This is a genomic window from Waltera acetigignens (genome assembly GCF_025567015.1).
In the GTDB taxonomy this organism is placed as follows: domain Bacteria; phylum Bacillota; class Clostridia; order Lachnospirales; family Lachnospiraceae; genus Acetatifactor; species Acetatifactor acetigignens.
Genome location: NZ_JAOQJO010000004.1, coordinates 1 through 57,671, shown reverse-complemented (window position 1 = coordinate 57,671; position 57,671 = coordinate 1). Strand labels below are relative to the sequence as shown.

Genomic DNA, 57,671 nt, shown 5'->3' with positions numbered 1-57,671 from the left:
TGGTATCGGTGGTCTGTCTGTATCTGGGCCTTGCCCGGGGGAAAAAGGGGTGGCTGTTTGCCGCCGGAGTAGCGCTGGGCTGTAATGTGCTGTCCCGATTCTCCAATCTGCCGGAGGCGGCCATGATCGTGGGCGTGTGGGCTTACGGAATCATCTGCTGGCTGGAAGCGCGCAAAGAGATTGGAAAGAGTCTCGGTCAGGCTGGGGAGACGACAGAAACTGCGGAAAAAATAAAAGCGCGGAAAAAGGCAGCGGGGGTGAAAATCCGTAAGAAATTATTACAGGATACCGGCATGTGTCTGGCAGGGTATCTGACGGCACTGCTGGTATTATTCGGTTATATCCAGATCCGCTACGGCATGGATGAATATGTGAAGGGCATTCTGCGACTGTTTTCCATGACGGAGGTGGCAACGGACTATACGGCTGCATCCATGATCATGGGCATGTTCGACTGGTATTTTCAGAATCTGTACTGGGAGATCCGGATGTGCGTGTTCCTTGTAGTGGGGATTGTCGCTGTGGGAGTATTGGAACTCATCGGCTCCTACGTGAGAAAAGATACAGTAACAAAGGTTCTGCGGATCCTGGAATGGGCGGGAAGTATCGCACTGGCGGCTGTGATGGTGTTCTGGCTGTACCGCCAGGGCTTCTGTGCCAGAGAATATACGAATTACGGTGCCATTATCTGGCCCGGAGTGACGTTTTTGACATTGACTCTGCTGGTGACCCTGTGGCGGATCTTTACGCCCTCCGCGCCGAGGGAAGAAAAGCTGATCAGCGGACTGATCTTCCTGATCGTATGGATCACTTCCCTGGGCAGTAACAACAAGCTATACCCCAGCATGAACAATCTGTTTCTGGCATTGCCCTATATGTACTGGCAGTTCTACAGGTTCTGCAAATATGTTGGCAGCTTTCGGTGGAAGCGGATCACCATATCTGCTATGCCGGTAAAATGTCTCTTGGGCGGTTTCTTTCTGTTGTTCTTTGTCCAGGTAGGACTGTTCGGCAGAAACTTTGCATTTGCCGAAGGTACCGGCATACAGGATATCGATGCGCAGGTGACGAATAATGAGACATTAAAAGGTGTGTGGATGAGCGAGGAACGGGCCGGATGGATGCAGGGGATCTCAGAGTATGTGAATGAACGGGGACTTGCCGGAAGAGATGTACTGATCTACGGACAGATCCCGGCGCTGTCTTATTATTTACAGATGCCTGCAGCGTTCAATCCTTGGCCGGATCTGGATTCCTACCAGAGCGGACAACTGGAACAGGATATGCTTAAGATGCAGGAGCGGATGGATGCGGATGCTTCTTATCGCCCGGTGGTACTGTTGGAGAAGAAATATGCCGTGTATCTGGAAGCCGGAGAGAATGCACTGGAGGCCTTGCAGCCCACGGAAAAAGAGCGCAGCCTGATCGTGGACAATGCCAAGCTTTTGTTGATCGGTGAGTTCATGGATGCATATGGATACGAGAAAACCTTTGAAAATGAGAAATTTGTGATTTTTGAATAAAAACAGAAAACAGATCCCCGGGAGATTTTCATCTTCCGGGGATTTTGAAGTCTGAATGGAAATGTCTTATAACAACTGTAAGCCGTTCTCTTTTGCAGTCTCCATCACTTCATCGGACCACAGGGAACACTGTACTTCGCCGATATGAGCTTTTCTTAAGAAGAACATACAGATACGGGACTGACCGATACCACCGCCGATGGTAAGAGGAAGCTCACCGTTAATGACTGCCTTGTGGTAAGGAAGTTCGGCACGCTCGGGGCAGCCAGCCTTCTGTAGCTGGTCTAACAGAGCCTTCTTGTCTACACGGATACCCATGCTGGACAGCTCCAGAGCAATGTCCAGAACCGGATAATATACCACGATATCGGCATTCAGCGACCAGTCATCGTAGTCCGGTGCACGGCCATCGTGAGGCTTGCCATTCTCTAAGGTCTCACCGATCTGCATGATGCAGACAGCGCCTTTTGCCTTGGCAATGTAGTATTCCCGCTCCTTCGGGGAGTAGTCGGGGAACATCTCTGCCAGCTCACTGGTAGTTACAAAGAAGATGTCATGAGGAAGGATTTCTTCGATGTAGTCGTAATGGATGGACATATACTTCTCGGTCTTGCGAAGAACCTTGTATACGGTGCGGACGGTCTCTTTCAGAGTCTCCAGATTCCGCTCTTCCTTCGTGATGATCTTTTCCCAGTCCCACTGATCCACATAGATGGAATGGATGTTGTCGGTCTCCTCATCCTGACGGATGGCACTCATATCGGTGTAGAGACCTTCGCCGGGCTGAAAACCGTATTTCTGCAAGGCATAACGCTTCCATTTGGCCAGAGACTGTACGATCTCTGCTTCACGGTCTCCCTGTGCTGCAATATGGAAATTCACGGGACGCTCCACACCGTTCAGATTATCGTTCAGTCCGGATGTAGGATCCACAAATAAGGGAGCAGATACACGCAGCAGGTGCAGACGCTCTGCTAACAATCCCTGGAAAAAGTCCTTCACTGTCTTAATGGCAACCTGTGTCTCGTACAGGTTCAGCTGAGACTTATAATTTTTAGGTATGACAATATCTGACATACTGACCTCTCATTCTGCCGCCGGGCGGCTTGTGTTACAAAATACTCCTATATTATTTAACTGCGAAACGCATGATTTTGCAAGCCTTTTTTCGGAAAAAATAACCACTTGCAAAAATCGAACATATGTGCTAACTTGAATATACACAAGAACAAACGTTCTGATTCTGTAAATTTTCGGTAAAAGGCGGTGATAATGTGGAATATCTTATACAAAACGGGGAATTGTCCATCATGCAGAAGCTGGAGATCCTGACCGATGCAGCCAAATATGATGTGGCCTGTACTTCCAGTGGGGTGGAACGTAAGGGCGACGGGAAGCACATGGGGAACTGCACGAAGGCCGGGATCTGTCACAGCTTTTCTTCGGATGGCAGATGCATTTCTTTGTTGAAGATTCTGATGACCAATGAATGTATCTTCGACTGTAAATATTGTCTGAATCGAAAGTCCAATGATGTTCCCAGAGCCACCTTTACCCCTGAGGAGATCTGTACACTGACTATGGAGTTTTACCGGCGTAATTATATCGAGGGACTGTTTTTAAGCTCCGGTATCATACAGGATCCTACTTTTACCATGGAATTGTTGTATCGGACCATATGGCTGCTACGGAATCAATACCATTTTAGCGGCTATGTCCATGTAAAAGCGATTCCGGGAGCGGATCCCGAGCTGGTGGAGCGGATGGGGTATCTGGCAGACCGTATGAGCGTGAACCTGGAGCTGCCCACGGCGGAGGGGCTGCGGACACTGGCACCGAACAAGCACCGGAAAAATATTCTGACGCCCATGCGGCAGATCCAGAACGGAATTCATGCGAATAAGGAGGAACTGATCCTGTACCGCAAGAGCCCTGTTTTCGTGAGTGGCGGGCAGTCTACCCAGATGATCATAGGGGCAACCCCGGAGACGGATTATCAGATTTTAAATGTAGCAGAGAATCTGTATCAGAAGTTTGAGTTAAAGCGTGTGTTCTATTCCGCTTTTGTAAAGGTCAATGAGGACAAGAGCCTGCCGGCGCTTCCCGGGGGGCCGCCGCTTCTGCGGGAGCATCGTCTGTATCAGGCAGACTGGCTGTTGCGGTTTTATGGGTTTAAGGCGGAGGAACTGTTGGACGAGAAAAGACCGTTTTTTAATGTGATGCTGGATCCCAAGGAGGACTGGGCGGTGCGGCATCTGGAATGTTTCCCGGTGGAGATCAACCGGGCACCTTATGCAGATCTGCTTCGGGTGCCGGGGATCGGCGTGAAAAGCGCCAGACGGATCCTTAGTGCCAGGAGGAGCACAAAGCTTACGTTTCAGGATCTGAAGAAGCTGGGCGTGGTGATGAAACGGGCTGTTTATTTTATTACCTGTGGTGGCAGGATGATGTATCCCACGAAGCTGGAGGAGGACTATATCGTGCGGAATCTGACGGATCCGAAGGAACGGATCCGGTTCGGCAGCGATGGCATGAGTTACCGGCAGATGACCTTGTTTGATGATGGGATGTTCCCGAACGGGGTACGGCAGGAGGAAGTGCTGCCTGCAGCAGTGGGAGAACTGTAGCGAACAGCGTACAGGGAAGCATTTCCTGACTGCCTGCATTGGCAGGTAAACGTAAGGTCCTGTACCGGTAGATGACGGCCATTTGCAGAAGCAAGGCAATGCAAAATGATAGGTTGACAGCGGCAGAAGGGGAAGAGAACAGAAACAGCGGGAGGTGAAACTTATTATATGAAAATATATCATTGCGAGGATTCGTTAGAAGGGATATTCACTGCCATTTATAATACTTATGAAGATCATTCTCCCGTTCGGGACACCATGGTCACGACCATCGCGGAGAATCTGTTGTTCTCTGAGTCTGTGGAGGTGGTGCCGGATCCGGAGAAGACGGTGAAGGTGATCCGGACATTGAAACGCAGATTTGGGGAGGAAGATTATGAGAGCCTGTGTCTGGCTCTTTCATCCCCGAAGCCGGAAAAGGCCCAGGCGGTATACCGTACCATTGCAAAGGGGCTTTCCGAGAAGTGTCCGCCGGGACATCTGCTGGATGCCATGGCAGACACGTATGTAAACCAGACCTTCAGCCTGGCCAGAGGCGCCGGAAATGAGTATCACCATCTGAAAGGATTTACGCGGTTTGAAGAATTGGAGAATACAATCCTCTATTCGAAGATCGCGCCGAAGAATAATATTCTGACCTTTCTGATGGTGCATTTTGCAGACCGCTTTCCCATGGAAGACTTTCTGGTGTTCGATGCAGGTCGGTATCTGTTCGGAATACATCCGGCGGGAAAGCCCTGGTATACGCTGCAAGGGAAGGATGCCTGGGAGAAAGTAAGATCTGAGACGGAGAAACTGTCCGCTGCGGAACAGCACTACCGGGAACTTTTCCGTTCCTTCTGTCATACAATAGCCATAAAAGAACGTGAAAACAGGGATCTGCAACGAAATATGCTTCCGCTGAGGTTCCAAGAATATATGGTGGAATTTCGGTAGATTTCGCCAAATTGGGATTTATATTTTACCGCGGTAACGCAACAAATATACAAAACGCCGAAAAGGTTTTCCATACGGCGAACATATATTGTGAAAATGATAACAGAGTGGTAAAAATGCCCAAAATGTGCGTTTTCTGGAAGAAAAAAACCGCTTTACATTTGGGGATGGTTGGCTATAATAGTAATGATTTCAGATGTGAGGGGAAAGTACCCGGTGTATTATTTTATTTACGATCGAACTTACTATTGAAAGGAAGGAACAAGAAATGTTAAAGACGATCCGTTTGACACCTGAAGACGTGAAACATTTTGTTGATGTAGCTTCAAAGTGTGATTTTGATATTGATATATGCTATAACAGATACGTAATCGATGCCAAATCATTCCTTGGAGTGTACGGATTGGATTTCACGAAGCCGTTGACCGTGTCCTATGACGGCTACAATGATAAATTCGAAGAGATGCTGAAGCAGTGTGCGATTGCATGTTAATGCACTGACAGGTCAGTATTTCTCAACAACAGAATGTCATTTGACTACCCAGGTAAGATAGAGTACTATTTACCTGGGTAGTTTTATTATATGATGCCAGGGGACAAAGGTCTAAATCCACTTGAGCTTGCTCATAAGTGGATGAAAGACCTTTAGCCCCACCCCAACGATATGCGAATAGTGGGGAGGCTTGTGAGAGTGCGCAGCACGGAACAAGCCGTAGGCATCTGGGTATCGTAGGGACTTGTTTGAGGGAGGTGAAGTCACATGGCAGGAGAAGTCAGAATATCGGTACGTAATCTTGTAGAGTTCATCCTGCGCAGTGGCGACATCGACGACAGGAGGCAGGGATCCCCGGAGAATGCCATGCAGGAGGGCAGCCGGATCCACCGTATGATCCAGCGCCGTATGGGTGCGGAGTATCAGGCAGAAGTGGCATTAAAATACACCCATCCCACGGAGGACTATGTCATCATCGTGGAAGGGCGGGCCGACGGCATCATCGAGCAGAATGGAGAGACCACCATCGATGAGATCAAGGGAACCTATAGAGATCTGTCGAAGCTGAAGGCACCCTTGCCTTTACATATTGCCCAGGCGAAATGCTACGCCTATATGTACAGCCTGCAAAAGGAGCTGCCCTATATCCGGGTGCGGCTGACCTATTGCAATATAGAGACGGAAGATATCCGCTATTTTTATGAAGATTATGAATTCGTCAGACTGGAAGCCTGGTTCCAGCAGCTGATCAGTGATTACCGCAAATGGGCGGACTATACCTGGCAGTGGAGAGAATTGCGGCAGCAGTCCATTGCTGAGCTGCAGTTTCCCTTCGACTATCGGGATGGACAGAAAGAGCTGGTCAGCTATGTGTACCAGACCATTTATCATAAGAGAAAATTATTTATTGAAGCTCCTACGGGAGTCGGTAAGACCATATCCACGATCTTTCCCACGGTAAAGGCCATGGGAAAGGATATGGGAGACAAGCTGTTCTATCTTACCGCCAAGACCATCACCCGGACGGTGGCGGAGGACACCTTTTCTTTGCTCAGGCAGAAGGGACTGCGCTTTAAGAGCATTATCCTGACAGCCAAGGAGAAGATCTGTTTTCAGGGTCATACGGAGTGCAATCCGGAGCAGTGCCCTTATGCAAAGGGGCATTTTGACCGTGTCAATGAGGCTATCTATGATCTTCTGACCCACGAAGAGAGCTTTACCAGAAGCAAAATAGAAGAATATGCCCTGAAATATCGGGTATGCCCTTTTGAATTCGGACTGGATTTAAGTCTGTTTGCAGATGGAATTATCGGAGATTATAATTACCTCTTTGATCCCCATGTGTATCTGAAGAGATTTTTCGGGGACGGCAGTCAGGGGAATTATGTATTTCTGATCGATGAGGCACATAACCTCTTAGAGCGGGGCCGGGAGATGTACAGTGCACCGCTACGGAAGGAAAATCTGTTGGAACTCAAGCGGGAGATCAAACAGACAATCACGTCGGAAATGGAAGAAGCAGCCCAGAAAAAGCGTGATAAAGACGGGATTTCCGGGCAGATGACATTAGAAATGACAGGCATGTCAAAACAACTGCCACAGGAGATTACCCTGGAGGAAACAGACGGTACCGATTCCCTCTATGTAAGGGGACACAAAGGGAAAAAGTCTGACGGAAAGAGTACCTTTGTGCGGGAAGGCTATGCGGAACGGATCAGCCAGCTGCTGGAGAAGTGTAACGCACAGCTGCTGTCCATGAAGCGGGACTGTGACGGGTACCGGCTGGTGGATGATATTGACATGCTGGTGCAGCCCTTGACCAGACTGCACGCTGTGATCAGTGATTATCTGGAGGAGCAGGAGAAGGTCAGCCTGGAAGTACGGGAGAATCTGCTGGACTTCTATTTCAAGCTCAGTCATTTTCTGGATATTTACGAGAGACAAGATGAAAACTATGTGAAATATACCAGATTGTGTGAGGATGGCAGCTTTGAACTGAAGCTGTTCTGCGTGAATCCCAGAGAAAACCTGAAGGAATGCATGCTCAGAGGACGCAGTACGATCCTTTTTTCCGCTACCTTCCTGCCCATCCAGTATTACAAGAACCTGCTGGGCGGTGAGAAGGAGGATTACGAGGTGTATGCCCACTCGGTGTTTGATCCCGAGAAGCGTACCATACTGATCGCCGGGGATGTGACTAGCAAGTTCAGCAGAAGATCCCAGGAAGAATACTACAATATTGCCCGTTACATTCACGAAGTGGTGAAGAACCGGCACGGCAATTACATGATATTTTTCCCGTCCTATTCCTTTATGAATCATATTTACGAGATCTATGAACAGTATTTTATGACAGAGGAAGAAGAATGTCTCGTCCAACAGGAATCCATGAATGAGGAAGAGCGTGAATACTTCCTGAATCGCTTCCGGGGCAATGAGGAATGTGACCTGCAAAGTCTCATCGGTATGGAGATCGAGGAGGAAGAGGAGCAGACGCTGATCGGCTTCTGCGTGCTAGGGGGAATCTTCGGAGAGGGCATCGATCTGAAGAAGGACAGTCTGATCGGAGTCATTGTAGTAGGAACCGGACTGCCCCAGGTAGGCTGTGAGCGGGAGATCCTCAAGGGCTATTTTGATGAGGACGGAGAGAACGGCTTCGATTATTCCTACCGCTATCCGGGAATGAATAAAGTATTGCAGGCGGCAGGCCGCGTGATCCGGACGGCGGAGGATGTGGGTATCATTGTTCTGCTGGATGATCGGTTTCAGCAGTATTCCTACCGGAGATTATTCCCCAGAGAGTGGGAACAGGTGCAGCCTGTGACCGTGGATACGGTAGCCAAAAAGGTGGAGCGCTTCTGGGATGCCTGGTTGTGGCAAAAGGGATGATTTTCAATGTGATACACGAGTTGATATCCGATATGACAATCCACATAACCACATATGACACATGTGTATATGTGGATAAGTCGGTGGATTTTGTGGATTATTTGTGGTTTTACACAGAAAAAACGACAGACGGTTCAAAAATGGTGTATAATAGCAAAAGAACCGTTGTGGATAAAAAAACAAAACGGTACTGGATCAGTCAATGAAAGGTATGGTGACTAATATGTGGGCGTATGAAAGTGTTTTTTATCAGATCTATCCCATGGGATTCTGCGGAGTTCCTTTTGAAAATGACGGAGTACAGAGACATGAGATCAAACATGTGGAGGACTGGATCCCCCATATGCAGAAGCTGGGAGTGAACGCGGTATATTTCTCCCCGGTATTCGAATCGGATACTCATGGTTACAATACCAGAGATTATCGTAAGATCGATGTGAGACTGGGAACCAACGAAGATTTTAAGGAGGTCTGCGACGCATTGCACAGGGCCGGGATCCGGGTCGTGCTGGACGGTGTGCTCAATCATGTGGGCAGAGGCTTTGCCCAGTTCCAGGATGTGATCCGCAACCGGGAGAATTCACCGTATGTGAACTGGTTCTACCGGATCGACTTCGGTGGCAATTCCAATTACAACGACGGACTCTGGTATGAGGGCTGGGAAGGCTGCTTTGATCTGGTGAAGCTGAACCTGCAGAATCCCGATGTGGTGAACTATCTGCTGGACAGTGTCAAGGGATGGATCGATGAATTCGGTATTGACGGTCTGCGACTGGATGTGGCTTACAGTCTGGATGAAAATTTCGTCAGAAGACTGCGGGAAGTAACCAGCGCTTACAAACAGGATTTCTTCTTATTGGGAGAGATGCTTCACGGAGACTACAACCGTCTGATGAACGATCAGATGCTGCATTCCGCAACGAACTACGAGTGCTACAAGGGACTTTACAGCAGTTTCAACAGTATGAATATGTTCGAGATCGTACATTCCCTGTTACGTCAGTTCGGACCGGAGAACTGGACCCTGTATAAGGGCAAGCATCTGCTGTCCTTTGTGGACAACCACGATGTGACCCGTGTGGCAAGTATTTTGAACAACGAGAATCATCTGCCGCTGATCTATGCCATGGCATTCGGTATGCCGGGCATTCCCTGTGTCTATTACGGAAGTGAATGGGGCTTCAAGGCCCGCAAGGAAGACGGCGATCCCGCTCTGCGTCCCTACTTTGATAAGCCGGAGTGGAATGGTCTGTGTGACTGGATCAGCAAGCTGACAGAGGCAAAGAAGCATTCGGAAGCATTGAATTACGGTGCTTTCCGTTCAGTACTGCTGACCAATAAGCAATGCATTTTCGAAAGAAAGTCGGAGCATGAGAGAGTCATGGTGGCTATCAATGCGGATGGAGCGGATTTCATGGCGCATTTTGATGCCGGCTGCGGCACGGCGGTGGATCTGATCACCGGAGAGAAACATGACTTTGGCGGCGGTAGTCTTCTGCCGGCGTACAGTGCATATTTCTGGCTGATGGAAAACTAACAGAGCATCCCCGGTCATGATGGCAAAGCCATTGTGGAATCTTTGGAAAGTCTTTAGAATTTCTTACGGTTTCTCTATATTGACGCATGATATTATATGCCGTATAGTATAGCCACAGAGCAATACTATACGGCATATAATATTGTAAGGAAAGGCGGATAGCCGCAAATTTCAGAGAGGAGCGATAGGATGCTTTTTAATACAGGAGCAGCTCTGCTGGATGCTATCGTGCTGGCGGTGGTCGCCCGGGAACCGGAAGGAACCTATGGGTACAAGATCACCCAGGAGGTCCGGCAGGTGATCGAATTGTCGGAATCCACCCTGTATCCCGTGCTTCGGCGATTACAGAAGGACGAATGTCTGGAAGTCTATGACCGGGAATGCAGTGGCAGAACGAGGCGTTATTACAAAGTCACCAGCAGAGGCTGGGCGCAGCTTCATTTATATGAAAGTGAGTGGCGCAGCTACAGCGATAAGATCACGGGATTGTTTGAAGGAAAACTAAGTGACAGGTCAGAGGCGTAAACAGGCGCAGATGGGAGAACATAGTAGAATGAATAGAACGGAGTTTATGAGGCAGCTGGAAAGTCTGTTGCAGAATATTTCCGCTACAGAGCGGGAGGAAGCATTACAATACTATAATGAATATTTTAATGATGCGGGTCCGGAAAATGAACAGAACGTTATTGAGGCTTTGGGAAATCCTGCCAAGGTGGCGGAAAACATCAAAAAGGACATTTTCGGGAACGGTTATGGAGAGAATATTTACCAGAAGATCAATGCGGACAACCGTGCGGTGATCACTTATCCGGCGGATTCCGGCGCGGAGAGCGGTGCCGGAGAGGCAGGCTTTGGGCAGGAAAATGAAGCACAGGCAGCTGGAGCAGTGTCCTCTCGGAAAAAAGAAGGAATGTCCACCGGTATGATCGTGCTGATCGTCATTTTGTGTATTTTGGCATCCCCGGTGATCCTGGGAGCAGCTTCCGCCGGTATCGGCGTGGCGGCAGGGCTGATCGCCACATGGTTCGGACTGATCATCGGTTTCGGGGCAACGGCAGCAGCACTGATACTGCTTCTGATCGCACTGGTGGCAGTAGGGATCATCAGTCTGTTTACGCATCCCTTTGTGGGAATGTGCCTGATCGGTGCCGGACTGATCTGCGGAGGTGTCGGACTTCTGTTCCTGATGCTGACCGTGGCCATGGCGGGAATCGCCACACCGGCGATCTGTTGTTGGATCGGAGGATTATTCCAGAAAAGAGGTAAAGCAGAAGCATGAGAAAATTTATGAAGGGCTGTGCCATCACAGCGTTGATATTAATATTATTGGGACTAATCCTGGGAGTGAGCGGAAGCCTGGGGAATGGCTCCACGCATGTTTCGCCGGGGGAGATCCTGTCAGCGGTTACCCTGGGAAGAATCTCCGGAGAAGAGGTGGATGACTGGAGCAACGGTGTGACGGAGCAGATCCGGGAAAATATGGGCGATGTGCACTATGATCTGGAGGACAATGTGGATTATGACTCAGATTATGAAGTTAGGTCGGGAAAGATAGAGCTGTATGTTCTGGGGGATGACAGTCAGGGCATCACGGATCTACAGGTGCAGGCCGGTGGCTGTGTCATGAAGATTCAGGTGTCAGAGGATAACTGCTTCCGGGTAGAAGCCGATGGAATGCGAAAGTTCCAGGGATATGTGGAAGGCGGTACGATGGAGATCCGCGGAACCTCAAAAGTAAGCAGCAACAGTGAAGGTAATCTGGGCGGTTCCATCTGCCTGTATGTGCCTGAGGGATATTATTTTGAAAATACCTCTTTGGATCTGGGCGCCGGAAGCCTCAGTGTAGAGGAATTGCAGACGGGGGCGCTGGAAGCCAATGTGGGTGCCGGCAAGATGACGTTTGAAAAACTGGAGGCTGACCAGGTAGAGTTAGACTGTGGTGCCGGTCAGATGACAGTAGAAGAACTGAGCAGCCGCGTGGCAGAGGTGTCAGTAGGAATGGGATCCGTCCATCTGAACGGAGATGTGACCGAACGATTGGACGGAGAGTGCTCCATGGGAGAACTGAAACTGACACTGGCAGGAACGCAGACAGATTTCAACTACGACTTAAGCTGCGGCATGGGTGAACTGAAAGTCGGTGATGACAGTTACAACGGCCTGGCACAGGAGAAACAGATCAACAACAACGCTTCTAAAAATATGGAGCTGGAATGTGCTATGGGCAGCGTTGTGGTGGAGTTTAAATAAAATATTTCTTGGTATTACCGCCTGAGTGGAGTTGTGATTCCCTCAGGCGGTAATGTTAGAATTCTTTTTCCGGTTTGTGCCATTCATCCAAAACAGCTTCTACCTGTGCGATGAGTTGTTCCTTATTTGGAATATAAGAAACATAACGTGAAGCAAAGATATTGTTGGACAGACCTCCGAGAGCATATTCAGCAGCTACACTGTCTTTGTCTGTACAAAGGATAATACCGATGGGGGGATTATCATGTTCATCATTTACTTCTGCGGCGTAGTAGTTCAGATACATATTAAGTTGCCCGGCGGCTTCCGGTGTGAGCTTGGTTGTCTTTAATTCAATCAGCACATACGCCCGGAGAATTTTATTATAGAAAACCATATCCACATAGTAGTGAGTATTGTTCAACGTAATGCGTTGCTGCGTCCCGACGAACATGAAACCGCGACCTAATTCCAACAGGAATTTTTCAATCTGCGCGACCAGTGCTTTTTCAAGATCACTTTCCAGCAGGGGCTTGTTTTCCGGCACACCCAAAAATTCAAACACATAGGGGTCTTTGATAATGTCGCTTGGCGTAGTCATTTCAATACCTTTTTCCGCGAGGGCAAGTACCGTTTCCTTGTTTGTCTTTCCTTCTGACAGTAATAATCGTTCATAGAGAGAAGTGGAAATCTGCCGCTTTAATTCTCGGATCGACCACCCGGAGTTGATGGTTTCCTTTTCATAAAAACTGCGTTTGTCTGGATCCGAAATCGTCAACAGCTCACAATAATGCGACCACGACAATTTTCCAGACACTGTCTGGAATTTTTGATGGTGCATATAGAACAGGCGCATATTGTATAGATTGGAAACAGAAAATCCCTTTCCAAATTCTTTTGTCAATCCTTTAGAAAGTTCCTTTAAGGTCTGCTTTCCGTAATCTGCCCGATCTTTGCTTTCCTGCTCATACTCAACAATGATCTTTCCTACATTCCAGTAGGTAGACAGCAATTCCGTATTTACCTGTACCGCCACGCGCTGACGTGCATTTAATAACAATTCTCTGATTTCATTCATCATAGAATCAGTATGTGTCAAATTACTCAATTTTAATGCCCCCTTTCCAGATGGAGGATAGCCAGTATAATATAAAAAAAGAATCGCAGCACACCGTTTAAGCATTTGCTATACGGGATCTCATTCTTGAGAACAACCACAATTCCTTTTCTATATAAAATATAAAAGAGATGAAATGAAAAGTCAACTAAATCATTGAGCTTTAATATTCTTACAACAGCGCCGCCAGATACTTCTCAAACACCACGCCCTCCTGCACCGGCGTTCCGGCCTTTTCGCTTCCGGCGATGCACAGTCCTACGAAGTTCGCAGCCTTCTGCACGGAGGTTAGTAGTGTCTCCCCGCGGACGGCATCGGCAGCGAGGATGGAGGCGAAGATGTCTCCGGTGCCGGGGCGGGAGGCTCCGGCGATGGGGGTGGCAACGGTGGTATAGACACCGTCATCCCACAGGAAATTTACCAGAGAATCGCCCTGACGGATCCCGGTGATGACGATGGATGCACCGGCGGAGCCATTGGAGACAGCGCCAACGGACCCCCCGTCAGAACCACTGGCAGTAGTGCCCGTGGAGGCTTCGTCGGATGTAATGGAAGCTGTTTGACAAATGTCAGCCAGCCGTTCACATAATCCGGACAGCTCCTGCAGCGTCCATTCCCCATCCTTCCAGGGAGTCCCGGTCAGCAGGCAGGACTCCGTGATATTCGGCGTGATAATATCCGCCAGAGGCAGCAGCTCCTTCATCTTCTGAACATGGGTCTCTGTAATGGAGGAGTAGGCTCTGCCGTGGTCTCCCATGACCGGATCCAGCAAAAACAGGGGCGGCCGGAACATTTCCACGAATTCCCGTACAATGTCGATCTGCTCTTCATTTCCTAAGAATCCACAGTATAACCCATCGAAGGTAAGTCCCAGTTCGCCCCACACTTTTATATAATCTCGCATATGAGAGGTATAGTCATCAAAATGGCAGAGAGGAAATCCTAAATGGTTCGATAAAACAGAAGTAGGCACAGGGCATACCTGTACCTTCATTACGCTGATCACGGGCAGGGACACGGTGGTGGAGCAGCGTCCGAAACCGGCAATATCGTTGATCATAGCAAGGCGGGGAACGAAATCCCCGCCTTTTTGTGCATTTCTATCAGAAGTATCGAAATTAGATGTCATGGAATAATCCTGCTTTCTTCAGTGCCGGACGAAGTGCCAGATAGAATACGGAAGCACAGATCACAGCAACGATGGCGTTGACACCGGTAGTTACGGTGCTGATCTTGGCAAGAGCCTTGGAAATATCCTGAGGCACACCCAGCAGATACATTTTATAGAAGTAACCAACCAGTGGATCCGCTACCACGTTAAATGCCATACCGCAGGCAGAAGCAAGAATCGTTACGCCGGTCACATATTTTACGGAATGCTCTTTGCTCAGATGGAAGATCTTGTGAGCAACCAGTCCTACGATCAGACCGATGCACAATTTTAATAAGAAGGTCTTGGGGGCACTGGTTACATAAGCGGTGGTCAGATCGGCGATGGTCATGCCGATGGCACCGGCAAGTCCGCCCCAGTAACCGCCCAGCAGCAGAGCTGCCAGTACGCAGAATACATTGCCCAGATGGAATGCGGTCTTCTCGGGACCCACGGGAATGTCGATCTTGAAGAAAGCAAATCCGATATAGCACAGAGCTGCTAACAGACCTGCCTGCGCCAGCTTCTTCACATCCGCCTTCTGTGCGGGAATTACGCCTGCGATGGCATTGTACAATCCCTTGGCAGTTAACAGGATAGCGAAGAATACCAGAACCAGGCTGTAGGAGTAAGGACGCTCTGCGGACAGCTTCTGGTCGGACAGAGTGGACTTCTGAGCGGACAATTCATCCTTCTGCGCATTCAGGGCATCCAGATCACCGTCTGTTGTGCCGCCGGTGACTGCCTCGATGGAAGCTTCTACTTCTTCCAGCTGTGCCTTGACATCGCTTAACTGGCTGCCATAAGCAACGGATTCCTGATAACTGTTATTGTGGGTAATGACTGCCAGGACGATTCCCAGGATCAGGAGAATGGCTCCCGCAATCAATACACCGTATGATTTTTTCTTTTCCATAATGATGATCTCCTCTTTTAATTTCTTTTTCATAATTCCCATTTGTTCGGTGGGATATGTTAGGATTCAGTGTATAGAAAAAGTGGCTTGCTTAAAAGAGCCAGAATGTGTTTTTTTTATCATACCAGTTTTGGACGTTGATAATACGATCTGCAGGAAAACAAGATTTTCTTGACAAAGGATTGCTTCCTGTACTATATTTCTTATTAGTAGTTTTTATGAGATCAAAGGCAATGACGAAGAGGAGTACACATTTCCCCTTACCAGAGAGAGCGGCTGCATGTATGCGCTGGAAGGCTGCTTCAAGACAGGAATGTGGAAGGTAGCTTCCAAGCCGGAGAGCCGAGACCGGATATTCCGGGCGTAAGTTCTCACGAGTTATCCCCGTTACCGGATAGGACTTTGTAAGAAGTCACGAGGCAGCGCAAGCTGTGAACAAAGGTGGTACCGCGTTACTGACGCCCTTTGCTGACGAGAGTCAGCAGAGGGCTTCTTTAGTTTCAGGAGAATTTAAGGAGGAAGCAATGAGCAAAGAATTAGCCAAAACCTATGACCCAAACGGCATAGAAGACAGACTGTATCAGAAGTGGCTTGACAAAAAGTATTTCCATGCGGAGGTAGATCACAGTAAGACTCCCTTCACTATCGTGATCCCGCCCCCAAATATCACAGGACAGCTCCACATGGGACATGCATTGGACAACACCATGCAGGATATCCTGATCCGTTATAAGAGAATGCAGGGCTACAATGCACTGTGGCAGCCCGGCACCGACCATGCAAGTATCGCTACCGAGGTCAAGATCATCCAGAAGCTGAAGGAAGAAGGCATCGACAAGCACAATCTGGGACGTGAAAAGTTCTTAGAGAGAGCCTGGGAGTGGAAGAAGGAATACGGCGGACGTATTATTAGTCAGCTGAAAAAGCTGGGCTCTTCCTGCGACTGGGACAGAGAGCGTTTCACCATGGATGAGGGCTGCAACAAGGCTGTGACCGAAGTGTTCGTGAAGATGCACGAAAAAGGCTACATCTACAAGGGTGCCCGTATCGTTAACTGGTGTCCCGTATGTAATACCTCCATCTCCGATGCAGAGGTAGAATATCAGGAGCAGGCAGGACATTTCTGGCACATCAAGTATCCGCTGATGAACGAGGACGGAACGCCCAGCACCACAGAGTTTCTGACCTTTGCCACTACCCGTCCCGAGACCATGTTAGGTGATACCGCAGTAGCCATTCATCCCGATGATGAGCGTTACACCCATCTGCATGGCAGAAAGGTACTGCTTCCTATCGTAAACCGTGTGATTCCCATCGTTGAGGATGCTTATGTAGACAGAGAGTTCGGTACCGGTGTCGTTAAGATCACCCCCGCTCATGACCCCAATGACTTTGAGGTGGGCAAGCGTCATGATCTGCCTGTGATCAATATCCTGAACGATGATGCCACCATCAATAAAAACGGCGGCAAGTTCGAGGGCATGGACCGCTATGAGGCGAGAAAAGCCATCGTGGAAGAACTGGATCAGATGGGCCTGTTAGTAAAGATCGAAGATCATGTACACAACGTAGGTACCCATGACCGTTGTAAGACCACCATCGAGCCTATGGTAAAAGACCAGTGGTTCGTTAAGATGGATGAATTGATCAAACCTGCAAGAGAAGCAGTGAAAAATGGTGAGATCAAGCTGATCCCCGAGCGTATGGAGAAGAACTATTTCAACTGGACGGATAACATCCGCGACTGGTGTATCAGCCGTCAGCTGTGGTGGGGACACAGGATTCCCGCATATTACTGCGATGACTGCGGTGAAGTAGTCGTAGCCAAGGAGATGCCGAAGGTATGTCCCAAGTGCGGCTGCACCCACTTTACACAGGATCCCGATACGCTGGATACCTGGTTCTCCTCCGCACTGTGGCCTTTTGAGACCCTGGGCTGGCCGGAGCAGACCGAGGATCTGAAGTATTTCTATCCTACCGATGTCCTGGTAACCGGTTATGATATCATCTTCTTCTGGGTGATCCGTATGATCTTCTCCGGATACGAGCAGATGGGAGAGAAGCCTTTCAAGACCGTATTGTTCCACGGACTGGTACGTGACAGTCAGGGACGGAAGATGTCCAAATCTCTGGGCAATGGTATCGATCCCTTGGAGATCATCAGCCAGTACGGTGCCGATGCACTGCGTCTGACTCTGATCACCGGCAACGCACCTGGCAACGATATGCGTTTCTATTATGAGAGAGTAGAGAACAGCCGTAACTTCGCCAACAAGGTATGGAATGCTTCCCGCTTCATTATGATGAACATGGAGCAGGCACTGGAGAAGACCGGAAAAGATATCACCACCCCTGCGGCAGCAGATTTACAGCCCGTAGACAAGTGGATCCTGTCCAAGTTAAACACTCTGGTAAAAGATGTGACCGACAACATGGATCACTTCGAGCTTGGTATTGCCGTACAGAAGGTATATGATTTTATCTGGGATGAATTCTGTGACTGGTACATTGAGATGGTAAAACCCCGTCTGTACAGCACCGACGATGCAGTCAGCCAGAATGCGGCACTGTGGACGCTGAAGACTGTCCTGATCGACGCCCTGAAGCTGTTACATCCTTACATGCCGTTCATCACTGAGGAGATCTTCTGCACCATTCAGAATGAAGAAGAGTCCATCATGATCAGCAAGTGGCCGGAGTACAGCGAGGATCGTGCATTCCCCGCAGAGGAGAAGGCCATCGAAACGATTAAGGAAGCCGTTCGCGGTATCCGCAACATCCGTACTGAGATGAACGTAGCACCCAGCCGTAAGGCAAGTGTGTATGTAGTCAGCGAAAATGACGAGATCCGCAGGATTTTTGAGGAGGGTAAGCTGTTCTTCGCAAGCCTTGCTTATGCGAATGAGATCATGATCCAGGCTGACAAGACCGGAATCGCAGAGGATGCGGTATCCGTAGTGATCCCTGGTGCAACCCTGTACATTCCGTTTGCAGAGCTGGTAGACATCGCACAGGAGATCGAGCGACTGAAGAAGGAGCAGAAGAGACTGGAAGGCGAGCTGTCACGTTCCAGGGGAATGCTGTCCAATGAGAGATTCCTGTCCAAGGCTCCCGAAGCGAAGATCGCAGAGGAGAAGGAAAAGCTGGCAAAATACGAGCAGATGATGGAACAGGTGACAAAGCGCTTAGAACAGCTGGCATGATCTGCAACGAAATGTACAGAATAAAAAGAACGTAAAGCATAAGGAATACGATGAGATTCGGTAATGACATGATAACGTTTGAAGAAGCGGTGGCATATCTGAAGGATATGCCCCGCTTTACTGTTAAAAAAAATCCTGCGGACAGCAGGGACCTTAAATGGTTTTTAAAAAAACTCGGAAATCCGGAGAAGGATCTGCGGATCATTCATGTGGCGGGCACCAATGGAAAAGGCTCCGTCTGTGCCTACATGAGTTCGATCCTGCGGGAAGCAGGCTATCGCACGGCTGTATTCACTTCACCTCATCTGGTGGATATGCGGGAGCGTTTTGCCGTGAACGGTGAAATAATCTCAGAGGAAGCTTTTTTACAGGGGTTTCTTGCGGTATGGGACGCTTTGCAGGAGACCAATTCTGCTAATACTGGGGACGGACAGCGAGGGGAAGAAGCGCCACAGGAATTCGTTCTCAACTTTTATGAATACCTATTCTGCATGGCATTACTCTGTTTTGCAGAAGAAAAGCCGGATTATTGCATCATTGAGACCGGCCTGGGGGGCAGACTGGATGCCACGAATTATGTGGACAATAAGCTCCTGACCGTCATTACGCGGATCAGTCTGGATCATGTACAGTATCTGGGAGACACCACAGCGAAGATCGCTGCGGAAAAGGCAGGGATCCTGCGCCCCGGTGTTCCGGTGGTGTATCTGGACGGGGATGCGGATGCCAGTGCGGTAATTTGCCGCAAAGCGTCAGAACTTGGTGCGATACAGATACCGGTGTCGAAAAAGGACTATACTTTCCTTGGATTTCGGAAGAAATACATTGATTTTTCCTTGCGCTCTGAGTATTATAATTATATTAGTCTTACTTTGCATACCATTGCACGCTACCAGATGGAAAATGCGGCATTGGCAGTGCGGGCCGTGGAAGTGCTGTTTCGCAGTACGGACATGCCTGACGGCAGAATGTGTGCAGCATCCGGGTGTCCCACTGTGGAAGAGATCCGACAGGGAATCCTTGGCTGCTTCTGGCAGGGACGCATGGAAGAAGTACTTCCGGAGGTGTACGTGGATGGTGCGCATAATGATGACGGCATCCGGGCTTTTCTGGATACCGTGGAACAGGACGGCTGCACGGAGGGCAGGAGACTGTTATTTGGTGTGGCGGCGGATAAGGATTGCAGGCATATGATACAGAGGGTGATCACGTCGGGATTATTCGACCGGATCGCTTTTACGCATATGCGGACGGCGAGGTCGCTTTCGCTGGAAGAACTGAAAGGTTTATTGGCAGCTTATCCGGAAGACCGGTTTACTATGTATACGGAAGCGGATACGGCACTGCGGACGGAAGTCTCGGGCAGACAGCCAGGAGAACGGCTCTATATCGCGGGAAGCCTGTATCTTGTCGGGGAAATAAAGGAGTCTTTGGACCATGATCAATTTTGAAGAAGAACTGAAGAAATTTCATCCCAGTCTGGAAGTGGAAGACGCTGAGGAAGCTATCTACAATCAGGATCTGACCGATGCGGCGGATCTGTTGGTGAAAATGATAAAAGAATCCGAAGAAAAAGAAGAGAAATAAGGAGGGAGAGCATGTTTTGTTATAACTGCGGCTGCCATCTGTCAGAGCACGATTTCTGTACGTCCTGCGGAGCAGATGTATCCCTCTACAAGAAGATCATGTGTATGTCCAACCGTTTCTACAATGACGGTCTGGAGAAAGCAGGAGTACGGGATCTCACAGGTGCGATCAACAGCTTACGGCAGAGCCTGAAATTTAATAAGAACAATATCGAAGCCAGAAATCTGCTGGGACTGGTGTATTTTGAGACCGGAGAGGTCGTTGCGGCACTGAGCGAATGGGTCATCAGCAAAAATATGCGGCCTGAGAAAAATATCGCGGACGATTACATCAATATGCTGCAGTCCAATGCGGCCCGCCTGGATGCCATTAACCAGACCATCAAGAAATACAATCAGGCACTGGTCTATTGTAATCAGGACAGCAAGGATCTGGCTATCATCCAGCTGAAAAAGGTACTGTCCCTGAACCCGAAGTTCATCCGGGCACACCAGCTGTTAGCCCTGCTTTATATGGACAGTGAACAGTGGGACAGAGCGGAGAGAGAACTGCGTAAGTGCATGGACATCGACCGCAACAATACGCTGACCCTGCGGTATCTGAAGGAAGTTGAGATGCAGCTGACTCCGGACGAGAATAGCAAGCAGACCGGACGCCGGAAGAAGGATGATGCGGTTCGCTACCAGAGTGACAATGAGATCATCATTCAGCCTTTGAATGTGAAGGAGCAGAAGAGTGCAGGTCTCTCTTCCCTGATCAATATTGCCATCGGTTTGATCATTGGTCTGGCCGTGATGTATTTTCTGGTGGTTCCGGCAGCGGTATCCAATGCCAACAATGAGGCCCAGAAGACCATCACCGACATCGGCAATCAGTTAGACACCAAGACCTCCCGGATCCAGGAACTGGAGACCCAGATGCAGGCACTGCAGACAGAGAATGATACGCTGAATCAGGAACTGCAGGGGTATGTGGGAACCGACGGTACGCTACAGACCATCGACAGCCTGTTAGCGGCAGCCACCACATATCTGGAGACGCAGGATATTACCCAGACGGCGGCTAACCTGGAAAGCATTTCGGCATCTGTGGATGTGGACAGTACTTCCGAAGCATTCCAGAAGCTGTACAAGACGTTGCTTGGCCTGATCGGGCCGCAGCTGTCCGCACAGTATTATGAGACAGGCTACAATGCTTACCGCAGCGAGGATTACGCGACGGCTATCGAGAACCTGTCCAAGGCAGTCATTTACGATGAGACCAACAAGGATGCCTGGCTGAGCCTGGGCAACTCTTACCGTAAGAGTGACGATGCCCAGAATGCCATCACCACCTATGACAAGATCATAGAGCTGTTCCCGGATACGGAAACGGCCAGAAGTGCCCAGAGATATCGTTCCCAGCTGGCAGAGAATACGGCACAGTAGGGAAGAACAACATACCATCAGACAATGACACACAACACACGAAAGAGAACTTGCGTAAAGTAAAGCGCGGGTTCTCTTTTCTTTTGAGTAAAAATGCTGGAAAACAGCGGAATGTGAGGAAATATGGAAGACTTTCAGATCATTGATAACTGCCTGATGGTGCGCATGCCGGAGGAAGTGGACCACCACAGAGCCTCCTATATCTGCGAAGGGGCGGACAGGCTCTTGGTCAGGGAAAACGTGGAAAATGTAGTGTTTGATTTTGAGGATACCCGGTTCATGGATTCTTCCGGGATCGGGATCATCATGGGGCGGTACCGCAAGATTTCCTGCTTCGGCGGACATGTCTATGCGATCCATGCAGACCGGCAGATCCAGCGGATCTTCCGTATGTCCGGGCTTCACAAGATCGTCGAGATCCTGCCGGGTTAAACGGTGGAAGGAAGATTCTGTCGAAAATGAAAGAAATTATTCAAAAAAATATGAAAAACAGTGCAATAATAGGCGCAGAAATGAGGAGAAGATGGTAGCAGAGAGGGAAAACATTCAGGTGACGGAAGAAAAAGAACTTTTGCAGCAGAGAACGCAGGGCAGCCGGAATGAGATGGAGATCGTATTTGACGCGGTCTCCTGTAATGAAAGCTTTGCCAGAGTGGCGGTGGCGGCTTTCATTACCCATCTGAATCCCACACTGGAAGAACTGGCGGATATCAAGACCGCAGTATCGGAGGCAGTAACCAATGCCATTATCCATGGATACGAGAATCTGTCCGGTTATACGAAGCATGGGGAGATGCGCCCGGCGTACAGCATTATCCATCCGGGAAAGGTAAGACTGCACTGCATTCTTGAGAACGATACGCTTTCCATCGAGGTATCGGATCAGGGAAAAGGCATCAAGGATGTGGCCAGAGCCATGGAACCGTTATTTACCACGAAGCCGGAACTGGAACGGTCCGGCATGGGATTTGCCTTTATGGAAGCCTTCATGGATGAGCTGGAAGTGGAGAGCATCCCGGGCAAGGGCACAAGAGTACATATGTGGAAGAAAATGCGCTGCGGAGACTGGATCGGAAAAGAGGACTGAGGCATGGAAGAAGTATCAGTACTCATCGGAAAGTCACAAAGCGGAGATAAAGAAGCGAGAGAAGTACTGATCGAGAAAAATCTGGGACTGGTGCATCACATTGTGAAAAGATTTCTGGGCAGAGGATATGACCCGGAGGATCTGTTCCAGATCGGCGTGATCGGCCTGATGAAAGCCATCGATAAATTTGACCTGAAGCTGGAGGTACGGTTTTCCACCTATGCCGTCCCCATGATCACCGGGGAGATCAAACGGTTTCTGCGGGATGACGGTCTGTTAAAGGTATCCCGTACCATCAAGGAGGATGGGCTGAAGGTCAGACTGGCAAGACAGCGTTTACAGAGCAGACTGCACAGGGAGCCCACCTTACAAGAATTGTCCGCGGAGGCACAGCTGGACAGAGAAGATGTGATTCTGGCCATGGAGGCCGGAGCGGAGGTGGAATCCCTCTATAGCAGCAGCGGGCAGGAGGACGGCAGCGAGCTGTGTCTGGCGGACCGGGTGGTGGCCGCGGCCCACGGCTGTGTGGGAGCCAGCATGGGAAGCAGCGGTGCGGTGGAAAATGATGTGGAGAAGGACAGGCTGCTGGATCAGATGCTGTTGGCACAGCTGCTTGGGGAGCTTCCGGAGAGAGACCGGGAGTTGATCCGTATGCGCTATTTTCAGAATAAGACCCAGACGGAGATCGCCGGGATCCTGGGGATCAGTCAGGTGCAGGTCAGCCGCCTGGAGAAAAAGATATTGCGGGAAATGCGGGAGATGGCCGGATAAGGGCCAATTCATTAATAATTCATAAAACAAATTTTTTCCTCTTCCTTTCCGTCGGAAATTCGATTATATTATATGAAGGAACTATTCAGCCCGCATTCGCAAAACCGCTCTTTCAGAGCTTGCTTTTTGCTTATGTGGTTATTTCGCCGTATAAATTATGTCAAATGTTCTTACGAATGCAAGCATTCGACGTACATATTGCCATAACTTGCACGGCTCTGAATAGTTATATATAATCTTATAGACCGCAATGCTGCATAGTTATAGAGAGACAGCATGAAAAAGGAGAGCAGGGGTACTTATGAAAAAACAAAATGAAAACGGACGGATCCCCGAGGATCGTCTGAGCAGAGCAAATAAGCGTAAGAAAAACAACACCATAGCATCCATTCTGGTCATGACCGGATGCCTGTTGGTGTTAGTACTGGTAACGTATGTTGCGGGAATCCTGTATTCCTGGATCGACAGCAAGTTCCAGAATAATGCCAACGATCTGGCGGCAGCAGCGGAAGCCGGAAGCCAGACGGAAGAGAGCACACAGGAAGTGGTGAAGACCTATACGCAGGAGGAAGTGGATGCCCTGATCGCTGAAGCAAAGCAGCAGGCTGAGGACGAGGAAGAGAACAAGATCCTCTCCGGGATCCGTGATGGTCTGACCTCCGGCACTACCATGGTAGAGACCCTGCGTCCTTACTATCCCAATGAACTGGTCGTTGTGAGCAACGGAACCTTTAATTTCGTACCCATTCGTGATGATTTGCAGAAAAATGATTATGTATTGGAGAACCTGAACATTCTCGAGGACGGAGAAGTGCAGTATATGCAGGACGGTCAGGTAGTATCCCACAAGGGAATCGACGTCTCCAAGCATCAGGGCAATATCGACTGGACCAAGGTAGCCGCAGACGGTGTGGAATTCGCATTCATCCGTGTAGGCCTCAGAGGCTACGGCACTGAGGGTAAGCTGGTGGAGGACGAATACTTTGAGCAGAATGTCAAGGGAGCATTACAGGCAGGAATCAAAGTAGGTGTCTACTTCTACTCTCAGGCCATCACAGACGAGGAACTGTTGGAAGAAGCCAATCTGGTACTGGAAAAGGTAAAACCTTATAACATCGAACTGCCCATCGTCTTCGACGTGGAAAAAGTCAGCGGCGGCAAGGGCCGTGCCAATGAACTGAGCGTGGAAGAGAGAACCCGCCTGACGGCCCTGTTCTGCCAGACCATCCAGGACGCCGGCTACAAGCCCATGATCTATCATAACATGGAGATGGGAACACTGATGCTGGATCTGGGACAGCTGGAACAGTATGATAAGTGGTTCGCTTACTATAATGATGATCTGTATTATCCGTATGCCTATAAGGTTTGGCAGTACAGCGAAAAAGGCGCTGTGGACGGTATTAATGAGGAAGTGGATCTGAATATCTGGTTCGGGGACTTCTAAAGGGTGATTACGATGAAAGAGAAGATCTAGATGAAAGACTGTAGAAGGACATTACTGGACGAATTTGTGAAGCTGTCGAAGGATTGGGACAACAATAATATGTTATATAATTCTCTTATGTTTTCTAAATTATATCCTGGAGATGTTGAAAATAGCGTAGCAGATGCTTCACTGATGCCGAAGCAGAGTGATGAAAAGATGAGAAATGATATCATGACAAGCTGGTGGACTCCGACTAAAATCTTTTTATTGGGAAATAAGAAGGAGTTAATGCAAAAATCAAGGAAAGAATTGGAGGAAGTCTTATTGGAACGGATTCCTATGGGGAAGGATGAAGAGCAACTCCGAGAAAGCTTATCAAAAATTCGGCATGAAAAAACAGGGGAAAAAATAGAAAAAGACGTTATAGATGCATTTATGGGGTTCCTTGGATCAGTTTATGCCGTGGGCAATATGACAAGTGCAGCGGTGACATCCAGGGGTGGTGCCTTGGATAATTGGGATGCAAAACTGAAAAACATACATGAGAAGTATATAAAAGAAGAAAAAGCGTGGGTTGATTATGTAAAGACCAATAAATTTGAGTGTTATTTTGTGGATAAGGATCCGCGTAAGGAAATAATCCCATTTTGGAGTTATCGTCCCAGTAAATTAGCAAACGCAACGGATAAGGATTGGAAGGAATATTTCGAAAACGCAAAAAGAATGATTGAAGAAAGAGACAAATTGAAAGCCTGAATAGATATTCATTCACTTGCGAATATAGCTCCTATAATACAAATAATGATACTTTTTAAAAGTAAGACTTTAAATGAGACGGTTGCGGCCGTCTCGTTTTATGTAGCCAGAAATTTTTTATTGATTTGATAGACGCAAAACCTTTTATAAGTCCTCACAAATGTTTATAAACCAATGTGAAAATGGCTTAAAATCAAGGTTTTCCGCATATCTTCATTTTTCTTGTCATATCTCCGCATAAGGTGTTTTTGTAAGACCGGGCACCATTTTAGCACCACAGAATATAAGGAGGACGACATGAAAAACGAACTTTTGACTAAGGGTATTATACTTCCGTCCGGCGAAATCGGCAAGGATAAGATAAACCTTGTCGCCGGGGCAATCACGCAGCCGTTCGCGGAAATGGTATGGGTAACGACAGGCGGCGACATGGAAACAATCAACCGCCTTACCAACGTACTTGTAACCATGAACAACCCCACCGACCGGGGCAAGCTGTTCAAAATCATCAAACTGCTTTATGGGCTAATGGGCTTGCCTTTTTCAGAGGAAGCCGAGCCTATGGACGCAGACCCCGACGTTTTGGAATACTTCATCTTTTCTTTCATGGCAGACTTTGGAGAAGTCATGCAAGAACTGATAGCAGAAGAAATGAAATAGCGACCCGCACAGCGGCGTTTCTCACTCTCTCACTGGGAGAACAGGAACGCCGCTATTTTTATGCCCTCATGTTACGCAGTAGGGGCAAAAAAAGCCTTGATTTATCGGGCTTACAGAACGCAAAACAGAGGAAGCAAGGAAAAGATACCTTACCCCTCAAAATCCGCGTTCTACTGCGCAACAAATCTAAAGCAAAGGAGTGATGAAGCTATGGCAGTTTTCCGTGTGGAACGCAACACAGGCTACACCGTAATGAGCAACCACCACTTACGCAATAAGGAGCTTTCCTTAAAGGCAAAGGGGCTGTTATCTCAAATGCTGTCCCTGCCGGAGGATTGGGATTATACCCTTTCGGGGCTGTCCTACATCAACCGGGAAAGTATCGACGCTATCCGTACCGCCGTTTGGGAGCTTGAAAAAGCCGGATATATCACAAGGCGGCAGGGACGCGACGAGAAAGGCAAAATGACCGCTATCGAGTACACCATTTACGAACAGCCGCAGCCGCCGGAATTGGATTGCCCGGTATTGGAAAATCCAACAGCGGATAACCCGATATTGGAAAATCCGACAACGGATAATCCGACGTCGGAAAATCCAACGCAATTAAATAAAGATATACAAAGAACTAACTTACCAAAAAAAGAAAAATCAAATACGGATTTATCAAGTACCCATTCCATTCCTATCCATTCCCTAAATCCCTTGCCTTATGGCGAGGACGAAACGGCACAGCCGCCGGAACGGAAAAGAACGGAAAGGAACGACGCTTACAGAGTGTATGAGGAAATTATCAAAGACAATATCGCCTATGACATTCTCTTACAGGACAGAAGCCATGACCGCGACCGTCTGAATGAAATTGTTGACCTCATGCTTGAAACCGTCTGTACGGCAAGAAAGAAAATCCGTATTGCCGGGGACGATTACCCCGCCGAGCTTGTGAAGTCAAAGTTTATGAAGCTGAACAGCGAACATATTCGCTTTGTGCTTGACTGTATGCAGGAGAACACCACGAAAATCCGCAACATCAAGCAGTACCTAAAGGCGGTGCTTTTCAATGCCCCGTCTACCATTGACAGCTACTATACTTCCCTTGTCGCTCACGATATGGCAAGCGGCGCGCTTGCACCGAGAAAGCCAAAGTACGGCGACCTGGACTATTACACCTACAACGAGGGCGAAAGCCTGTAAACGAAAAAAGGAGGATTTACCACATGGCACAGAAAACAGGAGCTTTGATTTTTGATGAAACCGCTGACCGCTACGACATTCGCTTTGACATTGCCGACTATTACGGCGGCTTACACACATCATAGTATGGATAGAAATAGAGCATATCATGTACTTGCTATTATTCGGTTATCCGAGTATAATTATATTGATAATGTTTGAAGAAAGGACGGTTACGATATGGAATATATGTCTTGTCCCGAAGCAGCGGAAAAATGGGGTATTTCTGAACGGCGTGTGCAGATACTTTGTAAAGAAAATCGAATACCTGGTGTTTCAAAAATCGGTTATATGTGGTTGATACCCAAGAGCGCAGTAAAACCATTTGATAAAAGGATAAAAAGGAGTGTAGACAATGAATGAAAAAATTTTAGTTGTAGATGATGAAAAAGAGATAGCAGATTTACTTGAAGTTTATCTTAAAAACGATAATTATATAGTACACAAATATTACAATGGAATTGAAGCATTGGAATGTATTCAGAAAACGGAAATTGATTTGGCGATATTGGACGTTATGCTTCCTGATATAGACGGATTCCGTATTTGCCAAAAAATTAGAGAAAATTATTATTTCCCTGTTATTATGCTTACAGCTAAAATTGATGATGGCGATAAAATAATGGGGCTAACAATAGGTGCCGATGATTATATAACAAAACCTTTTAATCCCCTTGAAGTCATTGCAAGAGTGAAAACACAGTTAAGACGCTATCAGAAGTACAACAATCCAACAAAAAAGCAGTTTTTTCCAAAAAGTGAATATGACATTAGAGGATTGATTATCAATAAGGACACGCATAAATGCTTTTTGTTCGGAAAAGAAATATCTTTAACTCCTATCGAGTTTTCAATCCTTTGGTATTTATGTGAACATCAAGGCAAAGTTGTTTCAACTGAGGAACTATTTGAAAATATCTGGAAAGAAAAATATTTAGATAATAACAACACCGTAATGGCACATATAGGGCGGCTTAGAGAAAAATTAAATGAACCCGCCAAAAATCCAAAATTTATCAAAACAGTTTGGGGGGTAGGTTATGAAATTGAATAAAAATGAACAAAATTATCTGCTTACAATCCTGTTTAAAAGTTATATCTTACAGAGTGTAATTTGTTCGGGAATTATCTTAGTGTGTACGGTTTCGTTAGATATGGGACTTACTTGGGTACTGGATAGATATGTGGAACATTACTACCTGATATATAGGGGACTTTATGTTTATATGGTAGGGCTTATATTATGGGTAGTTTGCATTTTGTATTTGACTTATAAACTTTTGAAAAAGGTTGTTAATTATGTCTACGAGTTACAAGCTGCAACAGGAAAACTATTTGATAAATCAGTAGATTATATTGAACTCTCACCGGAACTAAGCGAAATTGCTATCAACATAAATCGCTTAAAGCAAGAAGCAGAAAACAATGCGCGACTTGCACAGGAAAATGAACAGCGCAAGAATGATTTGATTATGTACCTTGCACATGATTTGAAAACGCCGCTTTCTTCCGTCATTGGCTATCTAACACTACTGCATGATGATGAACAACAAATATCACAGGAGTTAAGAGAAAAGTATCTTTCTATTTCTCTTGATAAAGCAGAACGTCTTGAAGATTTGATAAACGAGTTTTTTGAAATCACACGATTTAACTTATCTAACATAACATTACAATACAGCAACATAAATTTGACCCGTTTATTAGAACAACTTATCTATGAATTTAAGCCCATATTAAAGGAAAAAAATTTGAAATGTACTCTCAATAGTACAAGCGACATTATGCTACATTGCGACGCAAACAAAATACAACGTGTGTTCGATAATCTCTTGCGTAATGCGGTAATTTACAGTTATACAGATACAGAAGTTGCAATAACCACAGAACTTCAAGAGAACACTATTGTAATTACTTTTGAAAATTTTGGGAATCCTATCGCAGAAGAAAAACTAAAACTAATATTTGAGCAGTTTTACCGAGTTGACACATCAAGAAATACTACAAGTGGTGGTGCCGGATTGGGACTTGCGATTGCGAAACATATTGTAGAACTACATAAGGGGACTATTGTTGCTCATAGTAAAGACGAGTGTATAAAATTTATAGTTACACTTCCACTTTCGTAGGAAAATCGTAAGAAATTCCGTAGCAAAAAAGAGGATTTTCTTGCGAACAATCATCAAAATTAAGGCTTTTATTTTGATATAATTATTGTATCAAGGTGAAAGCCTTTTATCTTTAAACGAAATATAATATACAATAACAAGGAGGTATGTTGGTGAAATACCAAAATCGAATTATGGCGTTACCTATGCTATGTATGATAATAATTGTGTTATCTGCCTGTTGTTTTGACGAGCAGAAAAATGAAACCAGTAACGTAAATCCAAAAGTACAATCCGTTGAAACGGTATCCGTTACTCGCGGTAATCTTACTCCAACGGTATCTGCTCACACAACTATTATTCCGGCTTTGGATTTTGTTTTATGTTCTTCTGTTGAGGGTACTTTTGAAGCCTGTTCCTCAGCCGGCAACAAAATTACTGAGGGTGGTGTGATTGGGAAAGTATCTGAAGAAGAAATAAAATCCCCAGTTGACGCAACGATTCTTTCTATTATCTCATCTAATGAGAGTGTTCCCAAAAATTATCCCTTAGCAACAGCTAAGTACACAGGTTTTGCTCTCAATATTGAAGCTGAAAATTTTTTGAAAATATTGCCGGAAAATGCAGCATTAAAAGCAAAGTTTCAAGTAGTTGATGGTGTGGGACCTACGGAAGCGATTGCAGTTGTAGTACCAGTATCAGAAAATGCAGAAAGCACATTGCAATGTTTAATTGGAAAAGATATTGATGTAAAACCCGGACAAAGTGCTACCGTTGTCATAACAGCCGAAACTAGAAAAGATGTGCTTTTGTTACCACTTTCAGTCATTGCGGGCAGACAAGGTAAGGGAATGGTAACCGTAATAAATGACGGAAAACAAATTCAAACAGAAGTTATGCTGGGTGCAACTGATGGTGCATATATAGAAATATTGTCGGGTGTAAATGAGGGCGATACAATTTCTTCTATTCCCCCAAACCTTGACCCAAGGAGTAAGGAGTAATTTGTAACATGGAAAAAACGAATGGAGGAAATTTAATTCAAATAAAAAACTTGGTAGCGACTGTTAATTTGAATAATGGTGATACCTTAGTAACTGTAAACAAAGCAAATATGGAACTAAAGCGAGGAAACAGCTATGCTATTGTAGGCAAATCGGGTTCAGGAAAAACAAGCCTTATATCAATTATAGGTTTACTCAACCACTCATATCAAGGCGAATTTCTTTATAATGGTATGTCTGTTTCCACTTTAACAGATAGCCAGCTATCTATGCTTCGAGCAAGTAATATCGGTTTTGTTTTTCAAAACTATTCTTTAATTAAACATTTAAGAGTTTGGGAAAATATTGAGCTTCCTTTACTTTATTCCAAAAAGAAAATGAATACAAGACAGCGGAAAGAAGCAATACGAAATCTTTTGCAAAGTGTTGGATTAGAAGGAAAAGAAAATGATTATCCATCTAATTTATCAGGAGGCGAACAACAAAGAGTGGCGATTGCCCGCGCACTTGCAGTATCGCCGGAAGCCATTTTATGTGATGAACCTACTGGTGCTTTAGATAAAAAAACCGGAAAACAAATTATGGACCTTTTACATCAAGTTGTGCTTAAAAATGGCATTATGCTTTTAATAGTAACTCATGACCTCGATATTGCAAAGACTTGTAATACAATTTTTGAAATGGACGGAGGGAGGCTTCAATGTGTTAAATATGATTCTTAAAGACCTTCGTATTTCTCCTCTAAGAAATATCTTAACAGGTATATCGATGTTTGTAGGAATTATTGCAATGATTAGTTCTGTCTTGGTGGGAACGCTTGGTAAAGAATATTTGATTTCTGTCAATGCACAGATGTATGGATGGAGTCCTACATATTCTTTTTCAATTACAGGATCAGATTTTCAAGATACCATTAAAATGGAGAATTTTTTTCGAGAAATTTACAATACTGATCATTTTGTGGCTGTTACCTTTTCCATGCTGGAAGAGATAACAGTTGCTCCAGTAGCGTCTGTCTCTTCTCTACAAGACATAAGTGACACTGTTTACAAAAAGACTGTACCCGTAGATGTTGTTTTTACTACAAGCACATATAACAAAATCTATAATTTGCCTATGTCATCAGGGGATTGGTTTGATTCTTCGGAAATAAATAAAACGCTGTGCATGGTAGTAAATAAAGCAGCACAGAATTATTTTGATACTTCATATGCTGTTGGAAATGTAGAAAGTAGTCTTTCATTAACACCATTTAATGTGGTAGGTACTGTGAATGACGGGACAGATATACCAACTGTATATCTTGACGCCCATTCAATAGAACTACTTGTTCCGAATATGTGGAAAGTAAAAAATGCAACTGTTCATTGGCATTCAGAAGCGGGAATTACCATGAGACAGATGTATTCGTCATTACATGACATTTTAGAAGATACAATAGGAGGAAATTTGGATATCATAGGGAAAAGTGATATTGGAGATACTTATAATTCCGTACTTTCTGTACTTCAATTAGGACTTTTGGTAACATCATTTTTATTGTTATTTGTTTCTGTATTAGGACAAATTAACATAGGGTTATCATCCTTGGAACAACGTACTCACGAATTACTAATTAGACGGGCGATTGGCGCTTCTCGTGCGAATATTGTTACTTTAGTGTTAGGCGCACAATTAACTATATCAGTGTTTGTTTGTATTGTTTCAATCCTGATATCCTTTTTCTTGGTTCAAGGCATGGGGTTATTTCTGCCTGTGGATTCTCCCGTAGCGGCACTGGAATATCCTATTCTTTCGGCAGTGGTAGCTGTTATAACATCCGTTGTTGTAGCGTTGCTTGGAGGACTATTGCCAGCGTTAAAAGCTGCAAAGCTTGAACCTGCATTGGCGCTTAGATAAAATAAATTTTATAAAATTGGAGGAAAAACATGAAAATATTATCTATGAAAACAACGATTTTTTTAGGAGCAATGCTTTCTTTATTGGTATGTCTGATGTTTACAGGTTGTTCAAATTCTGAAACAAATTCTACTTCAAGAGGACTCACGGATTTTGCACACATTGAAGAAGAATATCTTGCAACCATTGACAGTTTGAATTGGCCTGATGGCATTGCACTTCCTGATAAACTGGAAGATGAAGATACAGGAGCTTCCTTTCAGGTTGGTTATGGAGAAACGAGAGCTTCTTATTTGTGGGAATATTCATGGATGAAAGAATGGCTTGATACTTATAATACAGATCCAGAGCGAGCCGAAAAAGCATTAGAAGAATTGGAAAAAGCCTTCGACATGCCATATATGGGAATAGACCGGTGTGATGACGCAACTCGTAATTATTTGCGCGAAAATATAGATAAAGCAAAATTAGGTGACCCCTCTGGATTTACAGAAAGTATAAGAGCAAATTATGCCAATTAGATTTACCTATTAAATCTGACTGATTACTGTCGGAGGTGCAATTTATGAAAAGAAAATACAAGAGAAGGACGTCTCGTTTCGGAATATTTTTTGTTTTCCTTACTGCTGTAACGATAGCAGGTGTATTTTTCATACCGTGGGCAATGAAACCTGACAATTTTCGCAATGAGAAGAATAAAATCAACTCTTGGCTGAATGGAATTTTCTTTCAAGATTTTTATAATGCAAAATCCCTCATATTAGTTGACCTTTCTAATGACAATATATTTATTTCAAAGCGAGAAAACGAGCAACAGCTTCCTGCCAGCTTAGCCAAATTATTTGTCATTGAATACGCAGCAACACTTGCGGATTTAGATAGTATTGTTCCTGCAAATTATGAAGCAATCCAATTAACTAAACCTGGTTCATCTGTTGCGAATATAGACGCGAAAAAATATTTTCTCCACAATTTGTTTGCTGCCATGTTGGTTCCATCTGGAAATGACGCTGCTTATGTAGTCGCGGATTATTGTGGTTCTATTCTTTCACCACAAGCTAAGAATAGTCAAGAACGTATTAATGTTTTTATGGAACATCTAAATAATTACTTACAAAATCAAGGGTATGAAAACACAATTTTATATGACCCAAGCGGATATGATGTCAATGCTCTCACTACCGTTTCAGACCTAAAATCAGTATCTACTCACCTTTTAGAGAAGCAATGGTTTAGAGATATTGTTTCAAAGAGTAATTATACAGCTACTTTACCTGACGGAAGTACGCAGACATGGAGGAATACTAATACTTTTCTTGACCAAACATCAGAATATTACAATGAAAATGTTAAAGGTATCAAGACAGGTTCCTTATCTAATGACTATAATTTAGTTGTTCTTTATCAACAACATGGAAAGGAATTTTTAATATGTAGTTTAGGCTCTCAATCGGATTCTTCAAGATATGATGATGTGAATTATATTCTTAAAACAATAGATGAATCTGACTATTTAACTAAATGATTTCATCTGCCGGACGACGGCAAAAGAAAAAAAGCCGTCGCAGAGCAGACACATTTTCACGCGCCTACTCTATTTCGGCGGCTTTGATTATCAGAGCCGCCGTTTCTTTTTATCCATCTAAATTCCAACGACGACCCTCTACCATGTAAAGGCATGGCGGCTTTAGGAGGTAGCCGCCATGCACTTATCAACTTATCGACACAAATCGACATTCCCCCAATTATCAAAAAAAGTCTATCCCCTGCAACGGGGTATTTCGGGCATAAAGATGAACAATCACATCATCTAAATACTTTTTATGTTTCCTTTGCGTCTGTCTGCGCCTTGCAGATGGGCGCATTTTGCATTTTACAGAACTTTTTTCAAAGAAATTTTTGCTTTCGTCCGGCGTTTGAAAAAGTCGTCTGTATTATCACGCGAAAAGGGGAGGTACTACCACCTTTCGACAGAAAGGAGGTGAGAACATGGAACCTAATCGCAGAGAATTTCAAAAGCAATGTGCCTTTCAAAGTTTCTGTAAACGGGTGCTGCACAACGAAGCGTGCAACGCCCACGACGAAATCCGGCGACGCAGGAAACGGGAAGTATCGTTTTGCGACCTTGCCTTGCATGAGGAACGGCAGCTTTACACCGTTGACAAGTATTTTCAAGACGAAGAAGCTGAACCGCGTTATCAAATGGCAGGAAAAGAGATAACCCCGAAACTGCTGCTTGAAGCAATCCGCACTTTGCCGGAGGAAAAAAGGACTGCTATCCTGCTGTACTATTTCGAGGGCATGACCGACGTGGAAATCGGAAAGATGTTCAATACGTCGCGCAGCACGATACAGTACAGACGGACAAGCTCTTTTGAACTGTTAAAGAAATATTTGGAGGGACACGCTGATGAATGGGAAGAATGGTAAACAATCCGACTACCCGGAAATCGCCCTTGTTCCCTATCCCGTCATTGTGGCGGCGAGCAAAGGCGACCCGGACGCTATGAAAATAGTCTTGCAGCATTTCAGCGGCTACATAGCGAGCCTGTCCATGCGGAAGCTCTACGACGAGCGCGGCAATGTCTACTATGGCGTTGACGAGGACATACGGGAACGGCTGCAAGCAAGACTGATGAGGGCTATCCTCACATTTCGGGCTGATGAATAGTTGAGCATGACCGTAAAACGTCTTGTAACCCCTTTTCCGTTTTACGGCAAGCAGAACAGCCATCTTGTTCTTTGAAAAAGAAAGCGGCGCAAGAGAACGGCGACGCAGTATAGGGCAAATCGGATACGTTCCTTTTGTGCCGAGCCATACGGCGGGTGCGCCATGACTTCCCTTTCGGGAACGAGCGAACAACACTACACCGCAAAGCAAGTCAGCAGCTTGCGGGCGACGACACACAAGAGGGATAATGATACTCCCTTACAGCCACAGTCCGAGCGTTAGAAGCGTCGCAGGCAATGGGTAGGGCTGCGTGAGAACCACGCAGGAGTGAAATTCTCGTGGAGCTATGCTAATAGCCGTTCGATTAAAGCCCCTTTTATTCAAAAACATACCTTTGAGCCATTTTGAAAGGGGGTATTCCTATGGCTAAAAAGGAAACTACAAACCATGCCGCCCCTGTTTTGCCTATGCTGAAAACAGTAGAGCAAATGAGCAAGGTTAGCGGTATTGGAGAAAATAAATTACGCGAGCTTATGGATAACGGCGAACTGGAATACGTTCAAAACGGAAACCGCCGCTTGATTGCCGATACCGCTATATGGGATTGGTACGAGCGAGCGAAAACCGCCGTAAAGCCCCCGGCAGAGCAAGGGGGTTAAGTTATGGCAATCTCAACAAGACAGGTAAAAAACAAACGCGACAGCAACGGCGTACTGACCGGACGACCCGGCACAGTCTACGACGTAAACATAAAGTACACCGCCCCGGACGGAAAAAAGAAGTCGTATGCAAAAAAGGGCTTTGCCACCAAAAAGGAAGCAGCACAGCATGAAGCGGAAATGAAAACGAAGCTCCAAAATCCGGGGCAAGTTGCTTCTATTACTTCACAGAGGAAACAGACTGTCGCTGCCTATCTCAATGACTGGGTGGAAAGCTATGCAAGAGTGAACTTGCGCCCCTCTACTTATGACGGGTATAAAAAGACGATTGCAAACTATATCAATCCGTATATCGGCGGCGTTACCCTCAATCAGCTTACCCCTGCTATGGTAGACAAGATGTTTCAGCAGATTATAGACAAAGGCTTGAAGCCGTCCACCGCAGCCGGGGCAAAACGTGTTTTGAGTGTGGCGTTGAGCCATGCCCGCAAATACCGCTATATCGAAACCAACGCGGCAAAAGATACCCTTACGAAGTTTGGGAAAGGCGACAAGACCCCTGACCCTTACACGCCGGAACAGGTGAAAGCCTTAATGCAGCGCGTCGAGGGTACTGTTTGGGAAATGCCTGTTATCTTGGGCGGGCTTTACGGTATGCGCCGTTCTGAAATCTTAGGCTTGCGTTGGCGCAATGTGGATTTGGAGAACAACACCTTTGATGTTACCGAGCAGCTACCTTTCAAGGTACCGCCAAAAACAAAAGTCATTGAAGAAATGGCACCGCCGAAATCCAACGGCAGAAAGCTACCCATTACGGAGCTTGCCCGCCCGTTCTTCCTCAAACAGCTTGCCATGCAGGAAGTACAGAAAGAACAGGCAGCAAAAGACGGAAAGCCTTACTATGACAATGACCTTGTTGTAGCAAAGCCGGACGGCGCACCTATCGCCGCGTCGTGGGTGTCCTCTCAATTTGGAAAGCTGCTTGAAGATTTGGATATGCCGCACATTCGTTTTCACGATTTACGACATACGGCAGCGACCAATATGCACCAACTGACAGGCGACTTCTATACGGTTGGCGAAGTCTTGGGGCATACGCTTGCGGGTATCGGCGCGTCGCTTGGGCTTTCCATGAACTTTGAAGCTGTTACCGCCCGTTATGTGGACGTGCGGCTTGAACGAAAAAAAGAAGTTTTGGACGCTTACCATAGCGCGGTGGAAAAAGCAGCCCCGGAGAAACCAAAGGAAGCCGAGCCGAAAAAAGGAAAACGGGCAGCAAAGAAAAAACACAGCGAAATAGACCTTTAACCGCTGTATCTCTTTACTGCTCTTTACAACCTTTTATATGCCCGCGTGGAATTTGGGCACCATTTGGGCACCATTTACGGAAAAAGCACCATGAAAACAGAGGGTAAAAGAAACGCCGACAACTCACAAAAACGTAGTGTTCATGCGGGTTTTCGGCGTTTTCCTATCCCTTAACGGGCTTCTATTCATCTTGTGCGAGAGAGAAAAATTCTACTATTTTTTATAACCTTATCCATATCCCCATATCCAAAAATCATTTTATTTTCTATATATACTACCACTTATTTACAAAAATATTGCCATAGATGTTGTGGAGAAAGAGAGGAAGAGACGGGGAGGAAAGCATTATCAGGCATCTATGATGCATATGATATTCGGAGGAAATCCGGGAAGTAGCAAAAGGAGGCGTATTATTCATTGATGAAGCATATTCTCTGCAAGGCGAGATCGCTATTACGACATTGCTTCGGGAAATGGAAAACCACAGAGAGGATGTCATTGTGATATTTGCCGGGTACCCGGAACCTATGCAGGGGTTCCTTGACAGAAATCTCGGTATGCGGTCCAGAATTGCATTTCAGGTGAAATTTGAGGACTATTACAGCCAGAACTTCCCGGCAGGGAGAAATGCATAGGAATAAGCAGCGGGAACAGCATGCATAAAGCCGGTGGAGAATGTCTGACATGGGATTCTTGCGAGATTCCTGCGGAGGAAGAGGAGCGGGTGGATCCCAGAGAAAGGACCGCTTTGAATATCAGTTTTTCCGAATCCCCTGTATCTGGAGGCAGATTTTCCGGAGATGGAAGAGGTGCAGGATGAGAAGCAGAGAGCACACCGGGTTCGCGGGTGAGGCAGAAACTATATGGGACAAAGTATATTAAGGAGTCTGAATGAGTAGAAGCTATAAGCATACGCCGGTATATGAGGCGAAGGGGAACAGAAGCAAGGAGCGATCCCGCTTCCAGAAAGCTCGACAGATATCAGAAGTGCTACCGAAGGAAATGAGAAAAGGAGGAAGGATATGCATTATGTTATCGGCGACATACATAACGACCTGAAGAAACTGAAACAGATCCTAAAGCAGATCAATATCACAAGGGATGATGAACTGATCGTCCTTGGTGATGTGTTTGACCGGGGTGGAGAAACTGCGGACCCCTTCGGAGTATATTGTGCCCTTGCCGGCTTGCAGGGAAAGTGCTCCTGGATACGAGGCAACCACGATGACTGGCTGGCAAATTATACTTATGAGTACTTTAATACTCCGGAGAAAAAACGGCACAAATTAGCTCCCTATGGTTACAACAGTTTTGAACTGCTGCGACAGCGTATTACCGAAGTAGACATGCGGAACATTGCTGATCTGATCAAGGGACTGCCGCTACAGAAGGAACTGGAGCTGGAGGGAAAGAAATATCTGTTTGCCCATGCCATGACTTCCCATCCGGATGTCCGGGAAGAGGACCGATATTACATGCGGGGGACGATGGATATTGACTGCTTTTTCTTTGAAGGTATCGATGGATATATCTCCATGTGCGGTCATACGCCCACGGACAGCATTGTGTGGAAGAAGGACAGAAGATATCTGGACGAGCCGGGCAATTCCATCTGGTGCAACGACAGACATAACGTATATCTCTTAGATTGCGGATGTGGCTTTGCCGGTGGAAGACTTGCCTGTCTCTGTCTGGAGACAAAAGAGCGATTTTACGCCTGAAAACGGGACGAGGATATTTATGTACAGGAATTATTTCTACAGGGAGGATCTTAAGGTAGAACTGACACAGTTGGAAGAAGAGGATGAAAAAGAGCGGTTCCTTGAGGGAAGTAAACATAAGAGGCTGATTCCCGGTTATGTTGCGTTGGAAGTCAAAGAAAATACCTGTAAGATATCTCCGGTGCTGTATCCGGAGTTTCGTGGGAAGGGATACTGGATAGATGCAGAGAACTTTTGCTGGAAAGAATCTTTAAAGAAAGATTTTTCACAGAAGAAAACGGAAGACGTGTTCCTTACCGGATCGACCGGGTGGAGATCGTATTGTATCAGAAACCCCGAGATATTGCCCGGAGTACGGAAGGAAAGCTTTTGTTTCGGGATTTGAAACCTTATTTACAGATATTCGGATATTTTTCTGTAGTGGACAGAGACAACTGGTCCGGTGAAATGTATAAGTACAGAGATGACATACCGGAGAAATACGATGACAGGCCCGTATATGGAATCGGTATGGAGGATAATCCCGATGCGGATACATTGCCGCCAAAGCGGTTGGTGATCGTGCTTTCAGAGAATGAAAAGGAAGAATCATGAAAAAGTTTATCTCTTTTCAGATACACGAGGATTACGGAAAAATCTTCTGGATCAGAGATGACCTGTATCGGGAAAATTACCATAATGTGATCGAACCGCTGATCCATTATCCGGGAGATCGAAGATTTCTGAGTTCTCCGATCTGCGGATGCGACGAGAATCGGATTTAGAATCCTTCCTTCTTACGAACTAATCGTAACTCTCTTCTCTTAATGGCATTATCCCACTCCATGCGTTCCCCGTCGTTCTCTAAGATAAGGCCGGGAACCGGGGTGGGTTTTCCATTGTCTCCCATAGCTACCATGACAAAATAAGCCCGGTTGATAGGGTGTCTGGTACCATCCTGTTCTTCGCGGTAGGTGTCCACGCGGACTTCCATGGAAGTGTGTCCCACATGGGTGACCTTGCCGATCAGCACAATAATATCATTCAGATAAGCGCCGGATTTAAAATACAGGTTATCGATGGCTACGGTGGTGGCGTCTCTGCCGCAGTGACGTCTGGCGGTGGCACCGGCTACTTCGTCGATCCACTCTAATAGTCTTCCGCCGAACAGGCGCCCGAAACCGTTGATATCCGGATGAATGACCACATGCAGCTGATGTGTCTCGGAATCGGAGACTTTTTTCGCGGGAAGTGCACTCGTCTTTTTTTCTGTATTTTCAGTCGTATCTGCTGTATTCATAGTTGTAAAACCTCACATATATTTTGAAATCTAAAATTCTTCACTCAAAACGGCGCAAACAGTAAGTGGGGCAGCGTCTGCACATACATAAAGATAGTATAGCACATTTTGGAAAAAAGTGCCATCCGTATATGATTTTCGGTTTTGGGATATTCTATTGTGTGCAGAAAAAGATCATTTGCAGATCCTTTGATAACTGCCGGGAGCAGAACTTTGCGAAAGGGGAACGGAGATGCTGATCAGACAATTATTGCTCATAGTAACCGGGGCCAGTTACGGCCTGCTGTCGGCAGCCGGAGTGTTTACAGTGCTGGTGGCGGTGGGGCTGATCCCCCGGTTCGCAGGCAAGACCCATACCGCACGTTATGTACTTCTCTATGAGGAAATGGTCATTTTCGGGACGCTGGCGGGATGTTTTGTTACGATTTTCCCAGAGTACAGTCAGTGGGGAAATTATCTGCGGGAACACTTCCCGGAACAGATGAGGCTGTGGACGGCAGCGGGCATTGGAGCACAGGCGGTTTTCGGGCTGTTTGCCGGAATGTTCATCGGCTGTCTGGCGCTGGCCATTGCTGAGATGCTGGACAGTATTCCTATTTTTGCCAGAAGAATCTCTTTCCGCCACGGGCTGGGCGGGGCCATTCTGGGGATGGCAGCGGGAAAGATCTGCGGGTCACTGTTTTATTTTGCCACAGAACTGCATCGGACCGTGCAATAAGCAAGGAAATTCTTCCGGGGGAGCAAGCACACAAATGATATGGACAATCTGGGAAAATATGTCTATGCAGAGCAGAAACGGCAGGAAGGGACAGGGTATATGAAGCAGCAGACGGTTTATCTGAAATGTGACAGAAGTGCGGAGGTGCAGGCACAGGATGTTTTCCTGAAAGATGTGGCAGAGATTCGCTGTCAGGATCCGGTATTGCAGGCAAAACTAAAAGCCATCAAAATTTATCATTTTCCCAAGGACGGCGAAAAACGATGTGTGATCAGTTGTCTGAAACTGGTAAGTCTTATGGAAGAAATCTGTCCGGAGATCGATGTGCAGGTGGTTGGAGAGACAGATGTGCTGGTGGAATGGATCTGTGTGAACAGACACAAAGGCTGGCAGCAGTGGATCAAGGCTGCTTTTGTGTGCCTGATCAGCTTTTTCGGTACAGCCTATACGATTATGGCTTACCATAATGATGTGGGAATCAATGAGGTTTTCACGGAAGTGTACCGGATGGCCATGGGTGCTGAACCCGGAGGCTTGAATACGTTGGAAGTATTCTATTCTCTTGGGCTGGCAGCTGGCATTATCGTTTTCTTCAATCATGTCGGTGGCAGGCGCCTGACCAAGGATCCTACCCCCGTCGAAGTCTCCATCAAAAACTACGAGACCGACGTGGATAAGACCCTGATCGAACAAGCAGGAAGAGAAGGAAAAGAGCTGGAAAGCTGACCTTCCCTTATTTTAGTGGAATCATTTCGGAATAAGAGGTATTCCCCTGGGAATCCTTCATGAAGAAGATGCATACGTAATTTTCCGGGTGATCCAGCGGCTGTACCACGGTATGATAATCGCCGGTCAGATCCACATCGAAGCCCATCATCCAGCCGGATTTTTCCCAGTCGAAGAAGTTCAACAGATTACCGTTATCATCCCGGGTCACGTAGCTGCATCTTGCCACTAAGGACATAGTCTCATAGTCATCCAGATGGATCAACTGCTTGCTGGCACTCTGCAATTCCGCATCGTCATGATCCAGAGGAATCGCACTACGGATGATACCATCGGGATATTCGTCGCTGACGACGATCTGTACTTTCGCCGTCTGGGATTCCCAGTTGTCAGTATAATTCATCAGCACCGCATGTGCCAGATAACGATTCTCTGTGTCGCTGATATCGGTCTCTGTCAGGATCATGGGAATATCGGAGAGACCGTCCTGATCCTGCATGTAGACAGCGTTATTTTTGTAAGCAGCATGTAAGAAACCATTTTCATCCAGAGTCACACGGGTACTTCCCTGAATGAAGAGATACATATCATCGGCACGTTCGTCTTCCTCCGCGGTAATATAGCCTTCGTCCCTGGCTTTGCAGAGGATGTAGTAGCCGCCGGAGGCAAAGTTCGCCTGCTGTTCGGGGGTCAGCTGCACGGTAATGTCGGATTCATCGTAAGCACCGTCGTTCTGGGTGGTGACGGAAGTCTCCGCATTGGAGATCTCTCGATCTGCCAGCAGGGTGTCACCGTTTTCAATGGCGTAAAAGTCTTCCAGAAAACGGGTGTAATTGGGAGCAAAGTCCAGATAATATAACATTTCAATGCAGGCATCCCGGTAATCCGTATCCGTCTGGTAAGGATAGCAGATAGAGATTCCTCCGGCATTGTCCATGTTGGTGTCGGAATAGACGATACAGTTTTCTACGGCCTCTGTGGCAGCCTGTGCGGCTTCAGAATCATTCCCCACCAGTTCTAACAGATGCAGGACATCCACCATGCCGTAATTCATATCGGAGGAGTAAGTACCGAAGTCTCTCACCCGTGCACGGTTACGCACCAGTCTGGGGTAATTCTGCACATCCAGAGAAGTGTCCAGTTCCGCAAAATAATCGTTCAGAGCTTCTTCGGCTTCAGCATAGGCGCTCAGATCGACGCAGGAGAGCGTCAGGTCGGAATACAGATTCGGATAGATGTTGAAGACGTATTCCCCGTAATCCATGTAGGAATCCACGATATATTCCCCCATGACATCGCCCGGGATCACCTCATCGGACAGCTCTGACAGGAAATCGTAATTCCAGCCCCAACCGGGTTCGGTCTCCTGGGAGGCAATCATATAGTTGGCGTAGGGAGCCAGCACGGAAGCCACTTCCAGGGAACTCATCAGGCAGGCATCAAAGCCGATCCATTCCAGTTTTGTCATGTGTGCACCCACGGAATCTTCCAGCGCCTCGGACAGTTCATCCAGCGTCAGAAGGTCACGGAAATTCTCATCTACACCGTAGCCCAGCACTGGTCCGCCGCCGTGATCCCAGAGGATCAGGCTGTAGGAATCTGCCGGGAAGAAATCAAAACCGTAATTTAAAAAGCTGCTCAAAGTCAGGGGATCCCCCATGTTTTCCGCCGGATAGGTATCCACGGGGACGAAACCGGTGTCGGTCAACAGCAGGACGGTGCATTCGTCACTGGACAGGCCGCGGTCCTGCCATTCGGATGCACCACCGGCATAGACCAGAATATTATTGTGCGCTGTGTCCACTCCGGCCGTTTCCATCTCGTCCAGATCCAGACTGGCATTACCGTAATCGGATTCCAGATCTGAGCCTACCAGATAGACCATGATGGTCTGGACCTCACCGATAGCATCCAGCGAGTCGTAATCCATCTGGGGAATAGGGGTGGAAGACGGCTGTGATTCGGTATGGTAAGTACCATGACCGTGAGACGAGGATGCCTGCGAATTGTTTTGTCCGGCATACTCCAGGATCTGTGCAAATACGCCCATAGGCGTGGTACGGATGCGGCACCCGGTCAGAACCACGGGGACCAGCAGCAGACCCCAAAGGGCCCGTAACTTTTTCCTTGTTCTTTTTTTCATAATAATCTCCCTCATGAAATAAAATTTATACTCATCGCCCATTATCGCATGAAAAAAAGAGAGCGTCAAACAGTGTAATTGCTTACAATCTGAAAAAATACCAAAGAAAAAACAAAATTCTGGTTCTTTTTTTTCGGAAAAAGATGGGGAGCCGGAATCCGGTGGACAGTCAGAACCACAGGAAAGAAGAAAAGACTTTTTTACAGGAAAACGGTGTGAACCTCATGATCCGGGTACATGACACCGGAATCGGTATGGCCATCACGGATCAGCTGGTACAGCTCATGGGCGGAGAAACCGTCGTAGAGAGTCTGAAAGATAAGGGCTCGGATTTCACCGTGTTTTTGCAGCTGCCTCTGGCAGAGGAAGGCAGTATCGAAGAGAAAACGACAACAGAGAATCGGGAACAGAATGCGGATAACGCGTTCCGCGGCCGCAGGATCCTGCTGGGCGGAGGTCTATTTCGACGGTATTGGATGGCTTCCGGTGGATGTGACACCGGGGTATTATTATGACGCGGTGAAATTGCAGCAGATGGTGGCGACACCGGATATGGTGCACAAGACATTGGCAGAAGATCATAATCTTATGGATGCGGAACAGATCACGGATACCGGAAATGATATGGATACCGCCGTGGCAGAGATCGCGGAGCTGCTGAGAAGTCTGTTTTTATGGAAGAAAACTGTGTTAAAAGAAAATTTGTAAATAGAAGCATACATAAAAAGAGTGAAAAAGGACATTCTGTTATCAGAGAGAGCAGTCACAGAGTCTGCCTGCCGTGCAAGCGGCCGGGCGGCGGAAAGGCATGGTACATCTATGAAACAGGAAGAAACAAAACAGGGCAATCAGCAGAAGCAGGAATACGAACAGTATGTCAAATCGGTGACCCCCACCCACAATCTGTGGGCACAGATGGGAAAAGCGTTTCTGACCGGTGGGATCATCTGCTGTATTGGGCAGGGAATCCTGAACTATACCGGCAATGTGCTGGGAATGGATCCCCAGACGGCAGGCAGCTGGTGTTCCCTGATCCTGGTGTTTGCATCGGTGGTACTCACGGCACTGCATATTTATCCCAAGATCGTCAAATGGGGAGGTGCAGGAGCCTTAGTACCCATCACCGGCTTTGCCAATTCCGTGACAGCCCCGGCGGTGGAATACCAGAAAGAAGGACAGGTATTCGGTATCGGCTGCAAGATATTCACCATTGCAGGACCTGTGATCCTGTACGGAATTTTCGCCAGCTGGGCATTGGGACTGATCTGCTGGGTGCTGCAGATGTTCGGGATCCAATTGTAAGTTGAACTGAAATAGAAAACAGTGTAAAATGACTTTGTCCGGACGCGGTTTCGGGCAAAGTTTTTTTATGAAATGTTAAAGGAGAGATTACCATGCAGATAGGAAAAGAGATGGCGATCCCGTCCATCCTGAAGATCGGAAACGGGGCATTAGGTAAGATCGGTAGTTATTTAAAAACGGAAGGTCTGGATCAGGTAGTGTTATTTTTCGGTAACGGACTGATCGATATGTTCGGAGAGCTGGTCATGAATTCACTGAAGGAAGCGGACGTGAATGTTCTGGAATACAATGAATTGGATACGGTGGATATTGACGATATCATTACGCTGGCTTTCGCTATTCCCAACAAGGCAAAGGCGGTGATCTCTATCGGTGGAGGCAAGGTCATCGATGCCGGAAAATATGCGGCATTTCTGCGGAACCTTCCTTTTATCAGTGTGCCGACTTCCAGTTCAAGCGACGGCTTTTCCAGTGCCAGCGCATCCCTTCTGGTGCAGGGAAAGCGAACTTCTGTCCCTGCCAGACTGGCTTATGGCATTATCGTGGATACCCAGGTGATCCGTACCGCTCCGGAGAAGTTCATTTACTCCGGCATCGGAGATATGATTTCCAAGATCACGGCACTCTATGACTGGATTTTCGAAGAAAAGGCCGGCTGCGGTGAGGTGAATGATTTTGCAGTGATGATCGCAAAGAAAGCGGTGAACAGCTTCGTTCGTACCCCTTATGAGAGCATCAAGGACGAGCTGTTCCTAAAAGAACTGCTGGATTCTTTGGCCATGAGCGGTATTGCCAACGAGATTGCCGGCAGCAGTGCCCCTACCAGCGGAAGTGAGCACCTGATTTCCCATGCATTGGATAAGATCCTGGAAGTGCCGCAGCTTCATGGCATCCAGGTAGGTATTGCCACCTATATCATGGCAAAGGTACAGGATCACCGTTACATCCGTGTCAGCACGGTACTTAAAGATACCGGATTCTGGGATTACGTGGCAACCTTACATATGAAGAAGGCCGATTTCCTCAAAGCCATCGACATGGCTCCCACCATCAAACCCCACCGCCATACCTATCTCCACGAGGAAAAATACCGCGAAGCAGCAAAGAAACTGGTGCTGGAAGATGAAGTCCTGAACCGGGTACTGGAGGATTAAGTGAAAATTCCGGGTAGACAGGTTACGCTGCTAAGCTGACTGTCAATGACGGGCAACTATCAGGAACGAAGTGGCATGTAAATCGGGCAGAAAAGGCGATTGTGGGTCTATACAGAAAAACGTAGCCCTGAGATACTCAAGAGGGCAAATAAATTTTATAATTTGAAGCATATGGGTCTATACAGAAAAATTGCTGTCAGGGATACTTGATTTTGTAAAAATGAGTATCTGGAGGAATATTTTTTCTGTATAGACCCATTTAACAAAATAAGACAATTAAAAAGCGAAAAAAATGGAACTCAAAAGAGAAAAATTCTGTATAGACCCACGAAAATGGAAACATTGACATTTGAACAAAACAGGTAAGGAAGTCAGCGCAGGAAATAGTAATAGATCATTTTTTCCACAAGCTCCGTATTCAACGGATATGCCTGATTTTCATAGGTTGTAAGCAAGTGAACGGAAGGAAGAATGCCATGCGCAGCATAAAGCTGTTGCTTGGAAAAGGCATTTTGACGATATCCGGGAGAATCCATCAGACCAAAGTGTTCCCAATAATACAATTGTTCTGTTTTAGGATGAAGAATTGTGAAATCAGGATAAAATTTAATATCGCCGAGGTTAAGGGCACATTCGTAACGAAATGGAATTTTGTTTGTATAAAGAAGCATGGCAATGATAGCTTCTGATTTTGAACGTACGCTGATGCCGTTGACAGCTTTATAGATGAGGTTTTCCGGATTTTTGGAATTGCGGTCGTAAGTCTCCTGCATCCAGGCTGTGTGTGAGGGAGATAATTGAAAATAGGAAGCTAACAATTCGCTATATCCGAGAGAAGCATCCTGTAATAATAGGGAACTTTTTATTGCCTTTGGACGATGTCTGTCATAAAAGCTGATAGCCTTTTTCTCCTGAAGTAATTCGTCCAGCAGGGAGGTGAGATATTTGCGCAGCGCTAATTGCTCAGCAAGTGCACGATCAGATTTAGGAATATATTTTTTAGAATGACCATCACTGGAATACCATTTGATATTTTCTCCATTATGTGAAATGATCAGTTTCCCCTGAGGTAATCGCTTCAATTGCTGTTGAATATCAGAGATTTTCTGTGTAAGATCAGTTCCGGTATGAATAAAATCAGAAAAAAATAAAGACATAAGAAACTCCTCCTTTGAGAAAATATAGAAAATAAAAGAAATAGTTATAGAAGACAGATACATAATCAGATTAAAACAGATAAAGCGAGAATTGTAAAGGACTAACAGCAATTTATATAAAGTTTATACTTTTTTTCTTGCAAAGAGAAAAGATTGCGTTATAATGTTAGATGGCTAACAAAAAAAGTTAGTTATCTAACATTTTTAACGAAATAACATTGAGTGTACGTCTTTTCATGCTATGCTAAAATGCAGAAGCTGATTTCAGCAGTTTATGGGTTGAAGTGTATAGTGTATAGAAATAAAGGAGACAGAATGAACGAGAAAGATGTACTGGCGAACCGCCAGCTTGGATTTGAGCTCAAGGCCGCCAACAACATGATCCGCCGGAAGATGGAAGTGATCTTCGCCCAGCAGGATGGTTATGAACTTAACGGAATGCAGGGACCGCTTCTGGGATATCTGTATCATAAGAGCAGACAGGGAGATGTCTATCAAAAGGATGTGGAGAAGGAATTCAGAATCCGCAGATCTACGGCGACGGTAATGCTGCAGAGCCTGGAACAGAAGGGATATCTCGTCCGGGTGGCTTCGACGGAGGATGCGAGATTGAAACGAATTCTTTTAACAGAGAAAGCAATCCGGCATCATGATCTGATCGAAGAGCAGATCCGGATTTTTAACCGGGAGCTGGAGGATGGTATTACCGAAGAAGAGAAACGGGCATTCTTAACTATTTTAGATAAGATGATGCAGAATCTGGGAATGGACGGTGAGCGCGTGGAAAGTTCCAACGGACCATGCCGAAATGAGTGATGTCAGCAGTCATTCCTGACAGGCAGATCACCGAGTATTTATCAGAGCAGAAAAAGCAGAAACAGCAAAGAAGCAGCCAAGAAATAAAAAAGAAGCAGTAAAGAAATAACAAGGAAATTATATAGAACTAACAAGAAGAAAAGCAGAAAGGAAATCAGCTATGATTAAAACATTAGCCAGACAGATCAAGGAATATAAGCGTGCATCCCTTGTCACACCCATATTCATGATCCTGGAAGTAGCCATGGAAATGGTGATTCCGCTCCTGATGGCATCCATCATTGATGACGGTGTGCAGGCGGGAGATATGAAACATATTTTTGCCATCGGTTGTTACATGATCCTGGCAGCTATTGTCGGATTGTTCGCCGGTGTCATGGGTGGTAAATACGGTGCGAAAGCATCCACCGGTTTTGCCAGAAATTTAAGAGAGGCCATGTATGAGAACATTCAGACCTTCTCTTTCTCCAACATTGATAAGTTCTCCACGGCAGGACTGGTCACCCGTATGACCACGGATGTTACCAATATCCAGAACGCTTACCAGATGCTCTTACGTATGTGCTTCCGCGCACCGGTCAGCCTGATCTGTGCTATGCTGATGGCGTTCCTGATTAATGCAAGAGTGGCAAGTATTTATCTGGTGGCGGTAGTGTTCCTTGGAATCGTTATCATTTTTATTATGAGAGCAGTGTCCAAGTATTTCAGTGAAGTATTCAAGAAATACGATGATTTAAATGCCAGCGTACAGGAGAACGTAGCCGCACAGCGTGTGGTAAAGGCTTATGTGCGTGAGGACTATGAGATCGACAAGTTCCATAAGGCCAGCTACAACATCTACAAGATGTTCAAAAAAGCAGAATGTACCATGACTTATGTATGGCCGGTAATGCAGTTTACCGTATACGGCTGTATCCTTGGAATCAGCTGGCTTGGCGCTCACATGATCGTTGCCAGCCAGTTGACTACCGGTGAACTGATGAGCCTGCTGACCTATTGTATGACGATTCTGATGAACCTGATGATGTTAGCCATGATCTTCGTTATGATGACCATGAGCGCTGCCAGCGGAAAGCGTATCGCGGAAGTATTAAATGAAAAGGCGGACATCACCAACCCCGAACAACCTGACTACGATGTGACAGACGGTAGTATCCGTTTTGATCATGTGACCTTCCGCTATAACAAACAGAGTGAGAAGCCGGTACTGGATGATTTGAACTTTGAGATCAAAGCCGGAGAGACCATCGGTATTCTGGGTGGTACCGGTAGTTCCAAGACCAGTCTGGTGAACCTCATCAGCCGTCTGTATGATGTAAATGAGGGTACGGTCTATGTCGGCGGTAAGGATGTCAGAAGCTATGATCTGGAGACTCTGCGTAACGAAGTATCCGTAGTATTACAGAAGAACGTGCTGTTCTCCGGTACCATCTTAGAGAATCTCCGTTGGGGCGACGAGAATGCTACTGAAGAGGAATGCATCCGTGCCTGTCGTCTGGCCTGCGCCGATGAATTCATTGAGAAGATGCCAGAGAAATACAATACCTATATTGAACAGGGCGGAAGTAACGTATCCGGCGGACAGAAGCAGAGACTGTGTATTGCCAGAGCACTGCTGAAAAAGCCGAAGGTACTGATTCTGGATGACTCTACCAGTGCCGTGGATACCGCTACCGATGCGAAGATCCGTAAGGCATTTGCTACGGAGATCCCCGGTACGACGAAAATCATCATTGCACAGCGTATCTCCAGTATTCAGGATGCAGATCGTATCATCGTTATGGATAACGGTAAGATCGATGCATTTGCACCTCACGAAGAATTGCTTCGTACTAATGAGATCTATAAGGAAGTATATGAAGCCCAGACCCAGACGGGTGGCGGCGACTTTGATGAGAATGGAGGTGAGTCATAATGCCAGGACCTATGGGCGGCGGAATGCGTGGACCCGGCAGAAGAATGCAGGGCGGTACACGTATTGAGAATCCGGGAAAAGTATTTAAACGACTGATGGCGTATATCTTTAAAAATTACGGCATTCACTTTATCTTTGTGTTGGTCTGTATTGTACTGAGCGTTGTGGCAAGCATTCAGGGTACTCTGTTCATGCAGAGACTGATCGACGACTATATCATGCCCATGATCGGACAGGAGACTCCGGACTTTGGCAATCTGTTCCGGGAAATTGTCCGTGTGGCTGGTTTTTATCTGGTCGGTGTGGCGGCCACTTATGCTTACAACCGTATCATGGTAACCATAACTCAGGGAACACTGAAGAATCTCCGTGATGATCTGTTCGAACACATGGAAAAGCTGCCGATCAAGTATTTTGATACCCATTCCCACGGCGATATCATGTCCATTTACACCAATGATATTGATACTTTACGTCAGATGATCAGCCAGAGTATCCCGCAGGTATTTTCCAGCTTCATCACCGTAGTCGGTACCCTGGGAAGTATGCTGGTATTAAGTGTGCCTCTGACAGCAGTCAGTCTGATCATGGTGGCACTGATGATGTTCGTCACTGGTAAGGTAGCGGGCTTAAGCGGAAAATATTTCGTAAAGCAGCAGAAGAATATCGGTAAAGTCAACGGTTACATTGAGGAAATGGTGGAAGGCCAGAAGGTAGTCAAGGTATTCTGCCATGAAGATAAGAGTCTGGAGGAGTTCAAGGCTCTGAATGATGAACTGTGCGACAGCGCATACAATGCGAATAAGTTCGCAAACCTGATGGGACCCATCAATGCCCAGCTGGGTAACTTAAGCTATGTGGTATGTGCCATCGTCGGTGGTGCCATGGCGCTGGGTGGTTTCGCAGGACTGACGCTGGGTAAGCTTGCCAGCTTCTTAACTTTTAACAAGAGCTTCAACATGCCTATCAGCCAGGTCAGCCAGCAGCTGAACAGTATCGTTATGGCACAGGCTGGTGCCAAGAGAGTCTTCGATCTGCTGGATGAGCCGGTAGAGACCGACGAGGGATATGTGACCATCGTCCGTGCCAAGAAGGTAAACGGCAAGATCGTGGAGTGTACCGAGAGAACCGGTATGTGGGCATGGAAGCATGTACATCAGGCGGATGGATCTGTAGATTATATTGAATTACAGGGTGAAGTGGTATTCGACGATGTGGACTTCGGTTACAATGATGACAAGATCGTGCTGCATAACATCGAGATGTATGCAAAGCCCGGTCAGAAGATCGCATTCGTAGGCTCCACCGGTGCCGGCAAGACCACGATCACGAACCTGATCAACCGTTTCTATGATATTCAGGATGGTAAGATACGTTATGACGGCATCAATATCAACAAGATCAAAAAAGCGGATCTGCGGAAGTCTCTGGGTATCGTATTGCAGGATACCCATTTGTTCACCGCTACCGTTATGGACAATATTCGTTTCGGTAAGCTGGATGCTACAGACGAGGAAGTCATTGCCGCAGCAAAACTGGCTAACGCGGATACCTTTATCCGTCAGCTTCCGGATGGTTACAACACAGTCCTCACCGGTGACGGTGCGAACTTAAGCCAGGGTCAGAGACAGCTGCTTTCTATTGCCAGAGCAGCCGTAGCGGATCCTCCGGTACTGATCCTGGATGAGGCTACCAGCTCTATCGATACCCGTACCGAGAAAATTGTACAGGACGGCATGGATAAGTTGATGAAAGGAAGAACCACTTTCGTCATCGCCCACAGACTTTCTACTGTCAAGAACAGTGACTGCATCATGGTTCTGGAACAGGGCCGCATCATCGAGCGCGGCAACCACGATGAACTCATCGCCCAGAAGGGCAGATATTATCAGTTGTATACCGGTAATGCGATCGCTGAGGGGTAAGTGAATAGATATGCTATACCAAAAAACAGTGCCTGGATTGGCACTGTTTTTTATATGAAGTATTTTATAAAGAGGACTTAACCTGAGATCAATACCCAGGTATCCCGCCAACGCAAGTATTTTATTACAAAATCCACATCCACCGGCTGCCCGGACAATACCGGATAGAACAGCAGGAACAGGGCAAACGCCACCGCAGCATAAGCGCAGCAGACGATGATGAAGGTGCGGTCAGACATATGCTTCTTCCACTGCATCAGGCTGTACACGATCATCAGCACTACAAAAGGAACACTGGGGAAATAGTGGTAGATGAAGGTAATTCTGGTGACGAAGAACCAGGGCAGGTACTGCGCCAGGTAGCCGACTGCGAGGAAAGCAGCTGCTGCATATTCTCTGTGGGACAGGGTGGTCGCAGTATCTGTGGAGCACTCTGTTTGTGTGTGTCCTGTCAGAGAACAGAGAAACGCATTGTTGCGAATTAACAGGTACAGGATGTAAATAAATGCCAGAATACCGATCCACCATACAACAGGATTGCCGAAAGCACTGATTCCCTCTTTGACTGCATCGGTCAGATATCCGGAATAGTACCAGATCGGGCGGACCATAGTGGGCCACTGATACCAGGAAGAGGAATAAGGATGCGTTGCCTCTAGGCCGCTGTGATAGTTGAACATGGAAGTCTGGTTGGTCAGCATACGGTCAAAAAGTCCCGGATGGGAATTGTCTACAAATGGCAGGTAGGACAACAGATAGATCACTGCCGGAACCAGCACGAAAAAGGTCAGGCAGAAGTCGATCGTCTTTACCGTATAATCCGGGAATTTCTTTACAATCTGCTGATGCTCCATGCCGTTGGTGCTTTTTCCGGGATGGGCTTTGGCATAGAGGTATTCCCGGTAGCGTCGCAGCAGATGCGCAAAAAACAGCAATGCCAGTCCACAGCCCGCATAGATACCGGTCCATTTGCTGGCAATTCCCAGTCCCATGCAGATGCCGCATAAGCCCAGAGGCACAAAGGTCTTATACAACGGTGTATCGTAAAAACTCATAGAACAATAGTAGTACATAAAATAGTACATTGCAATCACAAAGAATGTGATATAAACATCGATGGTGGCAATCCTTGTCTGCGTAAAATGCATAAAATCAAAGGCAAACAGGAAGCAGGCCAGAGCTGCCGCAGGAGTATTCCTTGTCATTTTTTTCCCCAGCAGGTAGATAAACGGCAGCATGGCAATGCCGAACAGAGTACCCATGATACGCCAGCCGAAAGGATTCATTCCAAAGATGGCAACACCCAGGGCGATGAAGATCTTGCCCAGAGGCGGGTGGGTATTTTCGTAGGTCGGCAGGCCGTGAAGGAACTCGTAAGCCGTGCGTGCGTGATAGATTTCATCGAAATACATGCTGTTGCGGAAGGAATAGCGTTCCGGGTACAGATCGCTTTCGTCAAACAGTGTAGGGTAGGCATCTGCGTTCAACGGGCGTGTGATGTTGCCATTCGCGTCCAGGAAGACCAGTTCAATCAGAGAGGCATCATTATCCGTCAATGACAGACGCAGATATCTGGTTGTGGCAGACATATCAGAAGTACTGTTTTCTGTGGCCTGTGTCAGCAGATCCTGCAGGGAGACATCCTGCCAGGTGAAGACATTGTTTAAAATGATCTCACCGAGATAAGTCCAAGAGTCTTCGGCATTACTTTTGACATCCATCCCAAAATGTCGCTGGTGCCAGGGAGCCAGATAACTGGCCATAGTCACAGGCAGCGCATCTTCGGGGAATTCCAGCTCGATGGCCTGTAATTCTCCCGACATATCGTAAGTTGTTGTCGGAGCTTTGCGGTCTCCCAGATCATAGAGGGCAAAGCAACTGTACAGAATACCGATTGCCAGCAACAGGCACAGATCCGGTTTCGTGAAATGGATTCTCTCTTCGGAAGGAATGGGCTCCAGGGGAGAGAGAAAATATTCTCGAAGTCTTTGTCCGAGTCCTGCGGCAGATCTTGTGGAAGCAGTATGCCCGGAAGCTCTACGGCCTATCGTGGGCTGCGGCTTTGCATCGGTGGCAGCTCCTGCTTCACCGTGAACATAATATTTCCAGATGATCTTATAGAAATAATACAGGCAGCACAACATTCCGGCAGATACCAGCAGAATGATGGGAGCCTTGCGGTCATAATTCTGCGGATCGTAATGGTACAGCACATTGGCGGTGTTGTAAAAATGCAGCACTGCAAATCCACTGAAGCATTTCCAGAGAGGTGTAGAGGGCCGGTACAGGCAGCAGAAAAGCAACAGTGCCAGACCGGGATACATATAACGCTCATGCATACGGACGGAGAACAGGAACATCGTCAGGATGATAAAGGCACCGAGACAGAAATATCTTGAAGGCTCTTTCCGGCAGCGGGCTGCAATAAGGAAGGTAAAGAGTACGATCAGCAGGATCACGATAGTGCCCCAGGTCTTACAGGGCAGGAAGAGGAAAATCGTGTTCTGGTCGACCCAGTTCATTCCTAATAGTCCCCAGAAATTGTAGGCATTGATGGCTGCATATTCATAGGATCCCAACGTTGAAGTATATTGTGAGATTGCAGCGGTTAATCCGAAAGGAGCGCACAGAAGGAGCATCCCGCAGATGACAACCAGACCACCGCACAAATTATAGAAGAATTTCCGCCAGGAAAAATCCTGTAAGAACACATGGTCCCAGATCCCTGCCAGCAGTACCGGCGTGAAGATCAGCATCTGTGGCTTTAACAGGACACCCAGTCCGTAGACAGCATAGGCAGGAAGCAGGTTTCCCTTCATGAGGAACAGGCACATAAGGATGATCATCAGCGTGTATACGGAATCCACCTGTCCCCAGCAGGAAGAATTCAGAATGACCGCCGGCTGGAACAGATACGCAGAGGCAGCAAAGATTCCCTGCAGATCGGAAAAATGCAGTCGCTTTACCGCCTCTCTGTAGAGTAGAAACCCACAGGCAATATCACAGAGAATTGCGGGTAATTTTAACAGTAAAATATGCAGATCGGAATAATAAGGAATCTGCAGCAGAGATCGTAACGCTCCGATCAGATACAATACATACATGAAACCGGGCGGATAGTCCGTAAACATATCGGCAGAATAGAACTGCCCTGGCCCTAAAGTGAAAATCCGGTCAGCCCAGGCTGCAAAACAGGCGATATCATTACTGAAGCCGTGGGTGGTGTATGCAAGGAGCAGGCGCAGAAGCAGGGCACCTCCAAATACAAGCAACAGAAGAGAACGCCGGTTGCCTGTATTGTGGAAATGAGAACTGTTCTGAAAGCCTGTATAGCAGACACCGCACAAAAGCAGTGAAAGCAGTGCAAAAAGATGTATCATAAGATTTTATTCCCCTAATAGTTTCTTATTTAAAGTCATACCTTAAAAATATCAAAAAATAACTCTTTCGTAAAGACGAATGCGGAAAAATAAGGTATAATCATTAACAAATTATAACGATTCTTGCAGGAAGGGGAAACTGGCATGAAAAATAAAAAAGCGGAAAATGCGATCACAGCAGTGCTGGCGGCAGCGGTACTGCTGACCGGAGGAATGAGTCTGCATTCTTATCTGTCAGAGCAGAGAGCAAAAAATGAATACGATGCCATCCGCCAGGAGGTGGTGGCAGAGCCTGCGGCGGGGGAAACACAGGAAGAGATTGCGGAGAAAAATTATCCGGAGCTGCAGATCGACTTTGCCGAACTTATCAGGACCAACCAGGATTTTCGTGGATGGCTCTATTTCCCGGCATTGGACATCAGTTATCCGGTGGTACAGGGGGAGGACAATGACTATTATCTGAAGCATTCCTTCGAGGGGGAGAGTGTGAATGCTGGATGCATTTTCATGGACTGTGGGGCTTCAGCAGACTGGTCAGACAGGAATACCTTTGTATTCGGACATAATATGCGGGATGAGAGCATGTTTGGGGCTTTTAAAAATTTGCTGAAGGGGACGGCAAGCTGCGAGGAGAATCCTTACTTCTATATATACACGGAAGATAAAGTCTACATTTATGAGATTTTTTCCTATTATGAAACAAAGAGTACCAGTGACCGTTTTGCCACGTTTACCTCAGATGCCTCCTATGATGATTATGTGCAGTGGGCCACGGAACATTCCCTGTATGCTTCAGATGCAGACTTAAGTGACAGGGGAAATATCGTATCCCTATCTACCTGCTACGGCTCATCCGGTACAAAAAGGCGGGCTCTGATCCATGGAGTCCTGACAGAAACGGCTGTATACTAAGGCTTATGTTACAAAAATAGCAAATGATACTGAAAAGATCAAAAATATAATAAAAATCTGAACCTTTTTTGAAATGGCGCCAGTCTTAATGATTGTAAAGAGGAACGAAAACGTTTAAAGACGTTGAAACACGCAGTTTCATTGAGGGAGAAATCAGATGAGCAGATTTAGCAAGTATGTAAGGGAAAAAGTGGTAAAGGTTCTGGTGACAGCACTGGTTGTAGGTTCTGTTGCAGGGAACGAAGGGATTGCTGTGCAGGCAGCAGGTACGGATTTAAATGATCCATTTTCATTTGTATTATATACAAATGAATTTGTATCCTCAAATCTGGACCATATTGAGGGAAATGCCGCAATTAAAGAATTAAAGGTTTCCATGGTAAGCTATGGGGGAAAATCTTATCTGGGAGATCTTTCTGCTCCGAATCAGATTCTTAAATATACAGCGTCAGGCAGAACAGACGAAAAGGAACTGATAATTCCCCTTACTAATTCTGACGGAACCCAGAACTCTGTTGAGCGGGAAGTGACTGGACAGGGTTATAATATTATAGCTGGTGAAAATAAATTATATACTGGAAATCTTCTGAAGAACTGTGAGGTATGGGATACAGATATTGCATCTGAGATCAGCAATGTCCTGGCAGGTAATATGGTACAGAAAAGCAAAGATTTATATGCTATGGCGAATGAAGACAGCGATACACAACTGGTATTGAATGTAACAAGTGCTGAGTTAAATACCAGGATGGAAGACTATGACAAAGAGATCACCGGCGCAGCTTTTTATGGAAAAACAGTTGTGGTAAATGTAAGTGATTCCGGTACAGTGAATATTACCGGCTGGATGAATGCGCATGGTGCAAAAAAGCAAGCATTGGAACATCAGCTGTGGGCAGACAGAATTATTTGGAACTTTGGCAATGCAACAGAAGTTAATGTAAATTCTATTTTCGGATATATTCTGGCTCCGAATGCAACTGTCTATAATGGTGGAACTGTTGTCGGAGGCATCATAGCGGATAAGTATAAGCAGGGTGGAGAGATTCACTGTCCGTGCGAACCGGATGAGCCGGAACCTACGCCGACACCGACGGTACCGGTGGTAACCGAAGAGCCTACGCCGACACCGGTAGTAACCGAGGAGCCTACGCCGACACCGACGGTACCGGTGGTAACCGAGGAGCCTACGCCGACACCGACGGTACCGGTGGCAACCGAAGAACCTACGCCTACGCCGACACCGACGGTACCGGTGGCAACCGAAGAACCTACGCCTACGCCGACACCGACGGTACCGGTGG

The 57,671-nt window shown here is 46.6% G+C and carries 55 protein-coding genes (1 of these 55 running past the window's edge); 47 read left to right on the top strand and 8 right to left on the bottom strand.

Features of this window, described 5'->3' with window-relative positions; all coding sequences use genetic code 11:
- On the top strand, positions 1-1,523 hold the 3' portion of the coding sequence (locus OCV96_RS05880; protein ID WP_262593790.1) for a hypothetical protein. It extends 439 nt beyond the left edge of the window; only the last 1,523 of its 1,962 coding nucleotides appear in the window; its start codon lies beyond the left edge, outside the window; it ends in the stop codon at positions 1,521-1,523.
- Positions 1,524-1,589: 66 nt separating this feature from the next.
- Here OCV96_RS05880 and asnA read toward each other — a convergent pair whose 3' ends face one another.
- Positions 1,590-2,600 (bottom strand): aspartate--ammonia ligase, encoded by a 1,011-nt coding sequence (asnA, locus tag OCV96_RS05875; RefSeq protein ID WP_117464834.1) that lies wholly within the window; start codon positions 2,598-2,600, stop codon positions 1,590-1,592.
- A gap of 233 nt (positions 2,601-2,833) precedes the next feature.
- On the opposite strand from asnA, the gene OCV96_RS05870 reads away from it, so the two are divergent.
- The 8 genes from OCV96_RS05870 to OCV96_RS05835 all read left to right on the top strand — a co-directional run bounded on the left by OCV96_RS05870 (position 2,834) and on the right by OCV96_RS05835 (position 12,255).
- The gene (locus tag OCV96_RS05870) at positions 2,834-4,150 is read left to right on the top strand and encodes a putative DNA modification/repair radical SAM protein (protein WP_118504379.1); all 1,317 of its coding nucleotides are present in this window, start codon (positions 2,834-2,836) and stop codon (positions 4,148-4,150) included.
- Between the two features lie 168 nt (positions 4,151-4,318).
- Positions 4,319-5,086 (top strand): TIGR03915 family putative DNA repair protein, encoded by a 768-nt coding sequence (locus OCV96_RS05865; protein WP_262593789.1) that lies wholly within the window; start codon positions 4,319-4,321, stop codon positions 5,084-5,086.
- A gap of 268 nt (positions 5,087-5,354) precedes the next feature.
- Complete coding sequence (locus tag OCV96_RS05860) at positions 5,355-5,579, top strand: HPr family phosphocarrier protein (RefSeq protein WP_022312539.1); 225 nt, start codon at positions 5,355-5,357, stop codon at positions 5,577-5,579.
- Between the two features lie 267 nt (positions 5,580-5,846).
- Positions 5,847-8,468, top strand: coding sequence for an ATP-dependent DNA helicase (locus OCV96_RS05855; RefSeq protein WP_242993322.1), 2,622 nt, complete (start codon positions 5,847-5,849; stop codon positions 8,466-8,468).
- A 223-nt stretch (positions 8,469-8,691) separates the two neighbouring features.
- The gene (locus OCV96_RS05850; protein ID WP_262593888.1) at positions 8,692-10,005 is read left to right on the top strand and encodes an alpha-amylase family glycosyl hydrolase; all 1,314 of its coding nucleotides are present in this window, start codon (positions 8,692-8,694) and stop codon (positions 10,003-10,005) included.
- Positions 10,006-10,194: 189 nt separating this feature from the next.
- Positions 10,195-10,530, top strand: coding sequence for a PadR family transcriptional regulator (locus tag OCV96_RS05845; RefSeq protein ID WP_117464831.1), 336 nt, complete (start codon positions 10,195-10,197; stop codon positions 10,528-10,530).
- A 28-nt stretch (positions 10,531-10,558) separates the two neighbouring features.
- On the top strand, positions 10,559-11,284 hold the full coding sequence (locus OCV96_RS05840; protein WP_262593786.1) for a DUF1700 domain-containing protein: 726 nt from the start codon (positions 10,559-10,561) through the stop codon (positions 11,282-11,284).
- Positions 11,281-12,255, top strand: coding sequence for a DUF4097 family beta strand repeat-containing protein (locus tag OCV96_RS05835; protein WP_262593783.1), 975 nt, complete (start codon positions 11,281-11,283; stop codon positions 12,253-12,255). The genes OCV96_RS05840 and OCV96_RS05835 overlap by 4 nt, the downstream gene beginning before the upstream one ends.
- A gap of 55 nt (positions 12,256-12,310) precedes the next feature.
- Here the strand turns inward: OCV96_RS05835 and OCV96_RS05830 are convergent, their stop codons facing one another.
- From OCV96_RS05830 to OCV96_RS19600, 3 genes are all read right to left on the bottom strand, one after another.
- On the bottom strand, positions 12,311-13,315 hold the full coding sequence (locus OCV96_RS05830) for a PDDEXK nuclease domain-containing protein (RefSeq protein ID WP_262593887.1): 1,005 nt from the start codon (positions 13,313-13,315) through the stop codon (positions 12,311-12,313).
- 208 nt (positions 13,316-13,523) lie between these two features.
- On the bottom strand, positions 13,524-14,480 hold the full coding sequence (locus tag OCV96_RS05825; protein ID WP_118730589.1) for a bifunctional hydroxymethylpyrimidine kinase/phosphomethylpyrimidine kinase: 957 nt from the start codon (positions 14,478-14,480) through the stop codon (positions 13,524-13,526).
- A complete protein-coding gene (locus tag OCV96_RS19600) occupies positions 14,470-15,054 on the bottom strand; it encodes an ECF transporter S component (RefSeq protein WP_227064249.1) in 585 nt (194 codons plus the stop codon). Before OCV96_RS19600 ends, OCV96_RS05825 begins: the two co-directional genes overlap by 11 nt.
- A gap of 887 nt (positions 15,055-15,941) precedes the next feature.
- Here OCV96_RS19600 and OCV96_RS05815 point away from each other — a divergent pair.
- The 27 genes from OCV96_RS05815 to OCV96_RS05685 all read left to right on the top strand — a co-directional run bounded on the left by OCV96_RS05815 (position 15,942) and on the right by OCV96_RS05685 (position 39,704).
- Positions 15,942-18,620, top strand: a complete 2,679-nt coding sequence (locus OCV96_RS05815; protein ID WP_262593782.1) for a valine--tRNA ligase — start codon at positions 15,942-15,944, stop codon at positions 18,618-18,620.
- Positions 18,621-18,670: 50 nt separating this feature from the next.
- Positions 18,671-20,071 carry a bifunctional folylpolyglutamate synthase/dihydrofolate synthase gene (locus tag OCV96_RS05810; RefSeq protein WP_262593781.1) on the top strand — a complete coding sequence of 467 codons (1,401 nt, stop codon included), beginning with the start codon at positions 18,671-18,673 and terminating at the stop codon, positions 20,069-20,071.
- Positions 20,058-20,207, top strand: a complete 150-nt coding sequence (locus tag OCV96_RS05805) for a hypothetical protein (protein ID WP_022313050.1) — start codon at positions 20,058-20,060, stop codon at positions 20,205-20,207. The genes OCV96_RS05810 and OCV96_RS05805 overlap by 14 nt, the downstream gene beginning before the upstream one ends.
- A gap of 11 nt (positions 20,208-20,218) precedes the next feature.
- The gene (locus OCV96_RS05800; protein ID WP_022313049.1) at positions 20,219-21,634 is read left to right on the top strand and encodes a tetratricopeptide repeat protein; all 1,416 of its coding nucleotides are present in this window, start codon (positions 20,219-20,221) and stop codon (positions 21,632-21,634) included.
- 123 nt (positions 21,635-21,757) lie between these two features.
- Positions 21,758-22,066, top strand: a complete 309-nt coding sequence (locus tag OCV96_RS05795; protein ID WP_022313048.1) for an STAS domain-containing protein — start codon at positions 21,758-21,760, stop codon at positions 22,064-22,066.
- A gap of 172 nt (positions 22,067-22,238) precedes the next feature.
- Positions 22,239-22,721: an ATP-binding protein gene (locus OCV96_RS05790; RefSeq protein ID WP_262593884.1), complete on the top strand. Its 483-nt coding sequence runs from the start codon at positions 22,239-22,241 to the stop codon at positions 22,719-22,721.
- 3 nt (positions 22,722-22,724) lie between these two features.
- Positions 22,725-23,492 carry a SigB/SigF/SigG family RNA polymerase sigma factor gene (locus tag OCV96_RS05785; RefSeq protein WP_227064233.1) on the top strand — a complete coding sequence of 256 codons (768 nt, stop codon included), beginning with the start codon at positions 22,725-22,727 and terminating at the stop codon, positions 23,490-23,492.
- Positions 23,493-23,793: 301 nt separating this feature from the next.
- The gene (locus OCV96_RS05780) at positions 23,794-24,939 is read left to right on the top strand and encodes a glycoside hydrolase family 25 protein (RefSeq protein ID WP_022313045.1); all 1,146 of its coding nucleotides are present in this window, start codon (positions 23,794-23,796) and stop codon (positions 24,937-24,939) included.
- Between the two features lie 30 nt (positions 24,940-24,969).
- Positions 24,970-25,677: a hypothetical protein gene (locus OCV96_RS05775; protein WP_262593778.1), complete on the top strand. Its 708-nt coding sequence runs from the start codon at positions 24,970-24,972 to the stop codon at positions 25,675-25,677.
- A 297-nt stretch (positions 25,678-25,974) separates the two neighbouring features.
- A complete protein-coding gene (locus tag OCV96_RS05770; protein ID WP_005422970.1) occupies positions 25,975-26,337 on the top strand; it encodes a hypothetical protein in 363 nt (120 codons plus the stop codon).
- 210 nt (positions 26,338-26,547) lie between these two features.
- Positions 26,548-27,531 carry a DUF6017 domain-containing protein gene (locus OCV96_RS05765; RefSeq protein ID WP_262593776.1) on the top strand — a complete coding sequence of 328 codons (984 nt, stop codon included), beginning with the start codon at positions 26,548-26,550 and terminating at the stop codon, positions 27,529-27,531.
- A 219-nt stretch (positions 27,532-27,750) separates the two neighbouring features.
- Positions 27,751-27,933: a helix-turn-helix domain-containing protein gene (locus OCV96_RS05760; protein WP_005422953.1), complete on the top strand. Its 183-nt coding sequence runs from the start codon at positions 27,751-27,753 to the stop codon at positions 27,931-27,933.
- Positions 27,926-28,624, top strand: coding sequence for a VanR-ABDEGLN family response regulator transcription factor (gene vanR / locus OCV96_RS05755; protein ID WP_005422951.1), 699 nt, complete (start codon positions 27,926-27,928; stop codon positions 28,622-28,624). The genes OCV96_RS05760 and vanR overlap by 8 nt, the downstream gene beginning before the upstream one ends.
- On the top strand, positions 28,611-29,699 hold the full coding sequence (locus OCV96_RS05750; protein ID WP_005422949.1) for a sensor histidine kinase: 1,089 nt from the start codon (positions 28,611-28,613) through the stop codon (positions 29,697-29,699). Before vanR ends, OCV96_RS05750 begins: the two co-directional genes overlap by 14 nt.
- A 146-nt stretch (positions 29,700-29,845) precedes the next feature.
- Entirely contained in the window at positions 29,846-30,682 is an 837-nt protein-coding gene (locus OCV96_RS05745; RefSeq protein WP_005422947.1) for an efflux RND transporter periplasmic adaptor subunit, read from the top strand.
- Positions 30,683-30,690: 8 nt separating this feature from the next.
- Entirely contained in the window at positions 30,691-31,404 is a 714-nt protein-coding gene (locus tag OCV96_RS05740) for an ABC transporter ATP-binding protein (RefSeq protein ID WP_005422944.1), read from the top strand.
- Positions 31,394-32,581 (top strand): ABC transporter permease, encoded by a 1,188-nt coding sequence (locus OCV96_RS05735; protein WP_005422943.1) that lies wholly within the window; start codon positions 31,394-31,396, stop codon positions 32,579-32,581. Before OCV96_RS05740 ends, OCV96_RS05735 begins: the two co-directional genes overlap by 11 nt.
- A 29-nt stretch (positions 32,582-32,610) precedes the next feature.
- Positions 32,611-33,102 carry a hypothetical protein gene (locus OCV96_RS05730; RefSeq protein WP_227235243.1) on the top strand — a complete coding sequence of 164 codons (492 nt, stop codon included), beginning with the start codon at positions 32,611-32,613 and terminating at the stop codon, positions 33,100-33,102.
- Between the two features lie 44 nt (positions 33,103-33,146).
- On the top strand, positions 33,147-34,106 hold the full coding sequence (locus OCV96_RS05725; protein WP_005422939.1) for a D-alanyl-D-alanine carboxypeptidase family protein: 960 nt from the start codon (positions 33,147-33,149) through the stop codon (positions 34,104-34,106).
- A gap of 464 nt (positions 34,107-34,570) precedes the next feature.
- Positions 34,571-35,011 (top strand): RNA polymerase sigma factor, encoded by a 441-nt coding sequence (locus OCV96_RS05720; RefSeq protein ID WP_065532039.1) that lies wholly within the window; start codon positions 34,571-34,573, stop codon positions 35,009-35,011.
- A complete protein-coding gene (locus OCV96_RS05715) occupies positions 34,992-35,252 on the top strand; it encodes a helix-turn-helix domain-containing protein (protein ID WP_022263773.1) in 261 nt (86 codons plus the stop codon). Before OCV96_RS05720 ends, OCV96_RS05715 begins: the two co-directional genes overlap by 20 nt.
- A 422-nt stretch (positions 35,253-35,674) precedes the next feature.
- Positions 35,675-35,911, top strand: a complete 237-nt coding sequence (locus OCV96_RS05710; RefSeq protein WP_065532041.1) for a MerR family transcriptional regulator — start codon at positions 35,675-35,677, stop codon at positions 35,909-35,911.
- Between the two features lie 3 nt (positions 35,912-35,914).
- Positions 35,915-37,219 (top strand): tyrosine-type recombinase/integrase, encoded by a 1,305-nt coding sequence (locus OCV96_RS05705; RefSeq protein ID WP_117613365.1) that lies wholly within the window; start codon positions 35,915-35,917, stop codon positions 37,217-37,219.
- 383 nt (positions 37,220-37,602) lie between these two features.
- Positions 37,603-37,854 (top strand): P-loop NTPase family protein, encoded by a 252-nt coding sequence (locus OCV96_RS19595; RefSeq protein ID WP_262593882.1) that lies wholly within the window; start codon positions 37,603-37,605, stop codon positions 37,852-37,854.
- A gap of 387 nt (positions 37,855-38,241) precedes the next feature.
- Positions 38,242-38,940 (top strand): metallophosphoesterase, encoded by a 699-nt coding sequence (locus OCV96_RS05695; protein ID WP_022313042.1) that lies wholly within the window; start codon positions 38,242-38,244, stop codon positions 38,938-38,940.
- A gap of 234 nt (positions 38,941-39,174) precedes the next feature.
- On the top strand, positions 39,175-39,534 hold the full coding sequence (locus tag OCV96_RS05690) for a hypothetical protein (RefSeq protein WP_262593772.1): 360 nt from the start codon (positions 39,175-39,177) through the stop codon (positions 39,532-39,534).
- Positions 39,531-39,704, top strand: a complete 174-nt coding sequence (locus OCV96_RS05685) for a hypothetical protein (RefSeq protein ID WP_182427106.1) — start codon at positions 39,531-39,533, stop codon at positions 39,702-39,704. Before OCV96_RS05690 ends, OCV96_RS05685 begins: the two co-directional genes overlap by 4 nt.
- Here OCV96_RS05685 and OCV96_RS05680 read toward each other — a convergent pair.
- The gene (locus OCV96_RS05680; protein ID WP_022313041.1) at positions 39,701-40,219 is read right to left on the bottom strand and encodes an acyl-CoA thioesterase; all 519 of its coding nucleotides are present in this window, start codon (positions 40,217-40,219) and stop codon (positions 39,701-39,703) included. The two genes, OCV96_RS05685 and OCV96_RS05680, sit on opposite strands and share 4 nt — an antisense overlap.
- Positions 40,220-40,451: 232 nt before the next feature.
- Between OCV96_RS05680 and OCV96_RS05675 the strand changes: the two genes are divergently transcribed.
- Together OCV96_RS05675 and OCV96_RS05670 are read left to right on the top strand one after the other, a co-directional pair.
- The gene (locus tag OCV96_RS05675) at positions 40,452-40,937 is read left to right on the top strand and encodes a stage V sporulation protein AB (protein WP_022313040.1); all 486 of its coding nucleotides are present in this window, start codon (positions 40,452-40,454) and stop codon (positions 40,935-40,937) included.
- A gap of 39 nt (positions 40,938-40,976) precedes the next feature.
- Entirely contained in the window at positions 40,977-41,663 is a 687-nt protein-coding gene (locus OCV96_RS05670) for a stage V sporulation protein AA (protein WP_022313039.1), read from the top strand.
- Between the two features lie 7 nt (positions 41,664-41,670).
- Here the strand turns inward: OCV96_RS05670 and OCV96_RS05665 are convergent, their stop codons facing one another.
- Positions 41,671-43,806, bottom strand: a complete 2,136-nt coding sequence (locus OCV96_RS05665; RefSeq protein ID WP_191835470.1) for a clostripain-related cysteine peptidase — start codon at positions 43,804-43,806, stop codon at positions 41,671-41,673.
- Positions 43,807-43,967: 161 nt separating this feature from the next.
- Here OCV96_RS05665 and OCV96_RS05660 point away from each other — a divergent pair, with 161 nt between their 5' ends.
- The 4 genes from OCV96_RS05660 (at position 43,968) to OCV96_RS05645 (ending at position 46,262) form a co-directional block, all read left to right on the top strand.
- Positions 43,968-44,321: a hypothetical protein gene (locus OCV96_RS05660; RefSeq protein WP_262593771.1), complete on the top strand. Its 354-nt coding sequence runs from the start codon at positions 43,968-43,970 to the stop codon at positions 44,319-44,321.
- Positions 44,293-44,514: a hypothetical protein gene (locus OCV96_RS05655; RefSeq protein WP_262593770.1), complete on the top strand. Its 222-nt coding sequence runs from the start codon at positions 44,293-44,295 to the stop codon at positions 44,512-44,514. Before OCV96_RS05660 ends, OCV96_RS05655 begins: the two co-directional genes overlap by 29 nt.
- 111 nt (positions 44,515-44,625) lie before the next feature.
- On the top strand, positions 44,626-45,108 hold the full coding sequence (locus OCV96_RS05650; protein WP_262593768.1) for a SpoVA/SpoVAEb family sporulation membrane protein: 483 nt from the start codon (positions 44,626-44,628) through the stop codon (positions 45,106-45,108).
- Between the two features lie 92 nt (positions 45,109-45,200).
- On the top strand, positions 45,201-46,262 hold the full coding sequence (locus OCV96_RS05645) for an iron-containing alcohol dehydrogenase family protein (protein WP_262593767.1): 1,062 nt from the start codon (positions 45,201-45,203) through the stop codon (positions 46,260-46,262).
- Between the two features lie 371 nt (positions 46,263-46,633).
- Here the strand turns inward: OCV96_RS05645 and OCV96_RS05640 are convergent, their stop codons facing one another.
- A complete protein-coding gene (locus OCV96_RS05640) occupies positions 46,634-47,419 on the bottom strand; it encodes an ATPase (protein WP_262593766.1) in 786 nt (261 codons plus the stop codon).
- A 315-nt stretch (positions 47,420-47,734) separates the two neighbouring features.
- Here OCV96_RS05640 and OCV96_RS05635 point away from each other — a divergent pair, with 315 nt between their 5' ends.
- From OCV96_RS05635 to OCV96_RS05625, 3 genes are all read left to right on the top strand, one after another.
- Complete coding sequence (locus OCV96_RS05635; protein ID WP_262593765.1) at positions 47,735-48,235, top strand: MarR family winged helix-turn-helix transcriptional regulator; 501 nt, start codon at positions 47,735-47,737, stop codon at positions 48,233-48,235.
- A 160-nt stretch (positions 48,236-48,395) separates the two neighbouring features.
- Positions 48,396-50,150 carry an ABC transporter ATP-binding protein gene (locus tag OCV96_RS05630; protein ID WP_262593764.1) on the top strand — a complete coding sequence of 585 codons (1,755 nt, stop codon included), beginning with the start codon at positions 48,396-48,398 and terminating at the stop codon, positions 50,148-50,150.
- A complete protein-coding gene (locus OCV96_RS05625) occupies positions 50,150-52,075 on the top strand; it encodes an ABC transporter ATP-binding protein (protein ID WP_118539351.1) in 1,926 nt (641 codons plus the stop codon). The genes OCV96_RS05630 and OCV96_RS05625 overlap by 1 nt, the downstream gene beginning before the upstream one ends.
- A gap of 77 nt (positions 52,076-52,152) precedes the next feature.
- Here the strand turns inward: OCV96_RS05625 and OCV96_RS05620 are convergent, their stop codons facing one another.
- Positions 52,153-55,455 (bottom strand): phospholipid carrier-dependent glycosyltransferase, encoded by a 3,303-nt coding sequence (locus OCV96_RS05620; RefSeq protein WP_262593763.1) that lies wholly within the window; start codon positions 55,453-55,455, stop codon positions 52,153-52,155.
- Between the two features lie 144 nt (positions 55,456-55,599).
- Between OCV96_RS05620 and srtB the strand changes: the two genes are divergently transcribed.
- The gene (gene srtB, locus OCV96_RS05615) at positions 55,600-56,367 is read left to right on the top strand and encodes a class B sortase (RefSeq protein ID WP_118539355.1); all 768 of its coding nucleotides are present in this window, start codon (positions 55,600-55,602) and stop codon (positions 56,365-56,367) included.
- A 157-nt stretch (positions 56,368-56,524) separates the two neighbouring features.
- On the top strand, positions 56,525-57,671 hold a 1,147-nt coding region (locus OCV96_RS05610), incomplete at its 3' end, for a collagen-binding domain-containing protein (protein WP_262593762.1).

Bases quoted from the DNA above. Each gene is read 5' to 3' on its own strand.
- OCV96_RS05670 (WP_022313039.1), top strand. From the start codon at position 40,977: ATGGACAATCTGGGAAAATATGTCTATGCAGAGCAGAAACGGCAGGAA.
- OCV96_RS05855 (WP_242993322.1), top strand. From the start codon at position 5,847: ATGGCAGGAGAAGTCAGAATATCGGTACGTAATCTTGTAGAGTTCATC.
- OCV96_RS05760 (WP_005422953.1), top strand. From the start codon at position 27,751: ATGGAATATATGTCTTGTCCCGAAGCAGCGGAAAAATGGGGTATTTCT.
- OCV96_RS05630 (WP_262593764.1), top strand. From the start codon at position 48,396: ATGATTAAAACATTAGCCAGACAGATCAAGGAATATAAGCGTGCATCC.
- OCV96_RS05740 (WP_005422944.1), top strand. From the start codon at position 30,691: ATGGAAAAAACGAATGGAGGAAATTTAATTCAAATAAAAAACTTGGTA.
- OCV96_RS05645 (WP_262593767.1), top strand. From the start codon at position 45,201: ATGCAGATAGGAAAAGAGATGGCGATCCCGTCCATCCTGAAGATCGGA.
- vanR (WP_005422951.1), top strand. From the start codon at position 27,926: ATGAATGAAAAAATTTTAGTTGTAGATGATGAAAAAGAGATAGCAGAT.
- OCV96_RS05680 (WP_022313041.1), bottom strand. From the start codon at position 40,219: ATGAATACAGCAGATACGACTGAAAATACAGAAAAAAAGACGAGTGCA.
- OCV96_RS05785 (WP_227064233.1), top strand. From the start codon at position 22,725: ATGGAAGAAGTATCAGTACTCATCGGAAAGTCACAAAGCGGAGATAAA.
- OCV96_RS05620 (WP_262593763.1), bottom strand. From the start codon at position 55,455: ATGATACATCTTTTTGCACTGCTTTCACTGCTTTTGTGCGGTGTCTGC.
- OCV96_RS05715 (WP_022263773.1), top strand. From the start codon at position 34,992: ATGAATGGGAAGAATGGTAAACAATCCGACTACCCGGAAATCGCCCTT.
- OCV96_RS05845 (WP_117464831.1), top strand. From the start codon at position 10,195: ATGCTTTTTAATACAGGAGCAGCTCTGCTGGATGCTATCGTGCTGGCG.
- OCV96_RS05735 (WP_005422943.1), top strand. From the start codon at position 31,394: ATGATTCTTAAAGACCTTCGTATTTCTCCTCTAAGAAATATCTTAACA.
- OCV96_RS05805 (WP_022313050.1), top strand. From the start codon at position 20,058: ATGATCAATTTTGAAGAAGAACTGAAGAAATTTCATCCCAGTCTGGAA.
- OCV96_RS05705 (WP_117613365.1), top strand. From the start codon at position 35,915: ATGGCAATCTCAACAAGACAGGTAAAAAACAAACGCGACAGCAACGGC.
- OCV96_RS05765 (WP_262593776.1), top strand. From the start codon at position 26,548: ATGGCAGTTTTCCGTGTGGAACGCAACACAGGCTACACCGTAATGAGC.
- OCV96_RS05675 (WP_022313040.1), top strand. From the start codon at position 40,452: ATGCTGATCAGACAATTATTGCTCATAGTAACCGGGGCCAGTTACGGC.
- OCV96_RS05840 (WP_262593786.1), top strand. From the start codon at position 10,559: ATGAATAGAACGGAGTTTATGAGGCAGCTGGAAAGTCTGTTGCAGAAT.
- OCV96_RS05830 (WP_262593887.1), bottom strand. From the start codon at position 13,315: ATGATGAATGAAATCAGAGAATTGTTATTAAATGCACGTCAGCGCGTG.
- OCV96_RS05625 (WP_118539351.1), top strand. From the start codon at position 50,150: ATGCCAGGACCTATGGGCGGCGGAATGCGTGGACCCGGCAGAAGAATG.
- OCV96_RS05870 (WP_118504379.1), top strand. From the start codon at position 2,834: ATGCAGAAGCTGGAGATCCTGACCGATGCAGCCAAATATGATGTGGCC.
- OCV96_RS05850 (WP_262593888.1), top strand. From the start codon at position 8,692: ATGTGGGCGTATGAAAGTGTTTTTTATCAGATCTATCCCATGGGATTC.
- OCV96_RS05780 (WP_022313045.1), top strand. From the start codon at position 23,794: ATGAAAAAACAAAATGAAAACGGACGGATCCCCGAGGATCGTCTGAGC.
- OCV96_RS05770 (WP_005422970.1), top strand. From the start codon at position 25,975: ATGAAAAACGAACTTTTGACTAAGGGTATTATACTTCCGTCCGGCGAA.
- OCV96_RS05635 (WP_262593765.1), top strand. From the start codon at position 47,735: ATGAACGAGAAAGATGTACTGGCGAACCGCCAGCTTGGATTTGAGCTC.
- srtB (WP_118539355.1), top strand. From the start codon at position 55,600: ATGAAAAATAAAAAAGCGGAAAATGCGATCACAGCAGTGCTGGCGGCA.
- OCV96_RS05685 (WP_182427106.1), top strand. From the start codon at position 39,531: ATGAAAAAGTTTATCTCTTTTCAGATACACGAGGATTACGGAAAAATC.
- OCV96_RS05710 (WP_065532041.1), top strand. From the start codon at position 35,675: ATGGCTAAAAAGGAAACTACAAACCATGCCGCCCCTGTTTTGCCTATG.
- OCV96_RS05665 (WP_191835470.1), bottom strand. From the start codon at position 43,806: ATGAAAAAAAGAACAAGGAAAAAGTTACGGGCCCTTTGGGGTCTGCTG.
- OCV96_RS05825 (WP_118730589.1), bottom strand. From the start codon at position 14,480: ATGACATCTAATTTCGATACTTCTGATAGAAATGCACAAAAAGGCGGG.
- asnA (WP_117464834.1), bottom strand. From the start codon at position 2,600: ATGTCAGATATTGTCATACCTAAAAATTATAAGTCTCAGCTGAACCTG.
- OCV96_RS05800 (WP_022313049.1), top strand. From the start codon at position 20,219: ATGTTTTGTTATAACTGCGGCTGCCATCTGTCAGAGCACGATTTCTGT.
- OCV96_RS05775 (WP_262593778.1), top strand. From the start codon at position 24,970: ATGAAAGACTGTAGAAGGACATTACTGGACGAATTTGTGAAGCTGTCG.
- OCV96_RS05860 (WP_022312539.1), top strand. From the start codon at position 5,355: ATGTTAAAGACGATCCGTTTGACACCTGAAGACGTGAAACATTTTGTT.
- OCV96_RS05790 (WP_262593884.1), top strand. From the start codon at position 22,239: ATGGAGATCGTATTTGACGCGGTCTCCTGTAATGAAAGCTTTGCCAGA.
- OCV96_RS05730 (WP_227235243.1), top strand. From the start codon at position 32,611: ATGAAAATATTATCTATGAAAACAACGATTTTTTTAGGAGCAATGCTT.
- OCV96_RS05750 (WP_005422949.1), top strand. From the start codon at position 28,611: ATGAAATTGAATAAAAATGAACAAAATTATCTGCTTACAATCCTGTTT.
- OCV96_RS05810 (WP_262593781.1), top strand. From the start codon at position 18,671: ATGAGATTCGGTAATGACATGATAACGTTTGAAGAAGCGGTGGCATAT.
- OCV96_RS05640 (WP_262593766.1), bottom strand. From the start codon at position 47,419: ATGTCTTTATTTTTTTCTGATTTTATTCATACCGGAACTGATCTTACA.
- OCV96_RS05745 (WP_005422947.1), top strand. From the start codon at position 29,846: ATGTTGGTGAAATACCAAAATCGAATTATGGCGTTACCTATGCTATGT.
- OCV96_RS05865 (WP_262593789.1), top strand. From the start codon at position 4,319: ATGAAAATATATCATTGCGAGGATTCGTTAGAAGGGATATTCACTGCC.
- OCV96_RS05815 (WP_262593782.1), top strand. From the start codon at position 15,942: ATGAGCAAAGAATTAGCCAAAACCTATGACCCAAACGGCATAGAAGAC.
- OCV96_RS05695 (WP_022313042.1), top strand. From the start codon at position 38,242: ATGCATTATGTTATCGGCGACATACATAACGACCTGAAGAAACTGAAA.
- OCV96_RS05650 (WP_262593768.1), top strand. From the start codon at position 44,626: ATGAAACAGGAAGAAACAAAACAGGGCAATCAGCAGAAGCAGGAATAC.
- OCV96_RS05720 (WP_065532039.1), top strand. From the start codon at position 34,571: ATGGAACCTAATCGCAGAGAATTTCAAAAGCAATGTGCCTTTCAAAGT.
- OCV96_RS05725 (WP_005422939.1), top strand. From the start codon at position 33,147: ATGAAAAGAAAATACAAGAGAAGGACGTCTCGTTTCGGAATATTTTTT.
- OCV96_RS05835 (WP_262593783.1), top strand. From the start codon at position 11,281: ATGAGAAAATTTATGAAGGGCTGTGCCATCACAGCGTTGATATTAATA.
- OCV96_RS05795 (WP_022313048.1), top strand. From the start codon at position 21,758: ATGGAAGACTTTCAGATCATTGATAACTGCCTGATGGTGCGCATGCCG.